Origin of the sequence: Pedobacter cryoconitis (assembly GCF_003259615.1) — a bacterium.
Classification (GTDB): domain Bacteria; phylum Bacteroidota; class Bacteroidia; order Sphingobacteriales; family Sphingobacteriaceae; genus Pedobacter; species Pedobacter cryoconitis.
Map to the genome: position 1 here is coordinate 1 of NZ_QLLR01000008.1, position 57,671 is coordinate 57,671.

The 57,671-nt window shown below is 40.3% G+C and carries 45 protein-coding genes and 1 rRNA gene; 31 read left to right on the forward strand and 15 right to left on the reverse strand.

Annotated elements, in window-relative coordinates; translation table 11 throughout:
- Nucleotides 1–208 precede the first annotated feature (208 nt).
- Nucleotides 209–1,471 carry an aspartyl protease family protein gene (locus LY11_RS10315; RefSeq protein WP_111633634.1) on the reverse strand — a complete coding sequence of 421 codons (1,263 nt, stop codon included), beginning with the start codon at nt 1,469–1,471 and terminating at the stop codon, nt 209–211.
- 262 nt (nt 1,472–1,733) lie between these two features.
- On the opposite strand from LY11_RS10315, the gene rrf reads away from it, so the two are divergent.
- Nucleotides 1,734–1,845, forward strand: a 5S ribosomal RNA gene (rrf, locus tag LY11_RS10320).
- A gap of 86 nt (nt 1,846–1,931) precedes the next feature.
- Here rrf and LY11_RS10325 read toward each other — a convergent pair.
- Nucleotides 1,932–5,630 (reverse strand): gliding motility-associated C-terminal domain-containing protein, encoded by a 3,699-nt coding sequence (locus LY11_RS10325; protein WP_111633635.1) that lies wholly within the window; start codon nt 5,628–5,630, stop codon nt 1,932–1,934.
- A 767-nt stretch (nt 5,631–6,397) separates the two neighbouring features.
- Between LY11_RS10325 and gap (LY11_RS10335) the strand changes: the two genes are divergently transcribed.
- The 18 genes from gap (LY11_RS10335) (at nt 6,398) to LY11_RS10420 (ending at nt 27,157) form a co-directional block, all read left to right on the forward strand.
- Nucleotides 6,398–7,390: a type I glyceraldehyde-3-phosphate dehydrogenase gene (gene gap, locus LY11_RS10335; protein WP_111633637.1), complete on the forward strand. Its 993-nt coding sequence runs from the start codon at nt 6,398–6,400 to the stop codon at nt 7,388–7,390.
- Nucleotides 7,383–7,820 carry a GNAT family N-acetyltransferase gene (locus LY11_RS10340; RefSeq protein WP_111633638.1) on the forward strand — a complete coding sequence of 146 codons (438 nt, stop codon included), beginning with the start codon at nt 7,383–7,385 and terminating at the stop codon, nt 7,818–7,820. The genes gap (LY11_RS10335) and LY11_RS10340 overlap by 8 nt, the downstream gene beginning before the upstream one ends.
- Before the next feature lie 76 nt (nt 7,821–7,896).
- A complete protein-coding gene (locus LY11_RS10345; protein WP_111633639.1) occupies nt 7,897–9,090 on the forward strand; it encodes a phosphoglycerate kinase in 1,194 nt (397 codons plus the stop codon).
- 189 nt (nt 9,091–9,279) lie between these two features.
- Complete coding sequence (gene mraZ, locus LY11_RS10350; RefSeq protein WP_041883311.1) at nt 9,280–9,747, forward strand: division/cell wall cluster transcriptional repressor MraZ; 468 nt, start codon at nt 9,280–9,282, stop codon at nt 9,745–9,747.
- Complete coding sequence (gene rsmH / locus LY11_RS10355) at nt 9,737–10,642, forward strand: 16S rRNA (cytosine(1402)-N(4))-methyltransferase RsmH (RefSeq protein WP_111633640.1); 906 nt, start codon at nt 9,737–9,739, stop codon at nt 10,640–10,642. The genes mraZ and rsmH overlap by 11 nt, the downstream gene beginning before the upstream one ends.
- A 3-nt stretch (nt 10,643–10,645) precedes the next feature.
- Entirely contained in the window at nt 10,646–11,074 is a 429-nt protein-coding gene (locus LY11_RS10360; RefSeq protein ID WP_111633641.1) for an FtsL-like putative cell division protein, read from the forward strand.
- Nucleotides 11,064–13,163, forward strand: coding sequence for a penicillin-binding protein (locus LY11_RS10365; protein WP_111633642.1), 2,100 nt, complete (start codon nt 11,064–11,066; stop codon nt 13,161–13,163). Before LY11_RS10360 ends, LY11_RS10365 begins: the two co-directional genes overlap by 11 nt.
- Nucleotide 13,164: 1 nt before the next feature.
- On the forward strand, nt 13,165–14,622 hold the full coding sequence (locus LY11_RS10370) for a UDP-N-acetylmuramoyl-L-alanyl-D-glutamate--2,6-diaminopimelate ligase (protein ID WP_111633643.1): 1,458 nt from the start codon (nt 13,165–13,167) through the stop codon (nt 14,620–14,622).
- Nucleotides 14,622–15,869, forward strand: a complete 1,248-nt coding sequence (gene mraY, locus LY11_RS10375) for a phospho-N-acetylmuramoyl-pentapeptide-transferase (protein WP_111633644.1) — start codon at nt 14,622–14,624, stop codon at nt 15,867–15,869. The genes LY11_RS10370 and mraY overlap by 1 nt, the downstream gene beginning before the upstream one ends.
- Nucleotides 15,869–17,212: a UDP-N-acetylmuramoyl-L-alanine--D-glutamate ligase gene (murD, locus tag LY11_RS10380; protein ID WP_111633645.1), complete on the forward strand. Its 1,344-nt coding sequence runs from the start codon at nt 15,869–15,871 to the stop codon at nt 17,210–17,212. The genes mraY and murD overlap by 1 nt, the downstream gene beginning before the upstream one ends.
- Nucleotides 17,213–17,214: 2 nt before the next feature.
- Nucleotides 17,215–18,423 carry an FtsW/RodA/SpoVE family cell cycle protein gene (locus tag LY11_RS10385; protein ID WP_111633646.1) on the forward strand — a complete coding sequence of 403 codons (1,209 nt, stop codon included), beginning with the start codon at nt 17,215–17,217 and terminating at the stop codon, nt 18,421–18,423.
- Between the two features lie 10 nt (nt 18,424–18,433).
- Nucleotides 18,434–19,546 (forward strand): undecaprenyldiphospho-muramoylpentapeptide beta-N-acetylglucosaminyltransferase, encoded by a 1,113-nt coding sequence (gene murG / locus LY11_RS10390; protein WP_111633647.1) that lies wholly within the window; start codon nt 18,434–18,436, stop codon nt 19,544–19,546.
- Nucleotides 19,547–20,902, forward strand: coding sequence for a UDP-N-acetylmuramate--L-alanine ligase (gene murC, locus LY11_RS10395; RefSeq protein ID WP_111633648.1), 1,356 nt, complete (start codon nt 19,547–19,549; stop codon nt 20,900–20,902).
- Nucleotides 20,895–22,151 carry a cell division protein FtsQ gene (locus LY11_RS10400; RefSeq protein ID WP_245952704.1) on the forward strand — a complete coding sequence of 419 codons (1,257 nt, stop codon included), beginning with the start codon at nt 20,895–20,897 and terminating at the stop codon, nt 22,149–22,151. Before murC ends, LY11_RS10400 begins: the two co-directional genes overlap by 8 nt.
- Nucleotides 22,152–22,178: 27 nt before the next feature.
- Entirely contained in the window at nt 22,179–23,540 is a 1,362-nt protein-coding gene (ftsA, locus tag LY11_RS10405; RefSeq protein ID WP_068395018.1) for a cell division protein FtsA, read from the forward strand.
- Between the two features lie 129 nt (nt 23,541–23,669).
- Nucleotides 23,670–25,301: a cell division protein FtsZ gene (gene ftsZ / locus LY11_RS10410; protein ID WP_111633649.1), complete on the forward strand. Its 1,632-nt coding sequence runs from the start codon at nt 23,670–23,672 to the stop codon at nt 25,299–25,301.
- Nucleotides 25,302–25,474: 173 nt separating this feature from the next.
- Nucleotides 25,475–26,716: an aminotransferase class I/II-fold pyridoxal phosphate-dependent enzyme gene (locus LY11_RS10415; RefSeq protein ID WP_111633650.1), complete on the forward strand. Its 1,242-nt coding sequence runs from the start codon at nt 25,475–25,477 to the stop codon at nt 26,714–26,716.
- A 261-nt stretch (nt 26,717–26,977) separates the two neighbouring features.
- Nucleotides 26,978–27,157 (forward strand): histone H1, encoded by a 180-nt coding sequence (locus LY11_RS10420; RefSeq protein ID WP_068395023.1) that lies wholly within the window; start codon nt 26,978–26,980, stop codon nt 27,155–27,157.
- A 72-nt stretch (nt 27,158–27,229) separates the two neighbouring features.
- Here the strand turns inward: LY11_RS10420 and dapA are convergent, their stop codons facing one another.
- From dapA to LY11_RS10435, 3 genes are read right to left on the reverse strand one after another with little or no spacing between them, the layout of a single operon-like run.
- Nucleotides 27,230–28,111, reverse strand: coding sequence for a 4-hydroxy-tetrahydrodipicolinate synthase (dapA, locus tag LY11_RS10425; protein WP_111633651.1), 882 nt, complete (start codon nt 28,109–28,111; stop codon nt 27,230–27,232).
- A 4-nt stretch (nt 28,112–28,115) separates the two neighbouring features.
- Nucleotides 28,116–30,134 (reverse strand): NAD-dependent DNA ligase LigA, encoded by a 2,019-nt coding sequence (gene ligA / locus LY11_RS10430; protein WP_111633652.1) that lies wholly within the window; start codon nt 30,132–30,134, stop codon nt 28,116–28,118.
- Nucleotides 30,135–30,192: 58 nt separating this feature from the next.
- Complete coding sequence (locus LY11_RS10435) at nt 30,193–30,882, reverse strand: ACP phosphodiesterase (protein WP_111633653.1); 690 nt, start codon at nt 30,880–30,882, stop codon at nt 30,193–30,195.
- A gap of 151 nt (nt 30,883–31,033) precedes the next feature.
- Between LY11_RS10435 and tyrS the strand changes: the two genes are divergently transcribed.
- Entirely contained in the window at nt 31,034–32,320 is a 1,287-nt protein-coding gene (gene tyrS, locus LY11_RS10440) for a tyrosine--tRNA ligase (protein ID WP_111633654.1), read from the forward strand.
- Nucleotide 32,321: 1 nt separating this feature from the next.
- Here the strand turns inward: tyrS and LY11_RS10445 are convergent, their stop codons facing one another.
- The 3 genes from LY11_RS10445 to LY11_RS10455 are packed head-to-tail and all read right to left on the reverse strand — an operon-like array spanning nt 32,322 to nt 36,130.
- Nucleotides 32,322–33,305 (reverse strand): LuxE/PaaK family acyltransferase, encoded by a 984-nt coding sequence (locus LY11_RS10445; protein ID WP_111633655.1) that lies wholly within the window; start codon nt 33,303–33,305, stop codon nt 32,322–32,324.
- 32 nt (nt 33,306–33,337) lie between these two features.
- Complete coding sequence (locus tag LY11_RS10450) at nt 33,338–33,688, reverse strand: hypothetical protein (RefSeq protein WP_111633656.1); 351 nt, start codon at nt 33,686–33,688, stop codon at nt 33,338–33,340.
- A 3-nt stretch (nt 33,689–33,691) separates the two neighbouring features.
- Nucleotides 33,692–36,130, reverse strand: coding sequence for a penicillin acylase family protein (locus LY11_RS10455; RefSeq protein WP_111633657.1), 2,439 nt, complete (start codon nt 36,128–36,130; stop codon nt 33,692–33,694).
- A gap of 284 nt (nt 36,131–36,414) precedes the next feature.
- Here LY11_RS10455 and LY11_RS10460 point away from each other — a divergent pair, with 284 nt between their 5' ends.
- The 3 genes from LY11_RS10460 to LY11_RS10470 all read left to right on the forward strand — a co-directional run bounded on the left by LY11_RS10460 (nt 36,415) and on the right by LY11_RS10470 (nt 41,491).
- Nucleotides 36,415–38,889 carry a glycoside hydrolase family 31 protein gene (locus LY11_RS10460; protein ID WP_111633658.1) on the forward strand — a complete coding sequence of 825 codons (2,475 nt, stop codon included), beginning with the start codon at nt 36,415–36,417 and terminating at the stop codon, nt 38,887–38,889.
- A 109-nt stretch (nt 38,890–38,998) separates the two neighbouring features.
- Complete coding sequence (gene glgB, locus LY11_RS10465) at nt 38,999–40,960, forward strand: 1,4-alpha-glucan branching protein GlgB (RefSeq protein ID WP_111633659.1); 1,962 nt, start codon at nt 38,999–39,001, stop codon at nt 40,958–40,960.
- A gap of 3 nt (nt 40,961–40,963) precedes the next feature.
- The gene (locus LY11_RS10470) at nt 40,964–41,491 is read left to right on the forward strand and encodes a GNAT family N-acetyltransferase (RefSeq protein ID WP_111633660.1); all 528 of its coding nucleotides are present in this window, start codon (nt 40,964–40,966) and stop codon (nt 41,489–41,491) included.
- An 86-nt stretch (nt 41,492–41,577) separates the two neighbouring features.
- On the opposite strand, the gene LY11_RS10475 is transcribed toward LY11_RS10470, so the two are convergent.
- Nucleotides 41,578–43,944: a TonB-dependent receptor gene (locus LY11_RS10475; protein ID WP_111633661.1), complete on the reverse strand. Its 2,367-nt coding sequence runs from the start codon at nt 43,942–43,944 to the stop codon at nt 41,578–41,580.
- A 224-nt stretch (nt 43,945–44,168) separates the two neighbouring features.
- Nucleotides 44,169–44,468 carry a hypothetical protein gene (locus tag LY11_RS10480; RefSeq protein ID WP_111633662.1) on the reverse strand — a complete coding sequence of 100 codons (300 nt, stop codon included), beginning with the start codon at nt 44,466–44,468 and terminating at the stop codon, nt 44,169–44,171.
- Nucleotides 44,469–44,746: 278 nt separating this feature from the next.
- Here LY11_RS10480 and LY11_RS10485 point away from each other — a divergent pair, with 278 nt between their 5' ends.
- From LY11_RS10485 to LY11_RS10495, 3 genes are all read left to right on the forward strand, one after another.
- Nucleotides 44,747–45,844, forward strand: a complete 1,098-nt coding sequence (locus LY11_RS10485) for a sensor histidine kinase (protein WP_111633663.1) — start codon at nt 44,747–44,749, stop codon at nt 45,842–45,844.
- Nucleotides 45,819–46,580, forward strand: coding sequence for a LytR/AlgR family response regulator transcription factor (locus LY11_RS10490; RefSeq protein ID WP_111633664.1), 762 nt, complete (start codon nt 45,819–45,821; stop codon nt 46,578–46,580). The genes LY11_RS10485 and LY11_RS10490 overlap by 26 nt, the downstream gene beginning before the upstream one ends.
- A gap of 171 nt (nt 46,581–46,751) precedes the next feature.
- A complete protein-coding gene (locus LY11_RS10495; RefSeq protein ID WP_111633665.1) occupies nt 46,752–46,991 on the forward strand; it encodes a hypothetical protein in 240 nt (79 codons plus the stop codon).
- Between the two features lie 68 nt (nt 46,992–47,059).
- On the opposite strand, the gene gap (LY11_RS10500) is transcribed toward LY11_RS10495, so the two are convergent.
- The 3 genes from gap (LY11_RS10500) to pfkA are packed head-to-tail and all read right to left on the reverse strand — an operon-like array spanning nt 47,060 to nt 49,897.
- Complete coding sequence (gene gap / locus LY11_RS10500; protein ID WP_068395060.1) at nt 47,060–48,061, reverse strand: type I glyceraldehyde-3-phosphate dehydrogenase; 1,002 nt, start codon at nt 48,059–48,061, stop codon at nt 47,060–47,062.
- 5 nt (nt 48,062–48,066) lie between these two features.
- Nucleotides 48,067–48,909, reverse strand: a complete 843-nt coding sequence (locus tag LY11_RS10505; protein ID WP_111633666.1) for a hypothetical protein — start codon at nt 48,907–48,909, stop codon at nt 48,067–48,069.
- Between the two features lies 1 nt (nt 48,910).
- Nucleotides 48,911–49,897 (reverse strand): 6-phosphofructokinase, encoded by a 987-nt coding sequence (gene pfkA, locus LY11_RS10510; protein WP_111633667.1) that lies wholly within the window; start codon nt 49,895–49,897, stop codon nt 48,911–48,913.
- A gap of 117 nt (nt 49,898–50,014) precedes the next feature.
- Here pfkA and LY11_RS10515 point away from each other — a divergent pair, with 117 nt between their 5' ends.
- A complete protein-coding gene (locus tag LY11_RS10515) occupies nt 50,015–50,704 on the forward strand; it encodes an NUDIX hydrolase (protein ID WP_068395066.1) in 690 nt (229 codons plus the stop codon).
- Between the two features lie 77 nt (nt 50,705–50,781).
- Here LY11_RS10515 and LY11_RS10520 read toward each other — a convergent pair whose 3' ends face one another.
- Nucleotides 50,782–51,645, reverse strand: a complete 864-nt coding sequence (locus tag LY11_RS10520; protein WP_111633668.1) for an N-acetylglucosamine kinase — start codon at nt 51,643–51,645, stop codon at nt 50,782–50,784.
- A gap of 506 nt (nt 51,646–52,151) precedes the next feature.
- On the opposite strand from LY11_RS10520, the gene LY11_RS10525 reads away from it, so the two are divergent.
- From LY11_RS10525 to LY11_RS10540, 4 genes are all read left to right on the forward strand, one after another.
- The gene (locus LY11_RS10525; RefSeq protein ID WP_111633669.1) at nt 52,152–53,192 is read left to right on the forward strand and encodes a threonine aldolase family protein; all 1,041 of its coding nucleotides are present in this window, start codon (nt 52,152–52,154) and stop codon (nt 53,190–53,192) included.
- A gap of 10 nt (nt 53,193–53,202) precedes the next feature.
- The gene (gene accC, locus LY11_RS10530; RefSeq protein ID WP_111633670.1) at nt 53,203–54,687 is read left to right on the forward strand and encodes an acetyl-CoA carboxylase biotin carboxylase subunit; all 1,485 of its coding nucleotides are present in this window, start codon (nt 53,203–53,205) and stop codon (nt 54,685–54,687) included.
- Nucleotides 54,688–54,692: 5 nt separating this feature from the next.
- A complete protein-coding gene (locus LY11_RS10535; RefSeq protein WP_111633671.1) occupies nt 54,693–55,277 on the forward strand; it encodes a riboflavin synthase in 585 nt (194 codons plus the stop codon).
- Nucleotides 55,278–55,429: 152 nt separating this feature from the next.
- Complete coding sequence (locus LY11_RS10540; protein ID WP_111633672.1) at nt 55,430–55,729, forward strand: hypothetical protein; 300 nt, start codon at nt 55,430–55,432, stop codon at nt 55,727–55,729.
- Between the two features lie 54 nt (nt 55,730–55,783).
- Here LY11_RS10540 and LY11_RS10545 read toward each other — a convergent pair whose 3' ends face one another.
- On the reverse strand, nt 55,784–57,550 hold the full coding sequence (locus LY11_RS10545; RefSeq protein ID WP_111633673.1) for a sensor histidine kinase: 1,767 nt from the start codon (nt 57,548–57,550) through the stop codon (nt 55,784–55,786).
- Nucleotides 57,551–57,671 lie beyond the last annotated feature (121 nt).

The following is a 57,671-nucleotide window of genomic DNA, read 5'->3' on the forward strand; positions in this document are numbered from 1 at the left end:
AACAGAGAAGTTAAGCCCACCAGAGCCGATGGTACTGCGGTAACACGTGGGAGAGTAGGTCGGTGCCAAATCTTAAAGAAAGCCTGTAGGAAACTACAGGCTTTTCTTGTTTACAGGCATTTTTATAAGACATTTCTGATTGATACCGCTTGTTTATAAACCTTTTTGATGATGGGTACGCCTTTCTGTTGATACCTTTCTACCAGCTCTAAATTCGCTTTTTTAGTCTAAGCAATACAACATGCTTATCATTTCCTCTATATATCTCGATCAATAATTGTTTTCCATTGCGCTCTTTCAGCATTTCTGTCAGATCATTCAGCTTATAATGTATAACACTGGCGAAGTTTATCGCCGTAATTTCATCATTTACTTGTAGTCCTGCCTCCTCCGCAGGAGAACCAATTTCAATTCTTCCAATATAATACCGGTCCTTAATTCCTTGTAACACATAAATTTCAAGGCCAGACATGTCGTGCTCAAATTTTGGAACTTCATTATTATTCTTCTTCAGGTATATAGACCCACCTGTATAATCAAAAGTTACCACAAAATGCCGCAGTATATCTGAACCCAGGCTGCCATTCCGCGTTCTTCCTTCCATCGTGGAGCGTCCAATATTATATTCTGGAAAGCCTGTAAGCACTTCCTTGAAGGTATAAGTTCCAAGTTTAATCTCGGCAACCCTACCCATGGAGCCATTAATGATACCGTTAATTCCAACACCAAGATTTGCAGAGATAGTTTTGGCAGGTAACGGAAATGGTTTATCATGGAGTGATTCCATCATTAACGGGTGGCTTGAGCCATTATCAATCAGCAGATCGACAGGTATATCACCCAGTTCGTCGGTCTTTATTTGTGTAGACAGATAAGGTTTTCCACCTGTGATCTGTATCGGAATACTTGTTCCTTTAGGTTCAATTTTCGCATCATGGGTATAAAATGTAAGTTTGTTTGTATAGTAATTGATTTTTACGCTGAAGCTGTTGAAAAAATAATACCCAAGGATGCCATAAATTTTAATGCCAAGATAATTAGACAAATCGAAGATGTCTTTCTTAAAAATGGCTGTTGGTATATTTCTGATGGTGGCTTTACCTATTTTGGCAGTAACATTTCTGGTTAAAACTGCTTCGATATTATCACCAAATCCATAACCCTGAACCTTTACGGTCTGTGCCTTTTTGAGGTCAAGATTCTCCAGGAAAGTAGTGTCAGTGATAATCATTTGTGCCACACCTGTATCCAGCAGGAAATTGTAAGGGCCTTTGCCATTAATGTACACAGGAACGATAATCAGGTTTTTAACTAGTACAAAAGGAATAGACTGTTTTTTACGGCTTCCGCTGAACTCAAATCTTTGGGCATAAATAGGAGAGGCTATCGCAAACAGCAGGTATAGGATGAAACCTCCGGTAAGCAATAACTTAGCATAGCTAATTTTCCTGGAGAGTCGTTGGATCATCATTATACTGTTTATAATTTCCAGAAATATGCTTTTTGAAAAAATATAAGACAGATGCCACAGCAAATGCCGGGGAACGCTAAGCTTAGGAACAAGAAGTATATTTGGTTAGAAATTCTTTATATTAAATATACAAAAAATAATTGTTAAGCTAAGATTGAATAATTTGTTATTTATAGGGCTAATGCGATATTTTTAGCTATCTTTGAGCCATCAATAAGACATAAAAACATGAACTGCGATTGCAGGGAGTGTTCGAAAATATTTAGGTGTCTATATCGGTGGTGTCCACCTCTTCCCATTCCGAACAGAGAAGTTAAGCCCACCAGAGCCGATGGTACTGCGGTAACACGTGGGAGAGTAGGTCGGTGCCAAATCTTAAAGAAAGCCTGTAGGAAACTGCAGGCTTTTCTTGTTTACAGCATTTTTTATTTAAGACGGGAAATTATTAAAGCCAAATTGATTACTTTAAAACTGTTAAAGTGCCCGAAAGGATTTTCCTTCCGTTTTTAGGATCTATCACGTAATAATAGACCCCCGCAGGTACATATTCCCCGTTATATTTCCCGTCCCAGTTCTTTGCAGCACCGGTTGCACTGTATACTTTTCCACCGTATCTGTTGAACACATTGACAGTAGCCTGAGGATAACTGCTCAAATATTTAATATTCCATTCATCATTGATGCCGTCACCATTGGGAGTGAAGGTATTGGGGATTTCTGGATTCTGTAAGACGTGTACAAAAACATCATCTGTCGCAAAACATCCCTGGGCGGTTGTTACTGTCAGTTGATAAGTAATATCCCGTGAGGGTGAGGCGACGGGATTAAGTATATTATCCTTGTCCAGTCCTGTTGATGGGATCCATTTATAGCTTAAAGTTAAATCGGGTGAAGCAGTTACTGCCGCTGTCAATTGTACCTCTCTGCCTTCCAAAACCACCTGGTCTTTCCCGGCATCTACAGCTGGCGTACCAAAAACGATAATGTCCTGTGTTTTGGCAATTGAAGAGCAGCCATTGTCCGTCGTAAATGAATAAGTTAAAGTATGTTTTCCTGTGCCTGCGGCATTAGGGTCAAACAGACCAGAAGCACTGACTCCGTCCCCGGTATAAGTACCCTTACCTGGTAATTGGCCGGAAGCCTCTCTGCCCTGGGTGAGCTGAATGGGAGCGCTGGAACTGCATATTGATGTTGGTATGACATCGAAAACTACCTCGGGTACCGCCTGTAAAGTAATTGGGATAGTCTGTTCATCGATGCAGGAAAGCCCGGAATAAACCACCATTCGTACTTGGAATACTTTAGTGGCTGGGGTATTGAATACTGGATATAGGTGTTTGTATAACTTTGGGGTGGCATGCCGCAATCCAGGACTGTTGTCTGTTTCCACAACCGTGGGATTATTTTGCGCATCATAATACCAGTCAATGCGGGTGATCTCGCCAAAATCTACTGTTGCGTGATCTTCAAATAAAACCTCTCTGCCACTACATAGCGCCGTACTGTTTTGCACGGTAAAACCGGCTTTTGGCGCACTGCCGTTTACGCGGAATGTTTTCGTCAGGGTACGGCCACAGCCATTTCTGAATACAGTCAGTTTGGTGAGGTATTCTCCGGTATGGGTATAAACATGCTGTCCATCCCTTGTTGTAGCGGTTGGGTTCGCCGAACCGGGATCTCCAAAATCCCACAAATAAGTAATCTGGTTAGCTTCATCATCAGTAACTATTGTTTTATTGTTAAATTTTGCTGAAGCATCCTTTAAACAAATATCAGGCATATCAAAATCCACTGCATCAGGTGGCATAATTACATTGAACTTCACAACATTACTAATTAACTGTGTAATGGTGCAGCCAGAGTAGGATATAGTCCGGCGGTAGTATATGGTTTGCTGAATCAGGGGTGGGGTATAATCTTTAGCCATAGCCCCTGCAATGTCCTGGTAGGTAATTCCATCCGAAGAAGATTGCCACTGGTAAGTATAAGAATCGGTTCCTGCTACGATTGCACTTCCTTCAATCGGGTCAGGGTTTCCTTCCGTACAAAATGTCGTAGTCAGGGGAGCCTTAATTTCGTTTTGTATATTAGGCACGCCTACAGTTACATCACTTGTGGTAGAAAGATTACCGTTATAATTACTTCCGGCCACCGGGCCGGAAATTCCTGTCTCATAAGAAGTGTTACTGCCGGGGAAAGCATTTAAAACAGGGGTAATTCTGCGGGCAGTATCAGCTAACGTCCGTGTAGGATCTAAATACAGAGCCTGAGCATTGCTTTTATAAATTCCTGCCTTCGTACCGCAAGGAATACTGGCGGTTAAAGTAAGCTGGACCTGATCGCCTGGAGAAATGTTAAAGTTCCCGAATAAGAGTTGGTTGGTATCTCCGCTAAGGTTGTTAACCGTGGCCGGTCCGCTGGAGTCTCCTGTATAAGTGACAGTTGCTGAACTGTACAAAAATCCAGGGGGAAGTTTCACCTGGATTTGCACACCTGCTGCTGTTCCCCCACCAGAATAATTAGTAGTATTGATTTGATAGTTGACCGTAGCTCCGGCATATTGGATACCCGTGGGGGTGACACTGGTAATTACAGTATTGAGCTCGGGATAACAGAAAGAACCTCCTCCCTGTAAATAAGGCGGTAAACTCGAAATCGCAAAGGGAGCTGTGTGTCCATCCTGACCTTCAGCAGCAAAATTATGTGTTCCATGGATAAATCCTGCGGTACCTTTCCCTACGTTCACATTGACTGAAGCAGGAGGAACAGAATAGAAGACTTCGCCACCACCACCACCACCACCCGGTCCACCGGCATTAGCTAACACACTTCCTCCATTACCACCTTTGGCTTCAATAGTAAGGCTGGCTGAAGGATCAGGATTGGTAACTTTGATCAGGACCGTACCACCTGCACCACCACCACCGGCCGCATCAAAATCATCATTGGCCTGCGCGGCATATCCTGAACCTCCATTTGACAGGATTTTACCTGTACCTGTAATTCGGCCAGCATTAATCACGATGATCCCACCCCCGAATCCTCCTCTTGAACCGTCTCCTGCACCAGCACCCCCGCCGCCACCCATAATCAACCTGCTCAATTCTGGAGTTAGTGGGTCATAATTTGCCGATCCCGGTCTTCCGCCATTTGGGAAAGAACCTGGGGCATTTAAGGCGGAAGCGCCATTACCACCTACGCCAGCTGCACCTCCATTGCCGCCGCCGCCGCCGCCTGCATTAAATTCATTTCCACCACCGCCAGCATTGCCGGGTGCTCCTTTGCCATAGGAGCCCACTGGCAGCCCTTCAGTTGGATTGGTCACCTGGTTAATAAAATTTACCACATATATTGGTGTACCGGCAATACCTTCCCCTTTGCTGGAACCGCTGCTGTCTGCGAATGTGACATAGTTTCCAATCAAATTGTTCTTTGAAACAACTTTTGGCCTTAATCCGCCTCGAAATCCACCAGCGGAGACATCTATTTGAAAACCACTCAAGTTCATCGTGCCCGATACATTGTATGCGATGACTCCTCCTATTTCTCCATTAAACGGGGAAGTATAGATATTCTGAGCTAATGTTAGGTTAGAATACTGAGGAACCCGGATAACCTGAAATTTCCTTCTCCCACGATTGGGAGTTGCATCTTCATTGGTATAAGCATTAACGGTGCCTTTTCCTGCCCCGGCTCCTCTAAAATTTAAAACGCCTCCGCTAAGGGGAACAGCATTGTTAGCAATTACATATTCAAACTTGCCAGTATTGCTTAGGCTGGTATAGCCTGTACCACCGAGCCCGTCATTCCCTGCTTTGTCATTATTTGAACCGTAAAAAGCATCATTGGTATACTGTATGGTTGCATCCTGCATTTGGATAATCAATAACATATCACCGGCACGGATGGGGGTAATGCCATAACTTAAATAAGTATAGGTCTGACTGGGCACTGCGCCGAGCGCTATACTTTTAGCTCCTGCTGGTAAGCTCACACCTCGCTTCGGCGGAAAATAAGTATTCATTGTACTGGAATAATTTGTTGATCCAAACGGATGGGAAACAATTGCTGGTCCGTCCAGACCGGGTGTACCACAGATTTGTGCCTGTAGTGCTGAACATAAAAAAAACAGCAATAAAAGTAGAGGTATTCTTTTCATTCTTTACTGAGCGTATCCATAGATTTTGAATGAAATTAATGATAAGATTTATAATTATAGTGTTTTATTAACAAATTCATTTACAGCGATATATGTGTTTTATTTTAATGGCAAATGCTAAAACATTATAGTAAATAAAACCCCCGGAAATAATCATTAAGATATATTGAAATCATTTATCTTAATGGTTGAATCTTTCCAGGGTTTTCAATTTCTCAACCATTAACACGGTGCTTTACCCACCACATATACAGCCCTTGTGAATGGAGGTTGTGCTTTTTGTGCTATGAAAAAATTGGATAGATAAGTCCGTACATTATTGGATAAAGGGCTTACTGGTCTTCCAGGGCCAGTATTTGATTTAATTGCGCAGAGCCTACACCCATCTGGACAAGGTGCCACAGCAGTAAGATCCAAAGGATTATAAAGGGTATAGCTAATGCTCGAATTCGGGTCACCTGACCCGTTATACAAATACCATGCTTTTGCCATAATAAAGATTCTTTTATAAATCAAAAAGACATCAAAAAACTTTAATTCACGCCTACTCTTTCCATGGTTTTCGGCTGCTCCATAATTAACCATTTTATAGTATTAATTTACGAATACATGTGCTGTTTTGCTAGGGTCAAAGTTTACAATCTGCTATGATCCTGATTTTAAACCCTTATCATTCAGCTACTCTATAAACTGGATGTAAAACAATGAAATATCATAAGTTAAGCCCAAAGAATATACCTAGTTTTGTGCCGTCAATTGAAAATGAAATGAAATTAGCAATTAATGGTTTTGGCAGGATAGGACGTATATTTTTACGGACTGCTCTGGAAAAAAATATCAATGTGGTCGCTATTAACGATCTTGGTGATCCGGCAACTTTAGCGCACCTGTTTAAATATGATACCGTTCACCGTGGTTTCAAAGGAGAGGTGACTTTTGATGAAGAAGCGCTGATTATTAACGGAAAACGAATTAACGTTTACCGCGAAGCCCAACCAGAGAATCTTCCCTGGAAAGCTTTAGACATAGACATCGTACTGGAATCTACGGGTAAATTTACAACCAGAACAGGAGCAGGCAAACATTTGCTGGCTGGTGCTAAACAAGTACTCATCTCTGCCCCGGCAGACAAAGACATTCCTATGTTTGTACTGGGCGTGAATGATTCGGCACTGGACTTAAGTGCTGAGATCATTTCTAACGCTTCCTGTACCACAAACAATGTAGCACCAATGGTAAAGATCCTCGATGATAAATGGGGGATTCTTGACGGTTATATTACCACGATACATTCCATGACTGGTGATCAGAACCTCCATGACGCACCACATAAAGATTTAAGAAGAGCAAGAGCTGCCTCTGCCTCGATTATACCTACCAGTACAGGAGCTGCAAAAGCAATTACCAATATTTTCCCTCACCTGGAAGGTAAACTGGGAGGAGCAGGTATTCGTGTTCCGGTATTAAACGGTTCATTGACTGATTTTACCTGTATCCTTAAAGAGAAAGCTACGATAGAAGAAATCAATGCAGCTTTTAAATCGGCTGCTGAAAATGAAATGAAAACTGTACTGGAATATACAGAAGACCCGATTGTCTCCGTAGATATTCTGGATAATCAGCATTCTTGTATTTTTGATGCACAACTTACCTCTATTGTTGGTGATCTGGTTAAAGTAGTAGGCTGGTATGACAATGAATCCGGTTATTCCGCAAGATTGGTTGACCTGGTCCTTAAAATTTCAGAAAATCATGATTAGAAGAATTTCACCGGCAGAGACACTGCACCTGAGAAGTACCGTATTATGGGGCAACAGGCCTCTGGCAGATTGTGGCCTGGCTACTGATGCTGTAGAAAATGGATTTCACCTGGGCTGTTTTGAAGATGACAGGCTGGTTTCTATCGGTACATTTATCCCTGAAAATTATAAAGAAAAAGGAGACGGAGGTTTCAGGCTGCGCGCTATGGCTACTGATCCGGCCTATACCGGGCGTGGTTTTGGCGCAGAACTAATAAAATTTGCAATCAATGAGCTGAGATCGGTTCATGCTTCTTATATTTGGTGTAATGCAAGGACTGTCGCTGTAGGTTTTTACAGCAGACTAGGGTTTGAAGTCATTTCTGAGGAATTCGAAATTCCAGGAGTCGGCCCGCATTTTGATATGTTTAGCCAAATAGCCGAAAAATAAATTTATAACGTGAAAGTTGTGATTCATCGTTGATGATGCGCATGACTTTTTTTAACACCTAAAAATTAGATACAAGATGAAAACAATTGACCAATGTGATTTCAAGGATAAGAAAGCTTTAGTACGGGTAGATTTTAATGTGCCCCTGGATAAGGATTTCAACATCACAGATGATAAAAGAATGCGGGCTGCATTACCAACAATCACTAAGATTTTGAATGATGGTGGTTCTGTGATTTTAATGTCACACCTGGGCCGCCCAAAAGGAGGTCCTGAAAATCAATTTTCACTGAAACATATTTTAGGTGATTTATCAAGAATGCTTGATCTTGAAGTTAAATTTGCTGATGATTGTATTGGTGCTTCTGCTGTTGATGCCGCAAGAAACCTTGTTCCGGGACAGGTTTTATTGTTAGAAAACCTTCGCTTTTACAAAGAAGAAGAAAAAGGAGATAAAGATTTTGCAGCTAAACTTGCGAAATTAGGCGATGTATATGTAAATGACGCTTTTGGTACAGCACACCGTGCACATGCTTCCACTTCAATTATTGCTGAGTTTTTCCCTACAGAAAAATACTTTGGTTACCTGATGGCTGAAGAACTGAAAAATGCAGAGAAAATTAACCACCATGCAGAGAAGCCTTTCACTGCGATTATGGGCGGCGCGAAAGTATCAGACAAAATCCTTTTAATTGAGAGCTTACTTGAAAAAGTAGATAACCTGATTATTGGTGGTGGTATGGCTTATACTTTCAGTAAAGCACAAGGTGGTGAAATCGGTACTTCTTTATTGGAAGCTGACCGTATGGAACTTTGTTTGCAATTGCTGGAAAAAGCGAAAGCAAAAGGCGTAAATATCATTTTACCTCTGGATACTGTTATCGCAGATAAATTTGACAATAACGCTGAAAAGAAAAATGTTGATGCAGGTCATATCCCTGCAGACTGGATGGGACTGGATATTGGCCCTAAATCAGTTGAACTTTTCTCTGAAGTAATTAAAAAATCAAAAACGTTATTATGGAACGGTCCGATGGGCGTTTTCGAAATGGCTAATTTTGAGCAAGGTACGCGCGCAGTTGCCAATGCAGTTGTAGCGGCTACCAAAGAAAATGGTGCATTTTCTTTAATTGGTGGTGGTGACTCTGCTGCTGCAATTGCTAAATTCAACCTGGAAGATGAAGTGAGCTATGTTTCTACCGGTGGTGGTGCATTGCTTGAATATATGGAAGGTAAAGAACTACCTGGTGTTAAGGCTATTAACGGATAAGGTTAAAGCCAATAAAATTTCCACAGGATTACGATCCTTTTTGAAGGCCGCTTTTTAAAGCGGCCTTTTTGCATGTATAGTGGTAGAATGTGGAGCATAATTTATGTTGATAACTTTTTTGTGGTAGATTGTGGTAAAAAGTGGTAGAAGTATCTATTTTTACACTACATAAAAAGTGTAGATACTAAAATGGTTCAACTACTTGGAGAATTTGATTGTAAATTGGATACGAAAGGCCGCATGATGGTCCCTTCGAATCTGAAGAAACAATTGCCAAACGTTGAGCAAGAAGGACTTGTGATAAACAGAGGCTTCGAAAAGCATTTAGTGATCTACCCTAAAAAAGTGTGGGAAGGAATAGTGGAAGAGCTGAGTAAACTGAACCAGTACGAGAAGAAAACGAGAGAATTTATTCGCTTTTTTACGCGTGGCGCGACGGAATTGACGCTGGATGCTTCGGGTAGAGTCAATCTTCCGAAGTCATTATTGGAATTTGCAGGTATAGATGGCGAAGTAATCTTGTCTTGTCAGTTTGATAAAATAGAACTTTGGTCTAAAACTGCGTACGACAATTTACTGGACAGTGAGCCGGAAGATTTTGCAAATCTGGCGGAAGAAGTGATGGGAAATAAAAACAGGGGGGAAGATGGAAAATAATTATCATGTGCCAGTACTTTTGCAGGAATGTATTGATGGGTTGAATATCAAACCTAATGGTGTATATGTGGATGTTACTTTTGGCGGCGGCGGCCATTCAAGAGAAATCCTGAATAAACTGGGCAAAGACGGTGTACTCATCGCTTTTGATCAGGACCCTGATGCGCAACGTAACAAGATTGATGATCCCCGCTTTTTATTTGTTGATCAGAATTTCGCTTTCTTAAAAAATAATCTTCGTTTATTGGGTTATAAGCAGGTAGATGGCATTCTGGCTGATCTTGGCGTTTCTTCACATCAGTTCAATGAGCCGGAAAGAGGCTTCTCTACCCGTTTCGAATCTTCTTTGGATATGCGTATGGATAAACAGGGCAAGCTTACTGCAGCTGATGTTTTGAATACTTATACTGAAGATAAACTGCATAAAATATTTGGGATCTACGGTGAGGTTAAAAATGCGAAATCATTGGCCAGAGCGGTCGTAACATCACGCGCAGGACAGCCTATTGTAACCCTGGCAGACTTTAAAGCTGCTGCAGGGGCCCACATCCCAAAAGGAAAAGAAAATAAATATATGGCACAGGTATTTCAGGCTTTACGTATCGAAGTGAACGCGGAGATCGAAGTACTGGAAAGCTTTTTATTGCAAACTGCCGAGGTGTTAAGCCCGGGTGGCAGACTGGTAGTCATGTCTTACCATTCACTGGAAGACAGGCCGGTAAAGAATTTTATTGCTAAAGGAAAGATCAGAGGCGAAGCAGATAAGGACTTCTTTGGTAATGAAGAAAAGCCATATAAAGTGATTACGCGTAAAGCTGTGATTGCCGAGGAGGACGAGCTGGAAAGAAACAGCAGGTCCAGAAGTGCAAAGTTGAGAATTGGAGAAAAGATCTAAGATATGAACAACCAGTTCAGAGCAGATGAGGTAGAGAACGAAGAGGAATTGCCAGAAGAACCGGTAATTCGCTTAAAAAAGCCCAAAAAAGAAAAGAAGGAGCCTGAAAATGCTAACCTTTTCTTTAAAAAGCTTTTTGTGGATGGCGTAGTGACTAAGGAAGCCGCTACTGCCATGCTGCCATTTCTTATCTTCTTGTCGCTGTTGACGATGCTTTACATCGCGAACAGCCACATGGCGGTTAAAAATATAAGAGATATAGATAAACTAAATAAAGAAGTAAAAGAACTGAGCTGGGAATATAAATCGCTTAAAGCTGATCTGATGTTCAAAAGCAAGTTAACGGAAGTAGCAAAAAAAGTAGATACGTTAGGCATTAAGGAGCTAACAGAGCCTCCTAAAAAAATTATCATAAGTAATGATGAACATTAGAGCTAACATATTATTACGTGTTTATCTGTCCTTCGGACTGATTGTACTGCTTGCCGTGGCAGTATTGGTCAGATTATGCGATGTACAATTTGTAGAGGGACATAAATGGCGTGCCATGGCCGATAGTCTCTCTACAAAGTATATCAATGTGGATGCTGCACGTGGTAATATCTATTCTAATGATGGAAGCCTGTTAGCTACATCTGTACCAGAATACGAATTGAGAATGGATTTGTATGCTGGCGGAATTAGTGAGAATAAAGTTTTTTATGCTAAAGTGGATTCTCTGGCTATGAAACTTTCACAGTTTTTTGTAGATAAAACGCCAAAGGAATATTCCCGTATGCTGCGTACTGCCAGAGCAGACAGCGTGAGGTACTTATTGATTAAGCGTAAAGTGAATTATCAGCAGCTCAAGGAATTGAGGACTTTCCCATTGTATAATATTGGAAAGTATAGTGGTGGTTTGATGGCCATTCAGCAGAATAAAAGAATTTTACCTTTTCAGAACCTTGCAAAAAGGACGATCGGGTATAAAAATGAAAACGTTTCCAACGGCGTAGGACTGGAAGGTGCTTACGGCAATTATATTAATGGGGAAAGTGGTAAAAGACTAGTACAACGTATTGCTGGTGGTGTTTGGATGCCGGTTAATGATGAGGCTGAAATTGCACCGAAAGATGGAGCTGATATCATTTCTACGATCGATATTAATATGCAGGATCTGGCGCAGAGTGCATTAGAGAAACAAATGATTAAAAGTGATGCAGATCACGGGACAGTAATTTTGATGGAAGTGGCGACTGGTGAAGTCCGGGCAGTTGCGAATTTTACCAGGGAGAGTGAGGGTGTTTATAAGGAAATGTTCAATTACGCGATTGGCGGAAGCCAGGACCCGGGATCTACTTTTAAGCTGGCCTCTTATATGGCTTTGCTGGAAGATAAAAAAATAGATACAAACACTACAGTGGATACTGGAAATGGAGTTTACAGGCTTTATAACCATAATATAAAAGATTCCCATGGGGGCGTAGGAGTGGTAACTGCTAAAAAGGCATTTGAAGTTTCATCAAATACCGCTGTGGCCAAATTTGTTTATGCCGCTTATAAAGATAACCCTAAACAGTTCACGGATCATTTATACCGGATCCATATGAATGAAAGACTGAAACTGCAAATTACCGGGGAAACAAAACCGGTCATTAAGAATCCGTCTTTTAGGTCCTGGAGTGGTTTAACCTTAGCGCAGATGGCTTATGGTTATGAAATGCAGATTACTCCACTGCAAATTTTGACGTTTTATAATGCCATCGCCAATGATGGAAAGTATATATCGCCAATTTTTGTAAAAGAAATCAGAAGGCTGGGAAACCCGATTGAGCAGTTTCATGCCAGGGTGATCAGTGAGAAAGTTTGTTCTGAAGCTACTGTTAAAAAATTACAGGCCATGCTGGAAGGCACGGTCACAGAAGGTACTGGTAAACTGATGGGGTCCCCGTTTTACCGGGTAGCTGGAAAAACAGGTACTGCACAGGTGGCCGATGGAAATAAAGGTTATAAAGCCAAGAGAAGTTATCAGGCTTCTTTTTGTGGGTATTTCCCGGCTGATAAGCCTAAGTACTCGATTATGGTTTCTATCAACGGACCGAAAAACGGGTATTACGGTGGATCGGTTGCCGGACCGGTATTTAAAGAAATTGCAGATCGTATTTACGCAAGTGATGTGCAGATGTATAATAATGTAACTGACCATCTGGTTGGGAACACGAAAAGTCCGGAAGCGAAAGCAGGACAGAGTAAAGCAGTGAAAAGTGTTTACAATGCCTTGGGAATTAAAGCCCTGTATGCTGCTAAATCTGACTATTTCAATAGTATAGATACCAGCAACGGGATTGTTTACCAGGAATATAGTTCTGTGAAAGGTATGATGCCTAATGTAAGTGGAATGGGCTTAAAAGATGCCTTATACCTTTTGGGAAATGCGGGTTTAAAAACACAGGTTAAGGGAAGCGGAAAAGTAATAAGCCAGTCGATTCCTTCAGGGATGAAGATTGGAAGAGGATTATTGGTACAATTAGAATTGAAATAAGATGCAGTTGCAGGATGTTTTATATGGAGTGGCGATTAAAAACCTGGTTGGAAAAACCAACAGGGTAATTAGTGCGCTTACGTTTGACTCACGTGAGGTACAGCAAGGTGCTGTATTTTTTGCGGTAAAGGGAACTTTATCAGACGGACATACTTTTATTAACCAGACTATTGCTGCAGGGGCAACAGTTATTATTTGTGAAGAGATACCAGCAGAGGTAAACCCTGAGGTAACTTATATCGTGGTAGAAAATACTTCGGTAGCTTTGGGGATTATGGCTTCCAATTATTATGGAAACCCTTCTTCTTCGTTGAAACTGGTTGGGATTACCGGAACAAATGGTAAAACAACTATTGCAACTATTTTATTTAAGTTATTCAGAAGCCTTGGTTTCCATACCGGATTAATTTCTACGGTACAAAATCAGATCAATGATAAAATCATTGCGGCGACACATACTACACCAAATCCATTGGCGCTGAACCAGCTGCTGAAGCAAATGGTTGAGCTGGGTTGCACTTACTGCTTTATGGAAGTAAGTTCTCATGCGATGGTGCAGCACAGGATAGAGGGATTGACTTTTGCAGGTGGTGTATTTTCAAACATCACACACGATCACCTTGATTTTCATAAAACGTTTGACAATTATATTAAAGCTAAGAAATCATTTTTTGATGACCTGCCAAAAGGTTCTTTCGCACTGACCAATGCTGATGATAAAAACGGAATGGTGATGCTTCAGAATACGAAGGCTTCTAAAAAGACCTATGCTTTAAAGCAACTGGCTGATTATAAAGTAAGCATTATTGAAAACAGGTTCAGTGGTCTGAATCTTGAAATTGACCATACTGATGTGTTTTTCAAATTGGTAGGTTCATTTAATGCGTATAACCTGGCTGCCGTTTATGGTACAGCGATGTTATTAGGGCAGGACAAACTCCAGGTATTAACGCTATTGAGCAACTTAACTGGTGCTGAAGGCAGATTTGAAGAAGTACCTAATTCAAAACAGATCATTGGTCTGGTGGATTATGCACATACCCCCGATGCTGTTCAGAATGTATTGAGTACGATTCATGACATCAGAAAGGGTACAGAACAGGTAATTACGGTAATTGGTTGCGGTGGGGACAGAGATAAAACTAAACGACCGGTAATGGCACAGGTAGCTTGTGACTGGAGTGATAAAGTGATCCTGACTTCGGACAATCCAAGAACGGAAGACGCGCATCAGATTCTGGCTGATATGGAAGCTGGGGTATCACCAACTAACCGAAGAAAAACATTAACGATCGCAGATCGTAAAGAAGCTATAAAAACAGCTTGTCATTTAGCCAGGCCAGGTGATATTATCCTGATTGTGGGTAAAGGGCATGAAAAATACCAGGATATAAATGGAATAAAGTATCATTTTGATGATAAAGAAGTGTTAATGGAACAATTAAACTTAATCAGCTAATGCTATATTATCTATTTGAATATTTAAACGCACATTACGAATTTCCTGGATTAAGGTTGTTCCAGTATATTACGTTCCGTACTTCACTGGCGATTATCATTTCGTTGATCATTACTACTGTTTTTGGAAGAAGGATTATCAATTATCTGCACAAAATGCAGGTAGGGGAAACAGTAAGGAATTTAGGTTTGGAAGGACAAATGCAGAAACAAGGCACGCCGACTATGGGTGGGGTAATGATTCTGATGGGTATCCTGATCCCAACTTTATTATTGGCCAACCTGACCAATGTATACGTGTTACTGATGATTGTCACTACGGTATGGATGGGCGCGGTAGGTTTTGTGGATGATTATATTAAAGTATTCAAGAAAAATAAAGAGGGGCTTGCTGGAAGGTTTAAAATTGTCGGACAGGTAGGATTAGCTTTAATCATTGGCTGGACGATGTATTTCAATCCTAATATCGTGGTGAGACAAACTGTGGATGAAACCGGGGTGAGCAAAAATGCGGCACCAATGGTCCTGAGACAAAAAGGAGAGAAGTTCTATTATACGCAGGATGTTAAATCAACGATTACCAATATTCCTTTTTATAAAAATAATGAGTTCGATTATGCCAAGGTACTTAAGTTTTTAGGTCCTGGTTATGAGAAATATGCGGTTTTTGTTTTTATCCTTTTTGTAGTGATTATCATTACGGCGGTTTCTAACGGCGCGAATTTAACGGATGGGATAGATGGTCTGGCTACGGGTACTTCTGCGATTATAGGGATTACACTGGGTTTACTGGCCTATGTTTCGGGTAACACGGTGATTGCCGATTACCTGAATATCTTATATATCCCAAATTCCGGTGAGCTGATGATTTTTGCGGGTGCCTTTGTGGGTGCTTGTGTCGGGTTCTTATGGTACAATTCTTATCCTGCGCAGGTTTTTATGGGCGATACAGGAAGTCTGGCTATTGGAGGTATCATCGCTGCGCTGGCGATTATGATCAGAAAAGAATTGCTGATCCCGATTTTATGCGGGGTATTCCTGATCGAGGTGACTTCGGTTATGCTGCAGGTATCTTATTTTAAATATACTAAAAAGCGCTTTGGAGAGGGTAAAAGGATCTTCCTGATGTCGCCGCTGCACCACCATTATCAGAAAAAAGGATACCATGAAGCGAAAATTGTTACGCGCTTCTGGATTGTAGGAATATTATTGGCCATCATCACCATAATCACTTTAAAACTGAGGTAATGGAAAAGCAAAGGATCGTCATACTTGGAGCTGGTGAAAGCGGTGTAGGTGCAGCAATTCTTGCGCAAAAGCAGGGCTTTGATGTTTTTGTTTCAGATTTCGGGGCAATTGCAGACCGGTATAAAGAAACATTGGTGGAACTGAATATTGCATTTGAGGAGAAGCAGCATACGGTTGCTTTGATTATTAATGCAAACGAGGTGATTAAAAGCCCTGGTATTGCTGATTCGGTGGCGATTATCAAAGAGCTGAAAAAGAAAAATATTCCGGTGATCTCAGAAATTGAGTTTGCTAAAAGATATACAACAGCAAAAACGATCTGTATTACCGGATCAAATGGTAAAACAACAACCACGATGCTGACTTACCATATCCTTAAAAAAGCGGGCTTGAATGTAGGCCTTGCCGGTAATATAGGACATAGTTTTGCAGCACAGGTAGCTACAGAGAATTTCGATTGGTATGTACTGGAAATATCGAGCTTTATGCTGGACGATATGTATGATTTCAGAGCTGATATCGCTGTACTTTTAAACATTACGCCTGACCATCTGGACAGGTACGATTACAAAATGACAAATTACGCAGCTTCAAAAATGCGTATCGTACAGAATCAGCGACCTGAAGATCATTTTATCTTTTGTGCCGATGATGAAGAAACCCTGAAAGCTTTAAAAAGCACGAAGGTGAATTCACAGAAATGCCCTTTTTCTATTCGTAAAAAAGTAGATGGCGGAGCTTATCTGGAAGGCAACAATATTCATATCAATATAAATCCAAAAGACCATTTAACCATGTCAATTTCAGAGTTAGCTTTACAAGGCAAGCACAATATCTACAACTCTATGGCTTCGGGCATAGTCGCTAAAGTGTTGGAAATCCGCAATGCGACCATCAGAGAGAGTATGGGTGATATTAAAAATATTGAACACCGGTTGGAGCATGTTGCCAAGATTTCTGGTGTGGATTATATCAATGATTCAAAAGCTACCAATGTGAACTCTACCTGGTATGCGCTGGAAAGTGTAAATACAGACGTGATCCTGATTATGGGTGGTGTGGATAAGGGTAATGATTATGATATGCTGAAAGACCTGGTGAAGCAAAAAGTGAAAGCTATTGTTTGCCTGGGTAAAAATAATAAACGTATTCACGAAGCTTTTGAGGATGATGTGGAAATTATTGTCAATACGTTCTCTGCAAATGAAGCGGTACAGGTAGCTTATCACCTGGCAACAAAAGGGAATACCGTGTTGTTGTCACCAGCTTGTGCAAGTTTTGATTTGTTTAAGAATTATGAAGACCGTGGAAACCAATTCAAAATGGCTGTAAAAGAATTATAACAATGGGTACAGTACAGGCGCTTTTAGAGAAAACCAAAGGGGACCGCTGGATATGGCTGATCATAATCCTGTTGTCTCTGATCTCTATTTTTGCGGTTTATAGTGCAACTGGAACACTTGCTTATAAACAGGGCAAAACTGTAGAGAAAATACTGCTCACCAAACACTTGATTTTTGTGGTGATGGGGATTGGTATGATCTATATTGCGCATTTAGTGGATTATCAATACTATGCCGGGATTTCAAAGATCCTGATGATTATTACGATTCCGCTGTTGTTTTATACGCTGGTTTTTGGAACGAGCCTGAATGATGCTTCCAGGTGGGTTAAGATTCCTATTATCGGATTGACTTTCCAAACGTCCGATTTAGCAAAATTAGCCTTGATTACGTTTCTGGCCAGGATGCTGACCAAGAAACAGGAAAATATTAAAGATGTAAAGACTTCCTTTATCCCGATTATGGGGTCGGTTTGTGTGGTTTTTGTTTTGATTGCATTAGCCAATTTATCAACAGCGCTGATGTTGTTTGGGGTAAGTATCTTATTGTTAATTATAGGCCGGATCAGTATTAAACAAATACTGGTGGTTTGTGCGGGTGGTTTTGTACTGCTGATGTTTGTCGTTTTCCTTGGGCCAAGACGTGAGACTTATAAATCACGTGTGAACTCTTATTTGCATCCGGAGGCTCAGCATTCAGATAAAACTTACCAGGCAGATCAGGCGAAGATTGCATTGGCATCGGGAGGGATCTTTGGAAAAGGGCCGGGGAATAGTACCCAGCGTAATTTCCTGCCTCACCCATATTCGGATTTTATCTTCGCAATTATCGTGGAGGAATATGGTTTGTTCGGGGCATTGATCATTATCGTGCTGTACCTGGTACTGCTTTATCGATGCGTCAGGATTGTGACGCAGAGTCCGAAGGCCTTTGGAGCACTGCTCGCCGCCGGACTGAGTTTTAGTCTGACAATACAGGCTTTTGCAAATATGGCAGTAGCCGTAGGTTTAGGACCCGTAACTGGTGTCCCTTTGCCGTTAGTAAGCATGGGTGGTACTTCGATGATCTTCACGAGTATTGCTTTTGGAATTATCCTGAGCGTAAGCAGGGATGTAGAAGAGAATGGTAAAAAAGGGTTAAGTGAAGATTTGGCTAAACCAGCTGTTAAAGTAAATAAAGTGATTGTAGGTGAATTACCGGCAATGACATAAAATATATAGAATGAAACCAACAAAAATAATCATTTCAGGTGGCGGTACTGGCGGACACATTTTTCCTGCCATTGCGATCGCGAATGCGCTCAAACGCATAGAGCCTGAGTGTGAAATATTATTTGTAGGTGCGACAGGCAGAATGGAAATGGAAAAAGTTCCTGCTGCCGGGTACAAAATCGTAGGCTTGAATATCAGCGGAATCCAAAGGGGATCAATACTCAAAAATCTGAGTTTGCCTTTTAAACTGGTTGACAGCATGCAGAAAGCATTGAAGCTGATTGCAACCTTTAAGCCTGATGTGGTAGTAGGAGTTGGTGGTTATGCTTCGGGGCCGGTTTTATTTGCAGCTTCCTGGAAAAATGTTCCATACCTGATACAAGAGCAGAATTCATATGCGGGTATGACCAACAAAAGACTAGGGAAAAAGGCTTCGAAAATATGTGTGGCTTTCGATGGAATGGAGCAGTTTTTTCCGGCTGACCGTATCTTAAAAACGGGTAATCCGGTACGTAAAGATGTAGTCGAGATTTACAATAAACGTTTCCACGGATCGGAATTGCTGAAACTGGACCCGTTGAAGAAAACTATTTTGGTGACAGGCGGAAGCCTTGGTGCAGCCACATTGAATAAAAGTATTGAAAAGCATTTGCAGGATTTTATAGATCAGGATGTACAGTTAATCTGGCAAACAGGTAAATATTATTATGCAGGAATTATGGAACGTCTTGGCGGAAGTTTTCATCCGAATGTGCGTATCCTGGAATTCCTGAACCAGATGGATCTGGCTTATGCAGCTGCCGATGTAATTATATCAAGAGCAGGAGCGGGAACAATTGCTGAACTCTGCCTGATCAAAAAACCGGTAATCCTGGTGCCTTCGCCTAATGTGGCTGAAGATCATCAGACTAAAAATGCGATGGCATTAGTGAAAAGGAATGCAGCCCTTTTAATCAATGATCGCTCTGCGGAGGATACTTTGGTTACGCAGGCGCTGGAATTATTAAAAGATGAAGCTCGTTGTGAACAGCTTTCGGTGAATATCGCTGAAATGGCCTTGCCACAAGCGGATGAGCTGATTGCAAGAGAAGTATTTAAACTAGCAGTAAAGAAAGATATATAAATGGAACTGGATTTAATCAAACGCGTTTATTTTATTGGTGCCGGTGGTATCGGAATGAGTGCGCTTGCGCGGTATTTTAAAAAACGCGGCTGCCAGGTTGGCGGATATGATAAAACCCGGACTGTTTTAACGAGTCACCTGGAGGAGGAAGGAATTCTGATTTCTTATGTGGACGAGCTGAGTACATTGCCTTCGGAATTTGAAGTGACAACGGCGGATACGCTGATTGTATATACACCGGCGATTCCTAAAGATTCGGTATTGCTGAATTATTTCAGGGATAACGGTTTCAATTTACAGAAACGTTCCCAGGTACTGGGGATCATCAGTAAAGGACAATTTTGTATTGCTGTTGCGGGTACGCACGGTAAAACAACAACTTCTTCTATTGTAGCCCATATTCTGACGGATACTGGTTATGGATGTACTGCGTTTTTAGGCGGAATTGCGACGAACTATCAAAGTAACTTCCTGCTGGGCGACAACAATGTCGTGGTAGTGGAAGCAGACGAGTACGATCGTTCTTTTTTAACCTTGCACCCGGATATTGCAGTGATTACTTCTATGGATGCAGATCACCTGGATATTTACGGGGATGCTGAACAATTACAGGAGTCATTTCAGTTGTTTGCAAAACAGCTGAAGCCTGAGGGTACTTTGTTCTTTAAACAAGGATTACCGATTGCGCAGGGAATAACTTATGGTAGTGATACTGATGCTGCTGTTCAAGCTTTAAATATCAGGGTAGAGGCCGGGAATTTTGTTTTTGATTATCAGGATGAAAAAGTGAGTATTACGGATATACCGTTGATGCTTCCTGGCAAACATAACGTGGAAAATGCTACAGTTGCAATAGCAGCAGCGCTTAAATTAGGAATTGACCCTGTTAAAGTAAAGGCTGCCGTTGCGAATTTTAAAGGGGTAAAAAGACGCTTTGAATATGTGGTCCGTGAGGATAAACACATTTATATTGATGACTATGCACATCATCCGGAAGAGTTACGTGCTTGTTTTCATGCGGTAAGACAATTGTATCCGGATAAGAAGATGACTGTTGTTTTTCAGCCGCACCTTTTTAGCCGTACACGTGATTTTGCAACTGATTTTGCAGAGGTTTTAAGCACGGCTGATGAATTGTTGCTGCTGGATATATACCCGGCCAGAGAGTTACCGATGGAAGGAATAACTTCAGCATTTTTAAAAGCAAAATTAACGCTTGAAAACAGCGGAGTTTATTCGAAAGATGAAGTGCTGGAATATGTAAAGGAAAATCAGCCTGAGTTATTGGTTACTGTGGGCGCAGGAGATATTGATACTTTGATTCAACCGTTAAAAAAGATTTTGACCCATGTTTAAAAGGATCGACTGGAAATTTGTTTTCAAATGTTTTGCCTGGATATTTTGTCTTGGCGGAATAGTTACCCTGATGAGCTTTGTTTCGGTAAAAAAACATACAGTTAACATAACGAATGTAAAAATTCTTATTCCTGGAGCAGATAATTTTATCGAAAGAGAAGAAATTGATGCGATATTGAAACAGAGCCAGGGGCAGTTAATCGGGCGTAAACTAGAAGAGATTAACCTGCATGCAATTGAAGAAAAAATTAAGTCAAATCCTTATATAGCATTGTCTACAGTTTATGCAGATATGGACGGTGTAATTCATATTGAAATTAGTCAGAGACAACCTTTATTGAGAATTATCAGTTCTAGCGGACAAGATTTTTATATTGATAAGAATGGACTTAAAATGCCTGTGTCTCCGAACTTTACGGCAAACGTAGTGGTGGCAAATGGTAAGATTTTAGAGCATTTTAGTGGCAGGGTGGATACCTTGATTACCAAGATGGCCTCAGATTTGTACAAAACGGCATTATTTTTGAAAAAAGATACGTTGTGGGACTCACAAATTGAACAAATATTTGTTAATGATAAAGATGATATTGAATTGATACCAAGAGTGGGTAACCAGCGTATCATTTTAGGGAATGCAGATTCTCTTCAAACGAAAATGACCAATCTGATGACCTTTTATAAAGAGGCCATGCCGAAGGTAGGTTGGGACACTTATAAAACCATCAACATAAAATACACGAATCAGATTGTTTGTGAAAAGAACAACATGGATTCCATATTGGGGTCAGGTGGCAGAGCTAAGCCTGCAAAACCAACTATTGCTTCAGCAAAAAAAGTAATGGATTCGCTGGTAAGGGCTGAGGTTGCTGCAGAGCTCCGGAATAATCCGCAGGGACTTCAGGACGGTGAACCGGGAGAGAGAGTAAGTGCCCCGGCTGTAGTGAAAGCTATACCAAAACCAGGGATGGTGATCCATAAACCGGCAAAGGTTATCCATCAGCCGGCAAAAGTTGCAGCAGTGAAGCCGGAACATAAAGCTGTGAAAACAGCGCATAAACCAGCTAAAACTACGGAACATAAACCGGTGGTGAAGCCGGAAAAGAAGTGGGTGAAGCCTGAGCATAAGCCGGTGAAAGCCGAAGCCAAACCAGTAAAGGCCGTCATTAAGTCAGCTGAAGTAAAACCAGCGAAAGCTAAAGTGACAGCAAAACCAGTAAAGACAACAAAACACACCAGTGATAATAATTAGTATATAATTCGACAAATAAATATAGTTATGGGCAAAGAAAAAACCACCGTTCAGTCTCCAATTGTAGTGGGATTGGACATCGGTACCACAAAAATCTGTGTGATAGTTGGTCGCAGAACACAGCATGGCAAGATTGAGGTTTTGGGTATTGGGAAAGCAGAGTCTGCGGGCGTAACCCGTGGTGTGGTTTCCAACATACAGAAAACTGTACAGGGTATTTCACAGGCCGTTGAATTGGCGAGCGGTCAGTCCAATGTGGAAGTACGTGTAGTAAATGTTGGTATTGCAGGTCAGCATATCAAGAGTTTACAACACCGTGGAATCCTGACAAGAAGAGAACTGAATAATGAGATCAGTAAAAAAGATCTGGATAAGTTAATTGATGATATGTTCAAACTGGTTATGCCCCCGGGAGAAGAGATCATCCATGTACTGCCTCAGGAATTTACTGTCGATAATGAACCAGGAGTTAAAGATCCGATCGGTATGGCGGGTGTTCGTTTAGAAGCGAATTTCCATATCATTTCAGGTCAGGTAACTGCGGTTAAAAATATCATGAGGTGTGTAACCAATGCTGGTTTACAAACTCAGGAACTGATTTTAGAGCCGCTTGCGTCTTCTGAATCTGTTTTAAGTGATGAAGAAAAAGAAGCTGGAATTGCTTTAGTGGATATAGGTGGTGGCACTACTGATATTGCTATTTTCCATGAAGGTATTATCCGCCATACAGCGGTTATCCCTTTCGGTGGAAATAGTGTGACTGAAGATATTCGTGAAGGCTGTTCGGTGATGAGAAATCAGGCTGAACTGTTGAAAACACGTTTCGGTTCTGCTTTAGCTGAAGAAAATAAAGAAAATGAAATTATTTGTGTACCAGGTCTGCGTGGCAGAGAACCAAAAGAAATTTCAGTAAAAAACCTTGCTTATGTGATCCAGGCCCGTATGGAAGAAATCATTGAGCACGTTTATTATGAGATTAAATCTTCTGGTTATGAGAAAAAACTAATCGGTGGTGTAGTAATTACCGGTGGCGGAGCGTTATTAAAGCACCTCTCTCAATTGGTTGAATATGTTACAGGACTGGATTGTCGTGTAGGTTATCCGAATGAACATTTGTCGAAATATGAGGATATGCCAAAAACTATTTATGATGACCTGAAAAGCCCGATGTACGCGACCAGTGTTGGCTTGCTGATTAAAGGAATTCAAAAGGCTGAAGAGTTGATTGAAGAGTTAAAGCAGCCTGGTGTTTATGTCGAAAGACCAGCAGTTGTAAAAGATAAAGTGAAACGCCCGGGAGGTGGATTATTTGATAAGTTACTGGCAAAAACCAAGGATTTCATCAAAGACGACATGAACGTAAGCGATGAGGATTATATAAAACCGTAATATTTATCCACAATGGACGATTTTTCCACATTTTAAACACTTGTGGAAAACGTGTGTTGAAAAAGTGTTAATATTACAATGAGAGATGAACAGGTAAAACCAATTTTTAAGTAACTGATTCATAAATATATGTATTTTGAAATGTTAAAAGATAAGTCATCAATCATCAAGGTAATTGGTGTTGGTGGCGGTGGTGGTAATGCGGTTAACCATATGTACCGTCAAGGAATTGCAGGTGTAGACTTTATAATCTGTAACACTGATGCCCAGGCATTGGAGTTCAGCCCTATACCGAATAAAGTACAGTTGGGTGCAAGTTTAACCGAGGGAATGGGTGCAGGCTCAATTCCGGAAGTGGGGAAAAATTCGGCTATTGAGAATATAGACGATATCAAAAGCATGTTAGGCAGTACTACAAAAATGCTGTTTATTACTGCGGGTATGGGTGGTGGAACAGGTACGGGTGCTAGTCCCATCATTGCGCAGGCAGCGAAGGAACTTGACATTTTAACTGTTGCTATTATCACAACCCCTTTCTCTTTCGAAGGTAAAAGACGTAAAATGCAGGCTGAAGACGGTCTGGATGAACTGAAGAAATATGTAGATTCTTATCTGGTTATTTCCAATGATCGTTTACGTGAAATATTTGGTAACCTGACTTTAGGTTCCGCTTTCGCACAGGCAGATGATATTTTGACTACTGCGGCAAAAGGTATTGCCGAAATCATAACGGTTCCGGGTTATATCAACGTGGATTTCAAGGATGTGCGTACAGTGATGAAAGACAGCGGTGTTTCTATCATGGGTAGTTTTGCCTGTGAGGGTGAAAATCGTGCTTTGAGTGCTGTTGAAGGTGCATTAGCTTCTCCGCTGTTGAAAGACAACGAGATTGAAGGTGCAAGGTACATCCTGTTGAACATCAGTTCTGGTTTGAAAGAGGTGACGATGGATGAAGTTGCTATTATCACGGATTATATCCAGGATAAGGCTGGTTTAACCGCAGATTTAATCTGGGGTAACTGTATTGACGAAAACCTGGGTGAAAAACTTTCTGTAACAATTATTGCCACTGGGTTCCAGACTACGGAACAACGTGCACACGATAAAAAGAACGTAAAGAAAATTTCTTTATTAACTCCTGAAGAAGCTCCGCTGGTAAAACCATTAGAACCTGTTAACTCTTTTATTGAGCCAAAAGCAGGTGCTTATACGAATGAGCCGGTAATGAAACTGAAAGATGATCTGAAACAGTCTGATCTTTTCGGTGACATGTACAGCGGAAACAGAAATAGAAGAGACGATGCTGATAACGGCATCATCAGACATACTTTAGTAGAAGAGGAATCTACACCTGCTGAAAATAAACAGGAAGCAGGAACTGATTTTGAATTGAAAACATCAGAAACTGATTTTGTTTTTGAAGCACCTAAATCAAATTATAACGAACCTGCTGCTGCTCAGCAGGAAGAAGTAGTTGTACCTGGTCTGGATGATGACAAAAGCGATGAGTCTATTGAAGATCAGCTGAAAAAATCTAAAGAAAGAATCATGAGGCTGAAAGATCTGAGCATGAAATTGCGTACAACCAATGGATTGCAGGAGCTTGAAAACGAACCTGCTTATAAACGTAAACAAACACAATTGACACAGGTACAGCATTCTTCGGAATCGCAGGTGTCAAGGTTTACTTTAAGCAATGATGAAGAGGGGAGTACAGAGATCAGACCTAACAATTCATTCCTTCACGATAACGTTGATTAATCAACCGGTATAAGAAAAATAATTAAAAGCCTTAACAATGAATTGTTAAGGCTTTTTTGGCATAATAATGGATTACTGGACAGCGGGATTACTGGTTTTTGGGCAATCTTGTATTTCAGCCCCAGAAAGCTTAAATTTGCATAAAATAATAAGACAACTTAAAGACAGATACATTGGATATTTTTGAAAAGATAGCAAAGCATATGGGCCCGCTTGGGCAACACCAAAAATGGTCACATGGATATTTTTCCTTTCCGAAGTTAGAAGGAGCCATTGCGCCGCATATGAATTTTCGGGGTAAAGAACATTTGGTTTGGAGTTTAAATAACTATCTGGGATTAGCTAATCACCCGGAAGTAAGAGAAGCGGATTCAAAAGGTGCAGCAGATTTTGGGATGGCTTACCCGATGGGTGCCAGAATGATGTCTGGAAACTCTAAATATCATGAGCAATTAGAACAGGAGCTTGCAGAATTTGTGGGTAAACCTGACGCATTCCTGTTAAACTATGGTTACCAGGGAATGTTATCTATCATTGACTGCCTGGTAGACAGAAATGATGTGATCGTTTATGATGGAGAATGCCATGCTTGTATTATCGATGGTTTGCGTCTTCATTTAGGTAAACGTTTTGTTTATAAACACAATGATATTGACAGTGCCCGTAAACAACTGGAACGTGCTACTAAATTAGTAGACAGCTCTGGCGGAGGTATTCTTGTAATTACTGAAGGTGTTTTCGGGATGTCAGGTGCGCAGGGTAAACTGAAGGAAATTATTGAATTGAAAAAAGATTTCAATTTCCGTTTGTTAATCGATGATGCACATGGATTCGGTACGATGGGTAAAACTGGTGCCGGAACTCATGAAGAGCAGGATTGTATTGAAGGAGTTGACATTTATTTCGGAACATTTGCAAAGTCAATGGCTGGAATTGGTGCTTTTGTTGCCTCTTCAGAAGAAATAACTAATTTCTTCCGGTATAACATGCGTTCTCAGACTTTTGCGAAAGCTTTGCCAATGCCAATGGTAATTGGTTTATTAAAGCGCTTAGAATTGCTTAAAAACAATCCTGAGCTGAGAGAAAAACTCTGGAATATAGCAACTACGCTGCAGAAAGGATTAAGAGCACGTGGTTTTGATTTAGGGATTACCAATACCATGGTTACCCCTGTATTCTTAAAAGGTGAATTGTTACAGGCTACCGCATTGACAATGGATCTTCGTGAGAACTATAGCATCTTCTGTTCGATTGTAGTGTATCCGGTTATCCCTAAGGGCTTAATTGAACTGAGATTGATACCAACTGCAATGCACACTTTAGAAGACGTTGAGCGTACGCTGGAAGCTTTCAGTGAAGTTGCTGACAAGCTGAAAAGCGGCTATTATAATGACAATAAGTTCAGCCCGGAATAGCTGATTTCTATAAAACAAAAAAGGCCCTTCACATAACTGTGAAGGGCCTTTTTTGTTTTGCTTATTTTGTATCTTATTGTTTTTCAACGATATATCTTATATTTTTTGATGAATTTGTGAATAACCATGCTTTTTGTGGATAAAAACAGCGTTTTACAGGTCCCAATTGTGCTGTTAATCTTTCATTTATTAGAATAAAGCGCTTACATTAGTAATTGAGTATTAATCAACCCTAAAAAATAAACCAAAAGGTAATTAGAAATGAAAAAATTTGATGAGTTAAAGAAGCTTGTTACCACATTAGAAGCTGATGCAGACAAGTTTTACAACAAAGCCAACAGTGCTGCCGGAACGCGTGTACGTAAAGGAATGCAGGATCTTAAAAACATAGCCCAGGCTATCCGTTTAGAGATTCAGGAAACCAAAAACAAAGAGGCTTAAACCAATTTCTTGTTTTGAATTTATAGCGCCCCGGTAATACCGGGGCGTTTTTTTTTGTTTAAGCTGGGAAGCTTATAAACTGATTTGTTTGATTTGAGTGCTGATCAGCTGAGCCAGGCGGCCAGATGCGGGTACTAATGGTAAACGTACCTGATCACCACAAACATTGAAATATTTTAAAGCAGCTTTAATTCCTGCAGGGTTACCTTCTTCGAAAACTAACCTGGTGAATTCCACTACATTCAGGTGCATAACCTGAGCCGCTTTGAAATTACCTTTCAGGCATAACCTGATCATTTCTGAGAATAAAAGAGGGAACGCATTTCCAACTACAGAAATTACACCTACAGCACCCAATGCAATCATTGGTAAGGCCACAGGGTCATCACCAGAGATCAATAAAAAATCTGACGGTTTATCTCTCATAATCTGGTTGAACTGATCAAAACTTCCAGAAGCTTCTTTGGTCCCGATTATATTTTTACAATCTACTGCTAAACGGCAGGTTGTTTCTGCACTTACGTTACTGGCTGTACGGCCAGGAACATTATACAGCAATACATCCAGGTCAGTAGACTCACTGATCGCTTTATAGTGCTGATATATTCCTTCTTGTGTAGGTTTATTGTAGTAAGGGCTTGCTGAAAGTATCGCGTCGTATCCTGAAGCATCAAATTCTTTGACCTCCTGAATAACTTCTGCTGTATTGTTACCGCCGATACCAGCGATCAATGGTAATCTGCCGTTATTTATTTCTGCTGTAAATGCCCAGATCTTCTTCTTTTCGTCCTTATTGAGTGTTGCTGTTTCACCTGTAGTACCTAAGGATACCAGGTATTCTACCTTCCCGTCAATCTGGTAGTTGATCAGTTTTTTCAAACCGTCGTAATCTACCGATCCGTCTGCGTTAAATGGTGTAACAAGAGCTACACCCGTTCCATGAAATTTGTTCATTTTTTTAATCTTTATTCAACATCTCTAATAAGTCGTTCTCCGAAATCAGGGGAACATTCAGCTTTTGGGCTTTCTCTAGTTTTGAGGGGCCCATATTATCGCCTGCAAGCAGGTAATTCAATTTAGCGGAAATGCTGCTTAATATCTTTCCGCCATTGTTTTCGATCAGATCTTTTAGTTCTTCTCTGCTATATTGCTCAAAAACTCCCGAAATTACGAATGTTTTTCCAGTTAATTTGTCACTATCCAGTGTTATTATCGTCTGGACAGTCTCAAATTGTAATCCATGTGCTTTTAACAGATTAATCTGATCAATATGAGCCTGTTTACTAAAGTATTCCAGGATACTTTCTGCGATACGTCCGCCAATTTCATCAATTGCTGTTAATTCTTCGAGCGTAGCGGCAATTAAGCGGTCAATATTCCCAGTTCCGATAGCTAATTTCCTGGCAACTGTTTCACCGACATACCTGATCCCCAAACCAAAAAGTACCTTTTCAAAAGGCATCTGTTTGGATAACTCTATGCCTTTTAACATATTTTCAATAGAACGCTCTCCGAATCTTTCTATATTCTTTAATTCTTCCGCTCTGTCTTTTAAAGTATATAAGTCACTGATGTGACCTAATAATCCTCTCTGGTAAAAAGATTCTATAGTCTCATCGCCCAATCCGTCAATATTCATGGCCTTTCTGGAAATGAAATGCTGAATTTTACCCACGATCTGCGGCCGGCAGCCTTCATCATTCAGGCAATAAAAAGCAACTTCACCTTCTTTACGAACCAGTGTAGTGCCGCATTCAGGGCAGATAACGGGGTAAATAACGGGTTGTGCACCTTCTTTTCTCTTTTCCAGGTTCACCTCTATGATCTTGGGAATAATTTCACCGCCTTTTTCTACAAATACACTGTCTCCAACGTGTAAGTCCAATCTTTCGATCTCGTTGGCATTGTGTAATGTAGCCCGCTTAACTGTTGTTCCGGCAAGTTGTACTGGTTTTAAATTCGCTACTGGAGTTACCGCGCCGGTACGTCCTACCTGGTAGCTTACGCTTTCCAGGATAGTTTCTACTTCTTGTGCTTTGTATTTATAAGAGATTGCCCAGCGTGGAGATTTGGCTGTAAAGCCTAGTTCTTGTTGCTGAGTAAAGCTATTTACTTTAATAACGATTCCGTCAATGTCATAGCTGAGTTTGAAACGTTCATTTTCCCAGGAATGGATAAATTCCAGTACTTCTTCAATATTGCTGCTCAGTTTGGTATGCTCAGAAACATGGAAACCCCATTTATTGAGTTCCTGCAAGCTTTCCCAGTGTGTTTTGGAATATTCTTTTTCAGTATGCAGGGAATAAAAGAAAGCGTCTAAAGGTCTTTTGGCGACTTCTTTAGGGTCCTGCATCTTTATAGTTCCTGAAGCGAAGTTCCGGGGATTGGCATAAGGTATTTCTCCGAGTTCTTCTCTTTCTTTGTTCAGCCTTTCAAAAGCTGCTTTGTGCATTAATATTTCTCCCCGGATTTCAAATAATGCAGGTGTATCTGCTTTTTTTAAATGGTGGGGGATATTGCTGATTGTTTTTACATTGGCAGTAACCTCATCACCTTTGGTTCCGTCTCCGCGGGTAACTGCTCTTAAGAGTTTGTTATCCTGGTAAGTCAGGCTAATAGAAAGTCCGTCGAATTTCAATTCGCATACGTATTCAAAATTATCTCCTATTGATTTTTTGATCCTTTCGTCAAAATCACGGAGATCCTGCTCATTATAGGTGTTACCCAAAGACAGCATTGGCCATCTGTGTTTAACGGTGACGAAGTTTTTAGTAATATCACCTCCAACTTTTAACGTCGGAGAATCAGGGTCTGCGAATTCGGGATGTTCTTTTTCAAGTTTTCCCAATTCTTCCAGTTTCTTGTCAAACTCGTAATCGGCAATGGTTGGCATTGCGAGTACATAATAATTATAACTGTGTTGGTTAAGTTCATGAACCAACGCGTCCATAGTGTCTTTAATAGTGGATAGCGACATAAGGCGAAGTTAGTAAATCGGCTGATTTGCTTGTTTATTTTGATTGTTTTTTTTGCAATTAGAAGGATTGTTTAGCCAGTTCTTCCTCGATCTGATTGAATATAGTCAGAAAGCCCTGCTTGTCCAGCTGTTGCTTAAACTCTTCCAGCTTCTGCGTTAAGGTTTCCAATTGCTCTTCGGTAAATGGATTGAGCCATAACCGCATACAAATCCGGTTCAGTGCATAGGTAATATTTTCAATTTTCTCATAGCTGAAAAGGTATTCACTGGAGATAAACTTATCCAGAAAATGAGCGAAACGCGGCTGGTCTGTTAACCCGGCATATTTTAAAAATCCGGTTAAGGATTCGGTGTGTGCGCCGCCCAGCTGCTGGTAAAAAAGAGCGGTATTTACCTTATTCTGAGTTAAAAGGAGGTGATCAAGAATGAGCTCCAACCCGATATGTGCTAAAAAGAAAGGCTTTACGGGGCCGGTTTGTAAGGCTGGTAAGATCAGTTGTTTAAGGATAGCGGTCTGCGTTTTGAAAAATTCTGAGGAATGGAATAAACGGTCTACTTCCAGGTGTCTTTTCCATCCGCTAAGCAAGTCGGCATATTCAGGTACATCCCTGAAAAGGTATTCATCTTTCTGCGGATTAAGGTTCCAGTCTTTGTCAGCATTTTTGATCAGGTCGGGCAATACCACACCCATCACCATATAATTATTGGAGTTTTGCCGTTCAAAATAAAAGTGCGAAAGAAAGTTCATCGTTTTAAAAGTAGGATTTTTTTAGGAGGGAGCCGGGGAAATGGCCCAAATAACCCATAATTATTTATACCTGACAAGAATCTGTCCAAGATCCGCTTTTATCGGGCGCTAAGTTTAAACGGTTTCTTATCTTTGCCGAAATTATAAAGCGATGACCAATTTTGTTGATGAATTAAGATGGAGAGGCATGTTACATGATATCATGCCCAATGCAGAAGATAAATTAAATGAAGGCATGTGCTCAGGATATATAGGTTTTGATCCTACGGCTGATTCGTTACATGTTGGTCACCTGACGCAGATTATGACATTAATTCACTTTCAACGTGCTGGCCATAAGCCTTATGCGCTTGTGGGTGGAGCTACTGGTATGGTCGGCGATCCGTCGGGAAAATCTGAGGAAAGAAATTTACTGACCGAAGAAACATTGGCTCATAATCTGGATGGAATTAAAAAACAGTTGAATCAATTTTTAAGCTTCAGCGCTGAAGGTAACGGTGCGGTGATGGTTAACAATGCAGATTGGTTTAAAGGTTTTAGTTTCCTTGATTTCATCAGGGATGTAGGTAAGCACATCACTGTGAACTACATGATGGCCAAAGACAGTGTGAAAAAGCGTTTGGAAGGTGATACTGGTATGTCTTTTACGGAGTTCAGTTACCAGCTGATCCAGGGTTATGATTTCTATTATTTATGGAAAAATAACAATTGTACAATCCAGATGGGTGGTTCTGATCAATGGGGTAATATTGTAACCGGAACAGAATTCATCAGAAGAAAAGACAGAGGAACAGCTTATGGATTAACTACACAACTGATCAAAAAATCGGACGGTACTAAATTCGGAAAAACTGAAAGCGGAGCAATCTGGTTAGACCCTGAGAAAACTTCTCCTTATAAATATTACCAGTTCTGGCTGAATGCTACAGATTCCGATGCGAGATCATGGATACGTATATTCACCTTGCTGGAGCAGCAGGAATTAGAGAAATTGGAAGCAGAACATGACGCAGCACCTCATTTGAGGATTCTGCAGAAAGCACTGGCTACTGATATTACCATCAGAACACATTCTGAAGCTGCTCTGGAAACAGCAGTGAAAACTTCAGAATTCTTGTTTGGTAATGGTTCTTTATCATTTTTAGAGAGTCTGAGCCCTGCACATATCCTGGAAATCTTTGACGGTGTACCTCAGTTTGTAATTAGCCGTGAAGAATTAGCATCAGGTATTGATGTAGCTACCTTACTGGCGGAAAAAACGACAGTATTCCCATCCAAAGGAGAAGTAAAGAAAACTATCCAGGGTGGCGGATTGAGTATTAATAAAGAAAAAGTAGCAGAGGTTACTGCCAGTTATACTGTCAGCAACCTGATTAATGATCAATATATTATCGTTCAGAAAGGTAAAAAGAACTATTTCCTGTTAATCGCGGAATAGTTTACTGAACCAGCAGGTTACAGCCTCTGATGTCTGCATTGTCAAAACGGCCAAGTACTTCAAAGGAACCGCCAGGCAATAACCGGCCCAGGTCCTGTGTAGCGATAAACGAGCAGGAGTTAATATTGGCAAGGTCAATAATGTTAATGCCTCCTGTCTGAGTAGAATTGAGGAGTGTTAGGGGATCATTCGTGTCCCTTAACACAATCTTCATCCAGTTTGGACAATCAAATACACCTTCTCCCAAAGAATAAGCTTGTGAAAGCAGCTCAGTCATACCATATTCACTGTGGATGGCATTTACACCAAATCCGCTTTTTAATATTTCGTGCAGTTCTTCCCGGACCATTTCTTTCCTCTTTCCTTTCATACCGCCGGTTTCCATCACGATTAATTCGGGGAAGTCTAATTGGTGGTTTTCAAGAAAGTCGAGCAGGGCATAGGTAACGCCAATTAATAACGTTGGCTGACCTGCCTTTTTTAAAGCCGTTAATTTTTGGAAAAGCTCTTCGTGGTTGTGTAAAAAATAGCCGCTATCGGGATGTTTGCTTTGTTTCAGTAATTCGTCAATCATATAGATCAGTGAAGAGCCGTCTCTTTCCAGATAGGAAGGAAGTAAAGCCAGCAGGCAAGTGTCTGCTACCGGGCCGTAAAACTGCTCAAATGCTTTGTTAAAACTTTCTTCGTATACACTCAGGTCAGTTACGACATGTTTGCTCTGTACCATTCCGGTAGTTCCGGAGCTGCTGAAAACAATTTCCTCTGGCTCAGTATTACTGACCACGCGATGGGTTTTGAAAAAGCTGATCGGCAGATAGGGAATATCAGCAACCAAGGTGATCTGTTCAGGTTTAATATTCAGGTGAGTGATAAACTGACGATAGGGTACACAAAACTCCGCCTGGTGTTTGAAAACGGCCAGTGCAGTTTCATTAAACTGCTGTTCATCGCGGATAGAAAATATTTGAGGAATTAAAGCTTTCACGCCGCAAAAATACACAAAGAGTTAGATAAATCTTATGCTGTTGTTTTTTTAACCAGTACTGCTTTTCTGAACTGGTACCCACAATAACCGCTTACTGCAGCCACGAAGCCGCCTAGTAATACTGAAACTAATAAAACTAACCACCAGGCGTGAAGACCGAACATTTCTGCAACGCGCGAAACCAGCAGATTATGGTTAGGCAGGCTCTGGTATAAAGCAACGCCTGTCCATAATACGACAATCGCAAAGAAAGGTTGCCACAAAGATAGTTTTGCCGTTTTACCGATTAACCCGCAGGTTGCAAAGGAAAGGATTACAATGATCCACCAGGGTAAAATCATTTGTAATAAAAAAGAGGCGATAAGTATAACTAGAAAGACCATGTGCTATTTTTTAGAAATTTTTAAACGAGAAAGAACTTTACCCTGGGTATCCTCAGCAGATTGCATCAGGTAAAGGTCATATAATTTACCATCTGCCCAGGTACTCAGCATGTCGTCATAGAAAAAGCTGCCCGGATTACCTGATTGTCCGCCGGGGTATACACCATGGCCTTTAGGCTTTTTCCCAAGCTCAACGATCATTCTCCACGATGGCCCATTTTTTTCACTTAAGGCATTAATGGTACTTTTCGCTCCTCCGATCATTAGTGTTTCCGAACCCATTCCCGGTATATTGGCCAGGTGAGGTACATGTGTCTGTTTCACATTTGCCCATTGCCATCTTTTACCGATCGGCCCGTATTTTCGCTCCAGACTATCGCAGGTGTATTTAAAAGCTTCATTAACGAGATCATTCAAAGTTTCCTTTTGCGGAGTATTCACGTTGTCGAACCATTTTGAGCCCGGGTCTTTTAAAATTAATTCCACAGTCCGGTCTTTGGAAGGATACCGCATCGGTACTGAGGCAATCGTAAATTCGTCATCCCAGATGTCGATAAATAAGCGTTTTGTCCACAGGTCGAAAATACTGCCGCCAATTGCGTTGGCGGTAAAAAATTTATCCCATTTGCTGGTGATTTCCAATGCTTCTTTTTGTGTCGCATTGAGTTTTGCCGGGTCAATTTTTGAAAGTAGTGCGGGCAGCAGATCCTGAGCCAGAATACTGTAACTGTCACTTTGCATGATCCGGATACTATCGGCGGTTGCTTTTGTCATCGCTTTAAGCCTGTCATTAATTCTTTTGCCACGTTCATAAGAGCCAAATTCCCAATTGACATAATAAGGGTAGGATGGATCGGTAGAGGACTGATTTGCTGAGCTGACAAAGTTTCTTTCCGGATTTTTAACTGTCGGATTTTGTGCATAAGGTATCCATCCCTGCCAGTCATTCTTAGGATCAGAGCCATCGAGTATAAACTTACCCTGATCTTTCCATTTCAAAGGGAATTTTCCATTCGCTGTAATGGCAATATCATTCGCTGAAGAAGCAAAAATAAAGTTCTGTGCAGGCGCTGTATAATAAGTCAGTGCTTTCCGGTAGTCGTTGTAATTTTTACCCCTGTTCAGTAAATAAAAAGTCATCAGCTCATTTGATTTATCATGCGCAATCCAGCGCAGCGCATTACCGGTAGGCACATTGTTGGCCATGCCGAACTTTTCTGGTTTCTGAAAATAAACAACCGGACCATGGTGGGTATAAAAAACGGTATCTATTTCATTTTTAGCACCTCTGATTTTTATCTTTTCCAGTCTTACAGTCGTATTTTTCCACGCATTGTTGTATTTATACTGCTTGTGTGTATCATCCTTAAATTTGATCTGGTAAAAATCCAGTACATCAGCGGCAACATTGGTTACGCCCCATGCAATGTCTTTGTTGAAACCAATTGTAATACCAGGAGCGCCTGGAAGAGACACTCCATAAGCATTAAGTCCGGGTGCATTTAACTGGATCTGATACCAGATAGAAGGCAGTGTTAAATTCAAATGGGGGTCATTGGCCAGAATTGGATACCCTGAGGCCGTTTTTGCACCAGAGAGCGCCCAGTTATTACTGCCAATACCATCTTCCAATACTTTGGTTTTTACTTTACCTATAGTCATTTCAGTGAAGTCTGCAGGAGTTTGAGGAACCTGCAGTGGCTTGAAATCCCATTTTGTACCTACAGGAATAATAGGGTCTTCACGGAAAGGATAGTCAGGGAATAAGTCGGCAGTTACTTCAGGGCCATATTTTTTTAGAATGTTACTCATATAGAATTCATCAGAACCCATAGCGAGTACTGCTGACATCTGTTTTAAAAGCAAAGCACATTTAAGCGGTGTCCAGTCTTCGGGCTTAAAATCAAGTATTTTATATTCTAATGGAAGCTGTGCGCTGGAAAGTGAGTGGATATAGTCATTGATCCCGGCGGTATAAGCTTCAATCATCACTTTTGATTTAGGATCTTCCATCATGCCTTTTAAAGAGTTCTCAGCACCATAAACCATACCCATGCGGCGTTGGTATCTGTCGAGTTCAATGGCTTTAGCACCCACTACTTCAGAGAGCCTTCCGGCTGCAAAACGGGTCTGAAAATCCATCTGCCATAAGCGGTTCATTGCGGTAATATAGCCTTGTGTGTAATAAACATCGTGGTCATTTTTAGCAAAAATATGAGGGATCATCCGGTCATCAAAAACGACCTCAACTGTTTCTTCTGTCCCTTTCAGACGGATTGCACTTTTTTTAGCAACACTCATCTTTTCTGCATTCTGCCAGAAACCGGTAAAGGGGTTAAGGAATTTTAAAAGCGGGGGGACGGAACCAAATTTTGTGTTTAACACAATGGCTAACAGTATAGGTATAATGACGCAAATGAATGCTTTGAATTTGTTCTTCATATTCTATTGAATTACCGGTTAAAGTATTTGGTATCCTATGGCAATTTAATATAAAACTGGATTGATTGCTAATGTTAATCGTATTTGTGATTTTCAGCTGAAGATGGTTGCTGGTTTGTTCAAGAAAATGCTAAATAGATTCAGCAAACTTTATTTTGATCTTGATAGTTGAAATTTCTATTAGAATTATATCTGAAAAATCTTGTGTTTTGGCATAATAATTAACACTTTAGCTAGGTCAATCAGACAATTTATACACACAAACAGATTACGGAAACCTTTTTATGGAAGAATTCGAAGAGCAAGGAAACGAAATAACGGACAACGAAAATATCAAGGAAATAGTTGAATCCACTATTCAACATTTAAACAATCCGGTATTAGCTTTAAAACCGATAGTTAAGAAATATCTTACGCAAGTTCGTGATGTTCGTAAGGATGGGAACAAATTTTTCTTCTCGGATGGGGAAGCCTGCGTAGAGGTCAGAATAGTAAGTAATGAAATTATACGCGTCAGACTTGCGCCACATAGTGTTTTCCTGGAAGACTTTTCTTATGCTGTTCCGGTTGTGGATCAGAAAGTAAGTACGTTCAGTTTCGATGAGGAAGAAGATTATTATGCGATTGCAACCAATACGGTAACTTGTAAAATCAGGAAAGAGGATTTTCATATTTCATTTACAGAGAACCTGTCCCAAATTGTGATGAGTGAAGATGCCTCTCCGATGCACTGGGAAGAGAATGCGGATTTTGGAGGGTATTATGTTTTTGCCACTAAAAAATGTTTTCCGGAAGAGAACTTTTTCGGCCTTGGTGATAAATCAGGAAATATGAACCTGCGCGGCCGTCATTTTCAGAACTGGAATACTGATGCTTATTCTTTTGGATGGGATCAGGACCCTTTATACAGAACAATCCCGTTTTATACAGGCGTTCATCAAAAATCTGCTTACGGTATTTTCTTTGACAATACCTTCCGCTCTTATTTTGACTTCGGTAAAGAAGATAATGGTAAGACCAGTTTCTGGTCAGATGGTGGTGAATTACAATATTATTATATCCACGGGCCACATATGATGGATGTGGTAAAACGTTATCAGACTTTGACCGGCACGCATCCTATGCCTCCTAAATGGGCTTTAGGGTATCATCAGTGCCGCTGGAGCTATTATCCGGAAACCAAGGTGAAAGAAATTGCAGATGGGTTCCGTTCCAGAGATATTCCTTGTGATGCGATTTATTTCGACATTGATTATATGGATGGTTACCGCTGTTTTACGTGGAATAAAAAACACTTTCCTGATCCAAGGAAAATGATCAAGGAATTAGCAGACGATGGGTTTAAAACTGTCGTGATGATTGATCCGGGAATTAAAGTAGATGATAATTACTGGGTTTTTAAAGAAGGAAAAGAGAACAACTATTTCTGCAGAAGGAGTGATGACTATTTTATGGAGGGTCATGTGTGGCCAGGCAGATGCCAATTTCCTGATTTCACGAACCCAGCAGTAAGAGATTGGTGGGGAGGCTTGTATAAAGAGCTCGTAGACATGGGGGTTGCAGGGGTTTGGAATGATATGAATGAGCCGGCAGTATTCGGCGCAGGAACTTTTCCAAACGATGTACGTCATAATTACGATGGGCACAGAGGTTCACACCGTAAGGCACATAACGTGTACGGGATGCAAATGGTACGTTCAACTTATGACGGCTTGAAAAAGCTGATGCGTAATAAACGTCCTTTTACGATTACCCGTGCCGGATATGCTGGTATGCAGCGTTATGGTTGTGTATGGACAGGTGATAATGTAGCGAGCTGGGAACATTTAAAAATAGGAAATATACAATGCCAGCGGATGTCAGTTTCAGGAGTCCCTTTTTGCGGAACTGATATTGGAGGATTTAGCGGTGAACCGGATGGAGAGTTATTTACCCGCTGGATTCAGTTAGGAACATTTTCTCCTTTTATGCGGGCACACTCTGCGGGTGATACAGCCGAAAGAGAGCCCTGGAGTTTTGGAGAGCCTTATACTGCGATCAACCGTAAGTTTATTGAATTGAGATACCGTTTAATGCCTTATTTTTACTCTGTATTCTGGGAGCACCACCGTTATGGTTTCCCGATTCTGAGGCCTCTGGTGATGTTGGAGCAGGAAAATGTGAGCAATCATTTCAGACAGGATGAATTTGCCTATGGGGATAAAATCCTGGTATGCCCGATTTTAGAGCAAGGGGCTGTTTCAAGGACGGTGTATTTGCCAAAAGGACAATGGTATAATATCTGGACGCATGAATTACTTGCCGGAGAAAACGAACATTTAGTAGATGCGCCGTTAGAGAGTATGCCTATTTTCATCAAAGCGGGGGCTGTTATTCCAGAGTATCCGGTGATGCAGTATGTGGGAGAGAAACATGTAGACGAGGTATTACTGAATATCTTCTATGCGAACTATGAAGTGAATTCATTCTTCTTTGAAGACCATGGGGACACTTTTGCCTATGAGCAGGATATTTATTCGGAGAAAAAGTTCACGGTTAAAGGAAACGACCGCCGCCTGCTGATCCAGCAGAAACTGGAAGGTTTATATACACCGAATTATGAAACCTATAATTATAACTTAATTGGCATTCCTTTTGGAGTTAAGAAAGTCATTGTAGACGGATTGGAAATTAAAGACTATTTTACTGACGATAGAAACTGCTTACGTTTTAAAAGCAATAAAAACTTCTCTGTAATACAAATTCAGGGAGAAATATAAACAACTGGTTTAAGCAGGCTATGCTTGTCTGCTTAAACCAGTTGCTAATGAACAGGAGCGGAGATTTCCAGAAGGAAGCATTTTGAACTAAATATAACCCCTTAAAATAATGGCTAAAGCGAGTCAGGGTAAACCTGTTAAAGAAAATATTGCCGTATCTGCAGATGCACCTGTCTGGATTTTTAGTTTACTGACAGACTTTGATGTCGCTTTGTTTATTTCAGGCAAACACTTTCGTTTGTATGAAAAAATGGGTGCACATCTTTTAAATGTAAATAATAGTGAGGGAACTTATTTTTCGGTATGGGCACCTAATGCGCATGCTGTTTATGTAACCGGAGATTTTAACCAGTGGCAGGCTACTTCGCATCTTTTATATAAACGACTGGATGAATCAGGAATCTGGGAAGGCTTTATTCCCGCAGTAGGGAAAGGGGCTGTTTATAAGTATTTTATCAAAGGATTTGATGGGAAAGATTATGAAAAGGGCGATCCTTTTGCGACCCGTTGGGAGCATCCTCCGCAAACAGCGTCAGTAGTCTGGGATACTGCATATGCCTGGAAAGATAAGGCATGGCTGAAAAAACGTCCTGTATTAAATGCACTGGATCAGCCTATGTCTGTTTATGAAGTCCATCTGGGCTCCTGGCAGCGCGATCCTTCAGAGCCTGACCGGATTTTAACTTATAAAGAAATAGCCAATACCTTAGTACCATATGTGCTGGAAATGGGCTTTACCCATGTCGAGCTGATGCCGATTATGGAATATCCTTATTATCCTTCCTGGGGTTATCAGATCACCGGATATTTTGCGGCCAGTTCCCGGCATGGAACGCCGCAGGAACTGATGTACCTGATTGAACAATTCCACAAAAATGATATTGCGGTAATTTTGGACTGGGTACCTTCACATTTCCCGGGTGATGCGCATGGGTTGTTTCATTTTGATGGAACACATCTGTATGAACATGCCGATATGCGTAAAGGCTTTCATCCCGACTGGAAATCCTATATCTTCAATTATGACAGAAACGAAGTCAGGTCTTTTTTGATCAGTAATGCGATGTACTGGCTCGATCAGTTTCATGCGGACGGTTTACGTGTGGATGCGGTAGCTTCTATGTTATATTTTGATTTCTCCAGAAAGGCGGGAGACGCAGCAACCAATGAATTTGGCGGCTCAGAAAATCTGGGGGCTATCCAGTTTCTAAAAGATCTGAATGAATCTATTTATACGAATTTTAAAGGTGTACATACGATTGCTGAAGAAAGCAGTACTTATCCGGGCGTAACACATCCGGTAGCTGAAGGAGGTTTGGGTTTTGGAATGAAGTGGATGATGGGCTGGATGAATGATACGCTGAAGTATTTCAAAACCGACCCGATAGATAGAAAATATAATCACCATCAGCTGACCTTCAGCATTACCTACGCATTTTCTGAAAAGTTTATGCTGCCTTTCTCTCATGATGAAGTGGTGCATGGTAAATCATCTATGATTTATAAAATGCCGGGTGATGAATGGAGAAAACATGCAAACCTGCGCCTTTTATATGCTTACATGTTTACCCAGCCTGGTACTAAACTCCTTTTTATGGGGAATGAGTTTGCACAGAATGGAGAGTGGAATTTTACAAACTCACTGGACTGGGATTTGTTGCGCTATAAGTCTCATTCAGGGATGCAGACTTATGTGAAAGCATTGAATAAGCTATACCGCACAGAGCCGGGGTTATATGATTTTAATTTTTCTGCTGAGGGATTTGAATGGATCAGTGCGGATGATAGTGACCATTCTATTTATGTGTATACACGCAAAGGACATAAAGCAAAGGATACCTTGATTGTGATTTTAAATATGACTCCTGTATACAGGCAGAATTATAAAATAGGTTTGCCATTTAAGGCATCCTGGAAAGAAATTTTCAACAGTGATGCAACGGAATATTTTGGTAGCGGTAAGCTCAATACAACCGCTTTTGCACCAGAAGCGACCTCAGTGAATGGAAGAGAGTATTCAATTTCAATCAATATTGCGCCTTTAGGTGCAATGATATTAAAAACGGTATAACACATGGAGATCTGGATAGAGACGGAAAGGTTAATACTCAGAGAATATGTTGAAGCGGATTGGAAGGCTGTTCATGAATACGCAAGCCAGGAAGAAATCCTGGTTTACGAAAATTGGGGGCCTAATACGCACGATGATACGTTAAAGTTTATTGAGGAAGCGCTGAAATTGAAAGAAGCTGTACCCAGATTAAGTTTTGAATTAGCCATTGTATTGAAAGAAGAAAACAGGCTGATCGGGGGTTGCGGTTTCAGGTTTGATAAGAAGGAGGAGGATAAGGGAAACTTAGGTTACATCATTAATCCATTATATTGGAGAACCGGATACGCTAAAGAAGCTACAAATGCTTTGATTCAATTTGTAGCTTCCGAATTAAGCGTCAGGACTATTGATGCCACTTGCGATGTTTTAAACCTGGCTTCCCAGGCAGTGTTAAAACATTGCGGTTTTTTCAGGATCAGGTTAATCAAGAAACATTTTGAAATGAAAGGCAGAGTCAGGGATACTTTCGTTTACGAGAGAAATACTTGAAATTCTGCTTCCTCCACCACAATAAGAAACCAGGTTCAGCCAGCTGTGGATCGAAAAGGCCACAACCCGTGTTAGGTTTAACTTCTTCATTGAATCAGGTAACTTATGCCTAATCTGTAATTCAGCGGATCACCTAAACCACCGGTAACGGTGCTTGATCTGCTGCCTGTGAAATAGCGTTTATCTGTTAAATTATAAGCATTCAGCTGGATATTGTATTTCCCTCTGCGGTAATTAAGCGCAGCATCAAAAACGGTATAAGAAGGAAATATAAAATTCTGATTTGTTATCTGGCCAACCTGATCGCTTACATAGCGCACTCCTGCAGCTATTCCAATCCCTTTAACTGCACCTTTGGCCATCGTATATTTAAGCCATAAATTGGCGATATGCTTTGGTGCATTACTAAACCGGTCACCTTTTTTACCGAAGGTACTGGTACTTAAAATCACATGGTCGTTATAGGCGTATCCGGCGATAATATTGAAATTCCGGATCGTACCGGTCGCTGAAAACTCTATCCCATTACTTCTTGTTCCTTTCAGGGCTTCCTGACGATGAGAATTTTCTTCTGTGGGTGCTGAAGCGAGAATATTCGCATACCGGATCTGGTAAATAGCTATGCTGGTTGAAATTGCGTTGTTCATAAAATCTCCCTTATATCCGATTTCATATTGTGTTGCTCTGCGGGTAGGAAAAGGCCCGCCCGACAATACGTTATTAGAGGTCTGAGGGTTAAATGATTTTAAGAAACTTGCATAAACAGAAATATTGGCCGCTGGTAAATAGACTAACCCAGCGCGCGGAATCAGTCCGGAAGCTTGCAATTCATCACCCTGTTTATTATCTCTTGCTGATAGTGGTGTCTCTTTTGCCTGGTAAGAATCATAGCGCATTGATAATAATGCTTTGATCTTTTCACCAATGCTGATCTGATCCTGAACGTATACTCCGATAAGATTTGTTATTCTTTTGTTATCATCTGATTCCTGCGCTTTAACGGACTCTGCGGGTGGATCGAGGCTGTAATCAGGATTGAAGATAGAAATGCGTGTAGCGGGCTTATATTGATAATCATTTTTAGTCCAGCCGTAACGGTTATAATCAACTCCAGTAATGATATGATGCTGAAGTGATCCGGTACTGGTTTGATAAGCTAAGTAAGCAGTGGTCTGCAAACTAAAACGGCTGGTTTCCCAATCCTGATAACCTCTGCTAATTGAATCATTTCTTATTTTACCTACCGGGATGTGATCTGTATAATCCAGCTTACTGTTCACGGCGCGGTGCACAGCTGTCAATTTCAATTTATCGCTGAATTGATGGTTAAAAGTCAATGTAGCTGATACATTATCTGTTTTTCCATAATCTGTCGGGCTTTGTATGGTCAGGTTATTCGGATAGTAGTTGAAATCAAAGGTTCCGTCCGCATTTGTCTTGATATAAGTACCGTTATCGTATTGCTGATTCACTTTTTGATGTGCATAATTGATCTCCAGGTTTAAATCAGTACGCGCAGAGAACAGATAGGTAAGCGAGGGCGCGATGAAAATGTTTTCTTTATCCTGGTAGTCCCTGAAACTTTTCGATTTATCATACCCTATAATTGCACGGTAAAGCAGTTTTTTGTTCTTAGATAACGGCCCTGTTAAATCGGCCGACAATCTTTTGAAGTCCCAGCTGCCTATAGACAGATCAAATTCATATCTTTCTTTAACCTGGGGTTTTTTAGTCACGAAATTAACGACACCTCCCGGTGAACCTTCACTAAATAATGCTCCTGAAGGCCCACGCAGTAATTCTACGCTTTCAATGTTATATAATAGGGGTTGTTGACTCCACAGGTATAAATTTCCGCGGATACCATTGTACAAGAGGAAACTTGCATCTGTAGGGGAGTAGGCTGTAAAACCGCGGATACTAAAAGAACCACTTCCGTTATTGGCCTTCATCCCGGTAAAGGAGCTGGAGATCTCGTTCAGGGTGAATGCCTGGCGGTCTTTAATCACCTGATTGGGAATGATTTGGACAGACTGCGGGGTAGTTAATAAAGGAATATCCATCCGTGTGGATGTGTTGGAGCTGGTCACTTTGTAACGGTTTTTAACTGCGCTAACTGCTACCTCATTCAATTCCTGCCTGCTTTTTGAAAGCTGGAAATTGAGGTTCAGTTTTTTACCGGGTTCAATGATCAGGTTTTGCCTGGTGGCGGTATAACCCACGTTAGAAACAATTAAGACATAGGTTCCCGCCGGAACGTTCTTAAAGTTGAAATTCCCATGCGCATCAGTTACTGTTTTGATCTTGGTGTTTTGAAAGACCACATTTGCACCCGGAATAGGTTCATTGTCAAAAGAAACGATATTGCCGTGTAAAGTTCCTGAAGGGGATTGGGCGGAGAGTTTACAGGTAGATAAAAGTAAAAATATATAAAGGAAAACCTTGATTTTCATGTGTTTTTAATGATTTTGATTTAGTCTCAGCATCGGGCTGATACTAAATCAGTATATAATTCAGACTTATCATCAGCAGAAAGCCAATGACCAGCGCAGCTTGAAATACAGCGCATAACAAACCATCAGTTATCTTGCTGTAAATAAATGAATACAACAATATATCCGCATAACGGAATTCATTTGCGTTACACGGCAATAAAAGAGGGTATACCAATAAAAATTTAAGCGAAAGCTACCTGTGGCGGTCTGAAGATGTCGTTATGAAAAGAGGAAGGTTTGAAATGGAGATAAAATCTGTTGAAATTATCCTTTTGAGCAGCTAAAAGATAACCTGCAAAATCAAGTTTGTTCAGTTTGCAGAAAAATAAGACGTTCGTGTTTTCCTGATTTTGATTTCTTTGCTTTTGCTCATTGTCTTCGGCCATTTTTAGCTTTTTGGCTAAAATACATCTACCGTTACAGTGCATTTCAGGTCTGCTTTTATTCTCACAAAGTACAGTTGAAATATAACGTTCGTTCATTTTAAAAGATAGCGTTACCCACAATTTGTTAAAGGATTGTGAGGCAATGATAATGAGTAATAAAATGCAGACTGATCTTCTCAATGACTGTGCTTGTTTAATATGCCGCAAATGTATCATTTTTTCATGAAAAGGGGAGGGATACCTTCGCAATCCAAGTGTTAAAAACGATTTATTGATTTTGTAATTTCGGATGTGATGTTGTCCGTTTCGGGAGTGAAGTACTTTATCATCTTAAGCTAAAGCTGCACTTTCGCATAAAACCCGGAAAAAAATAAATGAGAAACCTTTTTTCAATCCTGACTATATTTGCCTCGATGAAGACGAAGCTGCCGGCGAAAAATATATTAAAAGTAAGTTGTAGTTTTTCTCTGACCATTTGCCTGTTCTCCTTTAGTTCTGCTTTTATGGAAGGGGAGACTGTACAGGGCGCACTATGCCGGTCCGCTATGTTTTTCTTTCTACTGGTGCTGATCAGTGTGGGTAATACTGGCTTACTGCTGGTTTTTAGAAAAGAAAATGATACTACAGGGCGTAATTGTTCAATCTGGTTTTACATTTCAAGTTTCATCCTCAGTACACTGGTCATGTGGACGATGTACAATTTTCAAAATTACCTGATTGAAAAAGGAATATCAACAAGTACGCTTGGAACAAGAGTTAAAGGCGATATTATCTATTTTTATATTTTAATACAGGGATTATTTGTCAATTGCATATTGCTGCTCCTGCAGAACTTTATTATTATACAGGATGCCAATAACAAAGCGCAGCTTGAAAATTCCCGTTTAAATGCGGCAAGTTCAGAGGCGGCTCATCAATTGTTACAACAACAGATCCAGCCTCATTTTTTGTTTAATGCCCTCAATATTCTGAAGTCACTGATTAAAAAGAGCCCGGAACGCGCAGAAGATTACCTGCTGCGGTTATCAGACTTCCTAAGAGTATCCATGTCTGGAAATAAACGCGGATTAGCCACTCTGAATGAGGAAATAAAATTAGGGATAGACTATCTGGAAATGCAGAAGGTCAGGTTTGGTGAAGCTTTGCAGTTCTCTTTTGAAATTACCAAATCAGAGCAGTTGTTACCTGTGTTTTCTTTACAGCCACTGCTGGAAAATGCAATTAAGCACAATGAGCTTACTGATGAAGAGCCTTTGATCATTAAAATCAGGCAGGAAGGTGATTCTATTATTGTAATTAACAATGTGAAATTAAGAGCTGTGACAGAACATTCCACAGGAAGTGGTTTAGCAAATCTTGCAGAAAGATATAAGTTATTATCAGGTGATGAGATCGACATCAAAGATGATGGGAGATTCTTTTCAGTGCGTTTAAAAATTTTAGAGAATGAAGATCGTAATTATAGAGGATGAAAAATTAACGGCTGAGGATCTTGCGGATGTGATTTTAAAATTACAGCCCGGTGCGCAGCTGGTCGCTTTGCTGAAATCTGTTAAAGAAGCTGTGGCTTATTTCCAAAATGCCCCGGCACCAGATCTTATTTTTAGTGATATTCAGTTAGGGGATGGGGTGAGTTTTGATATTTTTAAAGTCGTCAATGTCACCGCACCTATAATTTTTTGTACTGCTTATGATGAATACGCTTTGAATGCTTTCAAAACAAATGGTATTGATTACATTTTAAAGCCATTCACAGAGGTGTCCATTGCCCAGGCTTTGAATAAATACCATGCTTTATGCAGAGGGTTTTCTGATCAGCGTATTTCTTACGATGCACTTTTTGATCTTTTTGTAAATAAGATGCCACAAAAAACTTCTTCTATACTGGTCAATTATAAAGATAAAATCATACCTGTTAAAACCGATCATATCGCCTTATTTTATATTGCAAATGAGGAAACGAAGCTGCTGACATTTGAACATCAGACTTATGTGCTGAATAAGAAACTGGAAGAGCTGGAAAAATTATCGGGTGATGACTTTTTCAGAGTAAACCGTCAATACCTGGTGAACAGAAAAGCAGTCAAAGATGCAGCTCACTTTTTCTCCCGTAAGCTGGTCATCAATCTTTCCGTTTCCTTCAAAGAGCCGATCACAATCAGTAAGGAAAAGACCCCCCAGTTTCTGGATTGGCTGGCTAGAAAATAGGAGCATGTTTACCGGTTATTTTTGACCGTTCACCGCCAATTTTGTGCGTTTCAGCCTCAAACCCCTTTAGATAGTTGATTTGTTACCTCATCTTTAGCTTAGAGGTTTCTGCCGGGCAATAGAAAGAAATATTTGCAAGCGTTGTCTGAATCCTGAACTATTTAACTATAAATGATGAATGTAATTATATTTAAAACATCAGTCCAGGACAAGGATGATCTGGATTGTGTAAGGCCAGCACTCAATGCTTTCCTGGGAGAGAAGAACTGGACATTCGATTTAGAAGACGTAGATAAAATTTTAAGGGTAGTGAGCCCGGTAATCTGCACGATAGCCGTAGAACAATTATTGCTGGAACATGGATTCCTGTGTATAGAAATGCCTTATTCTCTGGATGAGTTTAATACTTAAAACCAGAAAGGGATCTTCCTTGCGGAAAATCCCTGTTCTAACTACCTATGAATCTGTGTGAACAGATATTATTTTAAGTTTCCGTAATATTCTACGAATTTAGCTAATGCTGAAGAATAGCCCCATTCGTTATCATACCATGAAACAACTTTCACGAAGTTATCATTCAATGCAATACCTGCGTTTGCATCAAAGATAGAAGCGTGGTCATCACCGATAAAGTCAGAAGAAACAACTTCATCTTCAGTGTAACCTAAAACACCTTTTAATTCACCTTCAGAAGCTGCTTTCATCGCATCTTTAATCTGTTGGTAAGTAGCTGGTCTTTCTAAACGTACAGTTAAATCTACTACTGATACATCAGCAACCGGAACACGGAAAGCCATACCAGTCAATTTACCTTTTAATTCAGGAATAACCTTAGTTACTGCTTTAGCAGCACCTGTAGCAGAAGGAATGATGTTAGAGAAACCACCACGTCCGCCTCTCCAGTCTTTCGCAGAAGGACCATCAACAGTTTTCTGTGTAGCAGTAACTGCATGTACAGTACTCATTAAGCCTTCAGCAATACCCCAGTTGTCATTTAACACCTTAGCGATTGGCGCAAGGCAGTTAGTAGTACAAGAAGCATTAGAAACAACAGTTTGATCTGCTGTTAATTTATCATGATTTACACCCATTACGTAAGTAGGGATTGAATCATCTTTAGCCGGAGCAGAAAGAACAACTCTTTTTGCACCTGCAGTAAGGTGTTTCTCTGCATCAGCCTGAGTTAAGAATAACCCTGTAGACTCAATAACAGTTTCAACACCTACTTCGTTCCATTTTAAGTTAGCCGGGTCTCTCTCAGCTGTGATACGGATAGTTTTTCCGTTAACTACTAAATGTCCGTCAACTACTTCGATAGTTCCATCAAAACGACCATGTGTAGAATCGTACTTCAACATATAGGCCATGTAATCTGGCTCTACAAGATCATTTATTGCAACTATGTCCAGACCTCTTTTTAACGCAGCTCTAAAAACTAATCTGCCGATACGGCCAAAACCGTTTATTCCAATCTTTGTCATTATTATTAATTTGAATAGTAATTAAGTAAATTATATATTGGTTCTTTGGTAATCGTAGTAATTTCAAAACCATTTTTCATTGCTACAGCGCGCAAACGGTCTTGAAAGTTCCCTGCCACTATACCTACAAAATGGACTTCCTCACCAGGATGAAGTTTGATCGTAGGCAACAGGTAAGTATCTATATAACGCTGAAATCCGTTATCTAGTAGCTGCTGAATATATTCATGTTCCCTGTTTTCTATAAAGAAGTCCAGGAAAGAGCTCAGAAACTGCTGAGCCATCGTTTTTTTGTATACTTTATCCAGTATTTCTGACCTGTTCAGGTCATACTTTTTACTGAATTTCTTCATCAGATCTGCAGGCAGTTTCTCCTGAAGGTAATATTTCAGGATCATTTTGCCAAGGTAAGTAGCAGAACCTTCATCACTGAGGATAAACCCCAGTCCGAAATTATTAGGTTCAGGTTTAGTACCATCAAAGTAGGCACAGTTAGCGCCACTTCCCAGGATACCGACCACTCCGCTTTTATTGAAACAAGCAGCAATAGCAGCGCCATATAAATCATCCTGAACAGTGATTTTGCTGTGTTTAAAGAACATCCTTAAAGAAGCCACTAATTCATTCCGGCGATCTAAAGAGGTTGCTCCGGCAGCAAAAACATGGATCTTTTTAATCTGTTCTGCGTTGTTGATTAAAATAGATTTTTTATTCAACTGTTGCAATAATGATTTTTGATCTACAAAAAACGGGTTTATACCAGGCATACTACATTCTGCAATGGTTTTGCCGTCTTTAGCTATTTTCCACAGGGCAGTTTTTGAGCCACTATATACTACCGCTATCATGTTAAATTGATAAAACTTTAGTCATTTCCAAAAGATCACTTTCTAATTTAAAACTATGCTCTGTCAACGCTTCATCCAAGCTGGTTAACCTGATCTCATTGCCACGTAAGCCTACCATTTGTTGTGTACTGCCTTTCAGCAATTCATTTACAGCGGCATAACCTAAACGGCTTCCTAAAATCCTGTCAAAACTACTCGGGCTTCCGCCACGTTGCAAGTGTCCTAATATAGTGACCTTTGTGTCATAATGATTGAATTTTTCTTTAACATGTTTCGCAATGTCATAAGCGCCGCCTTGTTTATGTCCTTCAGACACAATTACAATGCTCGACGATTTTTTTGTTGCTGCTCCGATTTCCAATTGTTTAATCAGTTCATCAAGACTCGTTGCTTTCTCAGGCAGTAAGACAGCTTCAGCTCCACAGGCAATAGCGCTTCTTAAAGCGATACAACCTGAATCCCGGCCCATTACTTCTACAAAAAATAAACGGTCATGCGAATCTGCAGTATCCCTGATCTTATCTATAGCTTCAATAACTGTGTTAATCGCAGTATCGTAACCTAATGTAAAATCAGAACCGTATAAATCATTGTCGATGGTACCAGGAATGGCAATTACATTGATATGATGTCTTTGTGCAAAACGACGGGCTCCGGTAAAAGTACCATCACCGCCAATTACTACAAGTGCATCTATTTGGTGCAGTTTAAGGTGCTCATAAGCAAGATCCATTCCTTCGTCGGTTTTAAACTCTAAACAGCGTGCTGTTTTAAGTACTGTTCCGCCTAAATGGATTATGTTGCTCACTGAACGGGCATCCATAGGAATAATATTGTTAGTTATTAATCCTTGATAACCTTGCAAAACTCCAAACATATTTATACCATTGTAAATACCGGTACGTACTACTGCTCTGATGCATGCGTTCATTCCGGGAGCGTCACCCCCAGATGTCAATACAGCGATATTTTTGATATTTGGTTTCATCTGTTTATATTACGAATATACCGTGTAGATATTACACTAAGTAATTTATTTTGATTTATTTTATGTAAATCGCAAACAAGTATATTAATTTGCTTTAGTTTTTAAAAATTTAATGTTTTGAAAGAAGTCTTACCACAGCTTAATTCCACCTTCTCAATTGATTGTGTTTTATTCGGATTTGATGAAGGAGAATTAAAAGTTCTGCTGATTGAAAGGAACGAGGAACCTTTTAAAGATTGGTGGGCCCTTCCGGGGTATCTTGTAAATGAGAACGAAAGTCTGGATCAGTCCGCGGCCCGTATCTTGCACGAACTCACAGGAATAGAGAATGTTTACATGGAGCAGTTTTATACTTTTGGTGACGTAGGCCGTCACCCTCAGGGAAGAATTATATCCGTAGCTTATTATGCAATGTTGCGATTGGGAGGGGATAAAGCCCTTAAGCCGATCAGTAATTATGCGAAACAAGCACACTGGATTAATGTCAAAGACTTACCTCCGCTGGCATTTGACCACCAGAAAATATTTGACCAGGGACTCGAAAAAATAAAAAGAAGGATCAAACATCAGCCAATTGCTTTTGAATTACTTCCGGAGAAATTCACTTTGACACAATTACAAAATGTGTATGAAGTGATCTTGGGTAAGAAATTAGATAAAAGGAATTTCAGGAAAAAGATGCTGAGCTTTAATGTCTTGAAAGATCTCAATGAGAAACAAAAGGGAGTTTCCTTCCGCGCGGCAACCTTATACCGTTTTGATAAAAGAAAATATGGAAAGTTATTTGGAAAAGAAATCTCCTTTTAAATTTCTTTCTGTGCTATTCTAACAAAAAAAATCCCGGTTATTCATAACCGGGATTTTTTATAACATTTGTTTTTTTTCTATTTCAGACTTCTTGCTGGCTGCATATGGTAATCAACAAGATCATCTATAGGAGAACGGATAATTTTCCCTACACCCATTTCATATCTGTCTGCAACAATACTTAATATATCTCTGAAGCTATAGCCTACAGAACCTACACAGTTCAAGGTATAATCTTTATAGTTCGGGTAATGAATAACCAGATTTTCAAAGAATGCTGTAAAAGCATATTCAACTGTAGAGAACGCATAATCCTCATAGTTATCTTTGAAATCATACAAGAACTTACTGAATCCTGCACAGAAACGATTTGGAAGAGGTTTATTGTAAATATGATCGAAAATATCTTCGTTCGTCAAAGCGAAGTTGTCATAAAAACTTTCTCTCAAACCTTTAGGCATGTAACCTTTCATATAATCACCCAGGATACGTTTACCGATATAGCAACCGCTACCTTCGTCTCCTAAGAAATATCCTAAAGAGTCAATGTTTAAAGAAATATCACTTCCGTCATAAAGACAAGAATTTGTACCTGTACCTAAGATTGCGGCAAAACCTGGCTCATCACCCAGTAATGCTCTGCAAGAAGCCAGTAAATCATGTCCAATAAAGATGATTGCATTAGGGAAAACCTGTCCCATTGCATCTGCTACAATTTTTTTATTCGCGTCAGTTGAACAACCTGCGCCATAATAATATACTTCTGTTAGCTTATCTGCCTCTAAATGATCTGGTAAAGATTTTTTTAAAGATTCAACAATATAATCTGTACGGGAAAAATACGGATTGTAACCTTCGGTATTAAAATGAATTTTTCTACCAGCTTCATTAATTAAGCACCAATTGGTTTTGGTTGAACCACCATCTGCAATAACTATCATCTTAATTTGTTTTTTTTGGGGTAAAAGTAAATATTCCTGACACTTCAAACATGTTTTTTTCCATTTTCAGTTTTTTTTTCTGATTCCTGCGTTTATCCTTGTAAGTTATTTTTCAATTTTGTTATTATTCCTTCTATTTACTAGCTATTAGCTTTCCCAATTCAAATATCTTCTTCCTCATGCTTCTTCGTAAACCGCAAATATTCAGGTATTAAGCCTTCGTAATTAAGATATTGTTAAATTAACACTAAGATAAAATTACACTAGTTATTTTAAATTCCAAATTTTAATATTTTATCGGGGATGACAAATGTCATAATATTCTTTTAAAATACCCAATCATTCAATTTTAAAACACTCATAAAGAGCAATTAAAGAATTTTATGTGGTATTTAACGAACACACGAATAAAAATACTTTGATGTGAGCTGTAATTGTGATAATTTCACCTTTAAGGATTAAAAGAAGCGCAAAAAATTAAAATTGTATGCTGTCCTGTTTTTTCTATGCAAAATAAAATAGATTTTAGAAGTGATACTGTAACTATACCCACACCAGAAATGATCGCTGCGATGATGACCGCAAAAGTTGGTGATGATGTATATGGAGAAGATGAAACCGTAGCCGCACTTGAAAGTAAACTATCCGGCCTTTTTAAGATGGAAGCAGGACTTTTCTGTCCTTCAGGAACTATGACCAACCAGATCGCAATTAAATGTTTCACCCAACCGATGGATGAAGTGATTTGCGATCAGACTGCCCATGTTTACCGCTATGAAGGAGGGGGGATTGCTTTTCATTCGGGGGCATCGGTCAGATTACTGAATGGCCCAAGGGGGATTTTAACCCCTGAGCTTATCAGTCCTGAAATTAATGAAGATAATATCCATTATCCGAATTCAAGTTTAGTCGTTCTGGAAAATACCGTGAATAAAGGAGGGGGTGCCTGTTATACGCTGGAGCAGATTGCGCCAATTGCGGAATTATGTAAAAGCAGAGGACTGAAACTTCATTTAGATGGGGCAAGGATCTTTAATGCACTGGTTAAAACCGGGGATGCAGCTGGGGATTACGGGCAATATTTTGATGGGATCTCTATCTGTCTTTCTAAAGGATTGGGTGCACCAGTAGGTTCAGTTTTATTAGGTTCCAGGCAGACTATTCATCGGGCAAAAAAGATCCGTAAAGCATTCGGTGGCGGTATGCGTCAGGCAGGTTTTCTTGCTGCGGCAGGGATTTACGCATTGGATCACCATGTTGTAAGGCTTGCTGAAGATCATCAGCATGCACAGTTACTGGCAGATGCCTTGGGCGCTGCAGATTTTGTAGCTGCTGTGATGCCCGTTGAAACAAATATTGTAATTTTTAAAATAGCTGACAGTTATACCATCGCCAGCGTATTGGATAGTTTAACAGATAGTGGCATTTTATGTGGTGCTACAGGTCCTGATACGTTAAGATTTGTGACGCACCTGAATACTGATGCGAATCAGATTGCACAAGCTGTGCAGCTGATCAAAGAACTGAAACCAGAAAAAAAATCCTAAACAGATTTATATGAAGAAGATTTTAATTGCCAACAGAGGGGAAATTGCTTTGCGTATTATGCGCTCTGCAAAGGAAATGGGTATACTGACAGTCGCTGTGTTTTCAGAGGCTGACAGAGAAGCGCTGCACGTTCGTTATGCGGATGAGGCAATTTTTATAGGCCCTGCCCCGGCAAATCAATCTTATTTAGTGGGTCAGAAAATAATCGATGCTTGTTTGCTGACCGGTGCACAGGCGATACATCCGGGATATGGGTTTTTATCAGAGAATGCTGAATTTGCGAGAATGGTCAAGGATGCAGGTTTGATTTTAATTGGCCCTACGCCCGAGGCAATGGCTATTATGGGAAACAAATTGTCTGCAAAAGCTGCTGCGTTGAAATATCAGATCCCTATGGTTCCGGGAACTGAAGAAGCAATTACTGATATTGAAGAAGCGAAACGCAGAGCACAGGAAGTTGGTTTCCCAATCCTGATTAAAGCTGCTGCAGGTGGTGGTGGAAAGGGAATGCGGATCGTAGAAGAACTTGCGGTTTTTGAAGAGCAGATGCAGTTAGCAGTAAGTGAAGCAAAATCAGCGTTTGGTGATGGCGCAGTGTTTATAGAAAGGTATGTATCCTCACCCCGGCATATAGAAATACAGGTGCTGGGCGATAATTATGGAAATATTGTCCACTTGTTTGAAAGGGAATGTTCCATTCAAAGAAGGCATCAAAAGGTGATTGAAGAAGCGCCTTCCAGTGTACTCAGTCCTGAAATCAGGGCGGAAATGGGTAAATGTGCTGTGGATGTTGCCAGATCGGTTAATTATACGGGTGCAGGAACGGTCGAGTTTATTCTGGATGAGAACCTTGATTTCTTTTTCCTGGAAATGAATACCCGTTTACAGGTGGAACATCCGGTTACAGAGCTGATCACAGGACTGGATCTTGTTAAAGAACAAATAAAAATAGCCCGGGGCGAAAAGTTAAGCTATAGCCAGGAAGATTTAAAAATCAACGGGCATGCGATAGAACTCAGAGTTTATGCGGAAGATCCTCAGCACAATTTTCTTCCGGATATTGGAGTGCTGAAAACTTACCGTACACCAAAAGGAAACGGGGTTCGGGTAGATGATGGATTTGAACAGGGCATGGAAATTCCTGTGTATTATGATCCTATGATTGCCAAGCTGATTACTTTTGGGGCAGACCGCAAAGAAGCCATTGCCAGAATGCGCAGGGCAATTTCAGAATATGACATTACAGGCATTCAAACTACTTTGAACTTTGGTAAATTTGTAATGGAGCATGAGGCGTTTACTTCAGGAAATTTTGATACCCATTTCGTTGGTAAATACTTTAATCCAGAAAAAAAGGAAGATACAAACGAGGATGAGGCACTGATTGCCGCGATAGTTGCGTTGAAAAGCCTGAAGAAAAAGAAAATTGCTGCTGTGGCAACAACAGCAGAGGGGACATCAAGCAACTGGCTTAAAAACCGGACAAAATATTAGAATTTATGTTTACAGGAATTATTGAAACACTAGGTGCAGTTAAAGAGATCAGAGAAGAAGGAACAAACCTTCATTTTACCATTGAATCTGGATTAAGTAATGAATTAAAAATTGACCAGAGTGTATCCCATAATGGCGTGTGTTTAACTGTCGTAGCATTGGATGATACGACCCATACGGTTACCGCTATTCAGGAGACGCTGGAGAAAAGTAACCTGCAACACCTCGCTTTAGGTATGAAAGTAAATCTGGAGCGTTGTATGCAGATGAACGGCCGGCTGGACGGACATATTGTACAAGGACATGTAGATCAGACCGGAGTATGTGTGCTCAGAGAGGAACTGGATGGCAGCTGGGAGTACCGTTTTAAGTATGATAGCAGCAAAGGTAATGTAACTGTTGAAAAAGGGTCTGTTTGTATCAATGGAATCAGTTTGACAGTGGTTAACTCTGCAGAAGATGAGTTTTCTGTATTTATCATTCCTTATACTTTTGAACATACCAATTTACAGGAGGTGAATACAGGAGATACCGTAAATCTTGAATTTGATATTATTGGTAAATATGTAGCAAGGTTACTTCATAAATAGTTGGAAGCTGTTTTTAATATTCAAAGACAGACCATCTATCTTCTTGCTTATCTTGTGATTATCCAGCTTTTGAAAAGATATTAAAATCTATGGCAAGGTAATTGGTTACTGTTAATTGTAAATAATTACAGAAGAATATAAAATTTAGTCATATGGATACTTTAAAAAAGTTTGAATTAATGGAGAAGATTGTAAGAGAGTTAGAAGACTTACAACATTCGCAACAAGCGATTATTCAAAAGATCGGGAAAATTGAAGTAGATAATATTGAATTAGGAGATAAAAAACTAGATAAAGATTTACCAGATATGCATCAGCGTGTTGCTGATAACCTGGATACCATTGTAGAGATATTAGCTTACTTCGCTGACAAAACTCAAAACTTTGGTAACAAGAATAATGTTGAGGTGCTGAAAGAGAAGCAAATCATCAATGACGCAACAAAGGGTTAGTGTGTTTAATTGTTGTGTAATAAAAAAGGGGCTGTTTTTTAACAGCCCCTTTTTTTATGCCTGATGTCTGGGGATTTGTAAATTGAACAAAGTTCCTGTACCTAATTCACTCTCAATGGTAATGCTTCCTTCATTCCGCTCCATAAAATCCCAGCATACCATTAAGCCAATTCCGGTACCTTTCTCATTTTGAGTACCTCTGCTGGAGAAATTCTCCCCATTAAATATTTTCTGAATGTTCTCGAGTGCAATACCAACACCATTGTCCTGAATCTGCAGACCTATATAATCTGCATTGCTATAAGAGGCCGCAATGTTGATCCGGCAGTTTTCGTGGCAGAATTTGATGGCATTAATAATAAGGTTACGAATCACAATCTGCATCATCAGCAAATCGGCATAAGCAATCAGATCATCTGTTAATTGCTGAACGATCTCTATCTTTTTTACAGAAGCTGCCTTAAGATGGTAACTGACTTCTGAACTAATCAGGTTTTTCAGATCAAAAAGTTCTTTATTAATTCCATAGCCTTTGAGCTGACTTCTGGACCAATGCAGGATATTCTCTAATAAATCAGTTGTATAAGAAATGTCTTTAGTTAAAGTAGGAGAGAGCTCCTTAAATTCATCCGCACTGATTGTATCGTCAGAGGTCATTTTTAAGACTTCAGCAAGATTTAGCAGTGGCCCCCTGAGATCATGTGCCATGATGGAAAATATCCGGTCCTTTAGCTGATTTAGTTTTTGGAGTTCTTCTGCCTGACGCTGAGATTTTAAAGCTTCCTGCCTGGCATTCGTTAAATCCTGAAGCTTAATAATCGTTGCGTTTCTATTCAGCTTATTTTCATTTAAAAAACAAATATCTGCTTCCAGATCAAATACTCCGTTTGCAGTATGCACTAGTAATTCTACTTTTCCGGATTCCTGTTGATTCAGCAGATCAAGCAATTCTGGTTGGTATTGCAGCAATTCATTAATGTCTTTACCAATAATTTTATCTGCATGATAAACGCTGATATATTTTTTAAATGCTGAATTATAATCTATAACGCGGTTCCGGTGATCCAGCACCATAAATCCATCACCCATGAGCTCCAGTACTTTTTCCCTGGCAACAGGCAGCACATTTAGCAGTTTAAATCTATAGATCGCAATAAAGATCAAAAAAGTTGAAACCTGAAAGGCGAAAGGGGTAATGTCCAGGTTAGGAATGGGGCGTAAACCAACTAAATAAGAAATATTCGCTATCCATGGCAGCATTGCTGCGGTTAGAATCACCCGGTTTTGCTTTTTATAAACCCGGTCAGAACGCCTGAATTTTTTTACCAGGAAATAGTTTCCGACGATCAGCAGCGAATAAAAGTAGCAGATGAAAAAATAGAAAGCAATTCCAGGGACGATTTTAAGCATCGGGAAGTTCCCGCTATAATCAATACTGACCTTTTTATAGTGCAGGTGATGCAGGTTATTGGTCCATACTAACAAGAGGTACAGCACAGGAACAGCGGTAATGAGCAATTGATTTCCTGGTTTCTTTAACCATTTTTCTTTTCCGGCCAGGTCCAGGCAAAATAAAAACCAATAAAAGGGAACTGCCACAATACCCAGATATTCGACATCAATAAGCATCTTCATATGCTCCAACGTTCTGCTGGCCAGTTCAAAGCCATAGGCAAGCGACCAGATCGAATTAGACAGCATCAGATACCCTACCCAGCGTACAGTGCCTTTTTCATTGCTTAATATATATCCGGAAAGAAGGACAGTGATGATGCCGGAAATAATCAGGCTTAATGCATAGAGGTTAAAATCTAAATCCATTAGAAAACTGATTGCAGCATGTGGTTCGGGAGCATAAACAAATCTAAGAAATAAGGCGCGATTAATTTAAATTGACGTAATTTAGTTTGCAAAAAAAATATTCCTAATTTTACTCCGTAGG

What these genes read in the sequence shown, in the direction of transcription:
- LY11_RS10505 (WP_111633666.1), bottom strand. Translation starts at nt 48,909, where the DNA reads ATGATAGCGGTAGTATATAGTGGCTCAAAAACTGCCCTGTGGAAAATA.
- mraY (WP_111633644.1), top strand. Translation starts at nt 14,622, where the DNA reads ATGCTATATTATCTATTTGAATATTTAAACGCACATTACGAATTTCCT.
- murC (WP_111633648.1), top strand. Translation starts at nt 19,547, where the DNA reads ATGGAACTGGATTTAATCAAACGCGTTTATTTTATTGGTGCCGGTGGT.
- LY11_RS10315 (WP_111633634.1), bottom strand. Translation starts at nt 1,471, where the DNA reads ATGATGATCCAACGACTCTCCAGGAAAATTAGCTATGCTAAGTTATTG.
- LY11_RS10490 (WP_111633664.1), top strand. Translation starts at nt 45,819, where the DNA reads ATGAAGATCGTAATTATAGAGGATGAAAAATTAACGGCTGAGGATCTT.
- LY11_RS10460 (WP_111633658.1), top strand. Translation starts at nt 36,415, where the DNA reads ATGGAAGAATTCGAAGAGCAAGGAAACGAAATAACGGACAACGAAAAT.
- accC (WP_111633670.1), top strand. Translation starts at nt 53,203, where the DNA reads ATGAAGAAGATTTTAATTGCCAACAGAGGGGAAATTGCTTTGCGTATT.
- LY11_RS10420 (WP_068395023.1), top strand. Translation starts at nt 26,978, where the DNA reads ATGAAAAAATTTGATGAGTTAAAGAAGCTTGTTACCACATTAGAAGCT.
- rsmH (WP_111633640.1), top strand. Translation starts at nt 9,737, where the DNA reads ATGGAAAATAATTATCATGTGCCAGTACTTTTGCAGGAATGTATTGAT.
- murG (WP_111633647.1), top strand. Translation starts at nt 18,434, where the DNA reads ATGAAACCAACAAAAATAATCATTTCAGGTGGCGGTACTGGCGGACAC.
- LY11_RS10450 (WP_111633656.1), bottom strand. Translation starts at nt 33,688, where the DNA reads ATGGTCTTTCTAGTTATACTTATCGCCTCTTTTTTATTACAAATGATT.
- LY11_RS10535 (WP_111633671.1), top strand. Translation starts at nt 54,693, where the DNA reads ATGTTTACAGGAATTATTGAAACACTAGGTGCAGTTAAAGAGATCAGA.
- ftsZ (WP_111633649.1), top strand. Translation starts at nt 23,670, where the DNA reads ATGTATTTTGAAATGTTAAAAGATAAGTCATCAATCATCAAGGTAATT.
- tyrS (WP_111633654.1), top strand. Translation starts at nt 31,034, where the DNA reads ATGACCAATTTTGTTGATGAATTAAGATGGAGAGGCATGTTACATGAT.
- LY11_RS10485 (WP_111633663.1), top strand. Translation starts at nt 44,747, where the DNA reads ATGAGAAACCTTTTTTCAATCCTGACTATATTTGCCTCGATGAAGACG.
- LY11_RS10525 (WP_111633669.1), top strand. Translation starts at nt 52,152, where the DNA reads ATGCAAAATAAAATAGATTTTAGAAGTGATACTGTAACTATACCCACA.
- gap (WP_111633637.1), top strand. Translation starts at nt 6,398, where the DNA reads ATGAAATTAGCAATTAATGGTTTTGGCAGGATAGGACGTATATTTTTA.
- LY11_RS10340 (WP_111633638.1), top strand. Translation starts at nt 7,383, where the DNA reads ATGATTAGAAGAATTTCACCGGCAGAGACACTGCACCTGAGAAGTACC.
- ftsA (WP_068395018.1), top strand. Translation starts at nt 22,179, where the DNA reads ATGGGCAAAGAAAAAACCACCGTTCAGTCTCCAATTGTAGTGGGATTG.
- murD (WP_111633645.1), top strand. Translation starts at nt 15,869, where the DNA reads ATGGAAAAGCAAAGGATCGTCATACTTGGAGCTGGTGAAAGCGGTGTA.
- LY11_RS10470 (WP_111633660.1), top strand. Translation starts at nt 40,964, where the DNA reads ATGGAGATCTGGATAGAGACGGAAAGGTTAATACTCAGAGAATATGTT.
- LY11_RS10540 (WP_111633672.1), top strand. Translation starts at nt 55,430, where the DNA reads ATGGATACTTTAAAAAAGTTTGAATTAATGGAGAAGATTGTAAGAGAG.
- LY11_RS10385 (WP_111633646.1), top strand. Translation starts at nt 17,215, where the DNA reads ATGGGTACAGTACAGGCGCTTTTAGAGAAAACCAAAGGGGACCGCTGG.
- LY11_RS10345 (WP_111633639.1), top strand. Translation starts at nt 7,897, where the DNA reads ATGAAAACAATTGACCAATGTGATTTCAAGGATAAGAAAGCTTTAGTA.
- LY11_RS10475 (WP_111633661.1), bottom strand. Translation starts at nt 43,944, where the DNA reads ATGAAAATCAAGGTTTTCCTTTATATATTTTTACTTTTATCTACCTGT.
- LY11_RS10545 (WP_111633673.1), bottom strand. Translation starts at nt 57,550, where the DNA reads ATGGATTTAGATTTTAACCTCTATGCATTAAGCCTGATTATTTCCGGC.
- LY11_RS10455 (WP_111633657.1), bottom strand. Translation starts at nt 36,130, where the DNA reads ATGAAGAACAAATTCAAAGCATTCATTTGCGTCATTATACCTATACTG.
- mraZ (WP_041883311.1), top strand. Translation starts at nt 9,280, where the DNA reads ATGGTTCAACTACTTGGAGAATTTGATTGTAAATTGGATACGAAAGGC.
- glgB (WP_111633659.1), top strand. Translation starts at nt 38,999, where the DNA reads ATGGCTAAAGCGAGTCAGGGTAAACCTGTTAAAGAAAATATTGCCGTA.
- dapA (WP_111633651.1), bottom strand. Translation starts at nt 28,111, where the DNA reads ATGAACAAATTTCATGGAACGGGTGTAGCTCTTGTTACACCATTTAAC.
- LY11_RS10520 (WP_111633668.1), bottom strand. Translation starts at nt 51,645, where the DNA reads ATGATAGTTATTGCAGATGGTGGTTCAACCAAAACCAATTGGTGCTTA.
- LY11_RS10370 (WP_111633643.1), top strand. Translation starts at nt 13,165, where the DNA reads ATGCAGTTGCAGGATGTTTTATATGGAGTGGCGATTAAAAACCTGGTT.
- LY11_RS10480 (WP_111633662.1), bottom strand. Translation starts at nt 44,468, where the DNA reads ATGAACGAACGTTATATTTCAACTGTACTTTGTGAGAATAAAAGCAGA.
- LY11_RS10495 (WP_111633665.1), top strand. Translation starts at nt 46,752, where the DNA reads ATGATGAATGTAATTATATTTAAAACATCAGTCCAGGACAAGGATGAT.
- ligA (WP_111633652.1), bottom strand. Translation starts at nt 30,134, where the DNA reads ATGTCGCTATCCACTATTAAAGACACTATGGACGCGTTGGTTCATGAA.
- LY11_RS10360 (WP_111633641.1), top strand. Translation starts at nt 10,646, where the DNA reads ATGAACAACCAGTTCAGAGCAGATGAGGTAGAGAACGAAGAGGAATTG.
- pfkA (WP_111633667.1), bottom strand. Translation starts at nt 49,897, where the DNA reads ATGAAACCAAATATCAAAAATATCGCTGTATTGACATCTGGGGGTGAC.
- gap (WP_068395060.1), bottom strand. Translation starts at nt 48,061, where the DNA reads ATGACAAAGATTGGAATAAACGGTTTTGGCCGTATCGGCAGATTAGTT.
- LY11_RS10435 (WP_111633653.1), bottom strand. Translation starts at nt 30,882, where the DNA reads ATGAACTTTCTTTCGCACTTTTATTTTGAACGGCAAAACTCCAATAAT.
- LY11_RS10325 (WP_111633635.1), bottom strand. Translation starts at nt 5,630, where the DNA reads ATGAAAAGAATACCTCTACTTTTATTGCTGTTTTTTTTATGTTCAGCA.
- LY11_RS10365 (WP_111633642.1), top strand. Translation starts at nt 11,064, where the DNA reads ATGAACATTAGAGCTAACATATTATTACGTGTTTATCTGTCCTTCGGA.
- LY11_RS10400 (WP_245952704.1), top strand. Translation starts at nt 20,895, where the DNA reads ATGTTTAAAAGGATCGACTGGAAATTTGTTTTCAAATGTTTTGCCTGG.